The organism is Achromobacter maghribensis (genome assembly GCF_057334215.1).
This window is the reverse complement of sequence record NZ_JBHFII010000044.1, coordinates 210,650-268,190: the sequence shown is the minus strand read 5'-3', so window position 1 is coordinate 268,190 and position 57,541 is coordinate 210,650. Positions and strand designations below refer to the sequence as shown.

52 protein-coding genes (1 of these 52 only partly in view) are annotated in these 57,541 nt (G+C 63.7%); 28 read left to right on the top strand and 24 right to left on the bottom strand.

Translation table 11 applies throughout. The features are described 5' to 3' along the window. From ACE039_RS19200 to ACE039_RS19155, 10 genes are all read left to right on the top strand, one after another. A protein-coding gene (locus ACE039_RS19200) for a VWA domain-containing protein (RefSeq protein WP_448712325.1) crosses the window boundary here: on the top strand, nt 1-445 show its 3' end. The gene continues 584 nt to the left of window position 1, outside the view; only the last 445 of its 1,029 coding nucleotides appear in the window; the start codon falls outside the window, past its left edge; it ends in the stop codon at nt 443-445. Next, nucleotides 430-1,944: a VWA domain-containing protein gene (locus ACE039_RS19195; protein WP_485823083.1), complete on the top strand. Its 1,515-nt coding sequence runs from the start codon at nt 430-432 to the stop codon at nt 1,942-1,944. Before ACE039_RS19200 ends, ACE039_RS19195 begins: the two co-directional genes overlap by 16 nt. Then, the gene (locus tag ACE039_RS19190; protein ID WP_485823082.1) at nt 1,941-3,365 is read left to right on the top strand and encodes a BatD family protein; all 1,425 of its coding nucleotides are present in this window, start codon (nt 1,941-1,943) and stop codon (nt 3,363-3,365) included. Before ACE039_RS19195 ends, ACE039_RS19190 begins: the two co-directional genes overlap by 4 nt. Then, nucleotides 3,362-4,396 (top strand): HAD family hydrolase, encoded by a 1,035-nt coding sequence (locus ACE039_RS19185; RefSeq protein ID WP_448712322.1) that lies wholly within the window; start codon nt 3,362-3,364, stop codon nt 4,394-4,396. The genes ACE039_RS19190 and ACE039_RS19185 overlap by 4 nt, the downstream gene beginning before the upstream one ends. Nucleotides 4,397-4,444: 48 nt before the next feature. Further along, nucleotides 4,445-6,079 carry an arylsulfatase gene (locus ACE039_RS19180; RefSeq protein ID WP_485823081.1) on the top strand — a complete coding sequence of 545 codons (1,635 nt, stop codon included), beginning with the start codon at nt 4,445-4,447 and terminating at the stop codon, nt 6,077-6,079. A gap of 103 nt (nt 6,080-6,182) precedes the next feature. Then, complete coding sequence (locus ACE039_RS19175) at nt 6,183-8,702, top strand: spermidine synthase (protein WP_485823173.1); 2,520 nt, start codon at nt 6,183-6,185, stop codon at nt 8,700-8,702. 38 nt (nt 8,703-8,740) lie between these two features. After that, the gene (locus ACE039_RS19170; RefSeq protein ID WP_485823080.1) at nt 8,741-9,847 is read left to right on the top strand and encodes a BamA/TamA family outer membrane protein; all 1,107 of its coding nucleotides are present in this window, start codon (nt 8,741-8,743) and stop codon (nt 9,845-9,847) included. A 245-nt stretch (nt 9,848-10,092) separates the two neighbouring features. Then, nucleotides 10,093-11,448, top strand: a complete 1,356-nt coding sequence (locus tag ACE039_RS19165) for an acyclic terpene utilization AtuA family protein (RefSeq protein ID WP_485823079.1) — start codon at nt 10,093-10,095, stop codon at nt 11,446-11,448. 4 nt (nt 11,449-11,452) lie between these two features. After that, nucleotides 11,453-11,773, top strand: coding sequence for a DUF4387 domain-containing protein (locus ACE039_RS19160; RefSeq protein ID WP_485823078.1), 321 nt, complete (start codon nt 11,453-11,455; stop codon nt 11,771-11,773). Nucleotides 11,774-11,832: 59 nt separating this feature from the next. Beyond that, on the top strand, nt 11,833-12,792 hold the full coding sequence (locus ACE039_RS19155) for a tripartite tricarboxylate transporter substrate-binding protein (protein WP_485823077.1): 960 nt from the start codon (nt 11,833-11,835) through the stop codon (nt 12,790-12,792). Between the two features lie 45 nt (nt 12,793-12,837). Here the strand turns inward: ACE039_RS19155 and ACE039_RS19150 are convergent, their stop codons facing one another. The 8 genes from ACE039_RS19150 to ACE039_RS19115 form a co-directional block, all read right to left on the bottom strand. After that, complete coding sequence (locus tag ACE039_RS19150) at nt 12,838-13,800, bottom strand: sigma 54-interacting transcriptional regulator (RefSeq protein WP_485823076.1); 963 nt, start codon at nt 13,798-13,800, stop codon at nt 12,838-12,840. A 129-nt stretch (nt 13,801-13,929) separates the two neighbouring features. Next, a complete protein-coding gene (locus ACE039_RS19145) occupies nt 13,930-14,679 on the bottom strand; it encodes a maleate cis-trans isomerase family protein (RefSeq protein ID WP_485823075.1) in 750 nt (249 codons plus the stop codon). 17 nt (nt 14,680-14,696) lie between these two features. Further along, entirely contained in the window at nt 14,697-15,686 is a 990-nt protein-coding gene (locus ACE039_RS19140; protein WP_485823074.1) for a Bug family tripartite tricarboxylate transporter substrate binding protein, read from the bottom strand. Nucleotides 15,687-15,711: 25 nt separating this feature from the next. After that, complete coding sequence (locus tag ACE039_RS19135; RefSeq protein WP_485823073.1) at nt 15,712-16,878, bottom strand: FAD-dependent monooxygenase; 1,167 nt, start codon at nt 16,876-16,878, stop codon at nt 15,712-15,714. 3 nt (nt 16,879-16,881) lie between these two features. Beyond that, complete coding sequence (locus ACE039_RS19130) at nt 16,882-17,352, bottom strand: acyl-CoA thioesterase (RefSeq protein WP_485823072.1); 471 nt, start codon at nt 17,350-17,352, stop codon at nt 16,882-16,884. Then, entirely contained in the window at nt 17,349-19,028 is a 1,680-nt protein-coding gene (locus ACE039_RS19125) for an AMP-binding protein (RefSeq protein ID WP_485823071.1), read from the bottom strand. The genes ACE039_RS19130 and ACE039_RS19125 overlap by 4 nt, the downstream gene beginning before the upstream one ends. Before the next feature lie 22 nt (nt 19,029-19,050). Then, nucleotides 19,051-19,947 carry a VOC family protein gene (locus tag ACE039_RS19120; protein ID WP_485823070.1) on the bottom strand — a complete coding sequence of 299 codons (897 nt, stop codon included), beginning with the start codon at nt 19,945-19,947 and terminating at the stop codon, nt 19,051-19,053. A 23-nt stretch (nt 19,948-19,970) separates the two neighbouring features. Further along, entirely contained in the window at nt 19,971-21,230 is a 1,260-nt protein-coding gene (locus ACE039_RS19115; RefSeq protein WP_485823069.1) for an alpha/beta fold hydrolase, read from the bottom strand. A gap of 184 nt (nt 21,231-21,414) precedes the next feature. Between ACE039_RS19115 and ACE039_RS19110 the strand changes: the two genes are divergently transcribed. The 5 genes from ACE039_RS19110 (at nt 21,415) to ACE039_RS19090 (ending at nt 26,889) form a co-directional block, all read left to right on the top strand. Then, entirely contained in the window at nt 21,415-22,119 is a 705-nt protein-coding gene (locus tag ACE039_RS19110; RefSeq protein WP_485823068.1) for a TetR/AcrR family transcriptional regulator, read from the top strand. 111 nt (nt 22,120-22,230) lie between these two features. Then, entirely contained in the window at nt 22,231-22,863 is a 633-nt protein-coding gene (locus ACE039_RS19105; protein ID WP_485823067.1) for a GntR family transcriptional regulator, read from the top strand. A 24-nt stretch (nt 22,864-22,887) separates the two neighbouring features. Next, on the top strand, nt 22,888-23,862 hold the full coding sequence (locus ACE039_RS19100) for a Bug family tripartite tricarboxylate transporter substrate binding protein (protein ID WP_485823066.1): 975 nt from the start codon (nt 22,888-22,890) through the stop codon (nt 23,860-23,862). Between the two features lie 106 nt (nt 23,863-23,968). Beyond that, nucleotides 23,969-25,030, top strand: coding sequence for an isocitrate/isopropylmalate dehydrogenase family protein (locus ACE039_RS19095; RefSeq protein WP_448712314.1), 1,062 nt, complete (start codon nt 23,969-23,971; stop codon nt 25,028-25,030). Nucleotides 25,031-25,329: 299 nt separating this feature from the next. After that, nucleotides 25,330-26,889, top strand: a complete 1,560-nt coding sequence (locus ACE039_RS19090) for a sensor domain-containing diguanylate cyclase (protein WP_485823172.1) — start codon at nt 25,330-25,332, stop codon at nt 26,887-26,889. Between the two features lie 65 nt (nt 26,890-26,954). Here the strand turns inward: ACE039_RS19090 and ACE039_RS19085 are convergent, their stop codons facing one another. The 5 genes from ACE039_RS19085 to ACE039_RS19065 all read right to left on the bottom strand — a co-directional run bounded on the left by ACE039_RS19085 (nt 26,955) and on the right by ACE039_RS19065 (nt 30,750). Continuing rightward, entirely contained in the window at nt 26,955-27,683 is a 729-nt protein-coding gene (locus ACE039_RS19085) for a helix-turn-helix domain-containing protein (protein ID WP_485823065.1), read from the bottom strand. Between the two features lie 177 nt (nt 27,684-27,860). Then, nucleotides 27,861-28,514, bottom strand: a complete 654-nt coding sequence (locus ACE039_RS19080; RefSeq protein WP_448712312.1) for a response regulator — start codon at nt 28,512-28,514, stop codon at nt 27,861-27,863. Further along, entirely contained in the window at nt 28,511-29,599 is a 1,089-nt protein-coding gene (locus ACE039_RS19075) for a PAS domain-containing sensor histidine kinase (protein ID WP_485823064.1), read from the bottom strand. Before ACE039_RS19075 ends, ACE039_RS19080 begins: the two co-directional genes overlap by 4 nt. Before the next feature lie 145 nt (nt 29,600-29,744). Beyond that, entirely contained in the window at nt 29,745-30,266 is a 522-nt protein-coding gene (locus ACE039_RS19070; RefSeq protein WP_448712308.1) for a flavodoxin family protein, read from the bottom strand. A gap of 28 nt (nt 30,267-30,294) precedes the next feature. Further along, a complete protein-coding gene (locus ACE039_RS19065) occupies nt 30,295-30,750 on the bottom strand; it encodes a CBS domain-containing protein (RefSeq protein WP_448712307.1) in 456 nt (151 codons plus the stop codon). A gap of 170 nt (nt 30,751-30,920) precedes the next feature. Here ACE039_RS19065 and ACE039_RS19060 point away from each other — a divergent pair, with 170 nt between their 5' ends. Continuing rightward, complete coding sequence (locus tag ACE039_RS19060) at nt 30,921-32,300, top strand: MBL fold metallo-hydrolase RNA specificity domain-containing protein (protein WP_485823063.1); 1,380 nt, start codon at nt 30,921-30,923, stop codon at nt 32,298-32,300. Between the two features lie 8 nt (nt 32,301-32,308). Here the strand turns inward: ACE039_RS19060 and ACE039_RS19055 are convergent, their stop codons facing one another. Both ACE039_RS19055 and ACE039_RS19050 read right to left on the bottom strand, forming a co-directional pair. Continuing rightward, nucleotides 32,309-33,061, bottom strand: a complete 753-nt coding sequence (locus ACE039_RS19055) for a L,D-transpeptidase (RefSeq protein WP_485823062.1) — start codon at nt 33,059-33,061, stop codon at nt 32,309-32,311. A gap of 95 nt (nt 33,062-33,156) precedes the next feature. Continuing rightward, nucleotides 33,157-33,582 (bottom strand): universal stress protein, encoded by a 426-nt coding sequence (locus tag ACE039_RS19050; protein WP_448712305.1) that lies wholly within the window; start codon nt 33,580-33,582, stop codon nt 33,157-33,159. 403 nt (nt 33,583-33,985) lie between these two features. On the opposite strand from ACE039_RS19050, the gene ACE039_RS19045 reads away from it, so the two are divergent. Continuing rightward, nucleotides 33,986-34,822, top strand: a complete 837-nt coding sequence (locus ACE039_RS19045; protein WP_485823061.1) for a universal stress protein — start codon at nt 33,986-33,988, stop codon at nt 34,820-34,822. 208 nt (nt 34,823-35,030) lie between these two features. Beyond that, the gene (locus ACE039_RS19040; protein WP_448712303.1) at nt 35,031-36,263 is read left to right on the top strand and encodes an MgtC/SapB family protein; all 1,233 of its coding nucleotides are present in this window, start codon (nt 35,031-35,033) and stop codon (nt 36,261-36,263) included. Between the two features lie 137 nt (nt 36,264-36,400). Here the strand turns inward: ACE039_RS19040 and ACE039_RS19035 are convergent, their stop codons facing one another. The 6 genes from ACE039_RS19035 to ACE039_RS19010 are packed head-to-tail and all read right to left on the bottom strand — an operon-like array spanning nt 36,401 to nt 44,945. Next, nucleotides 36,401-36,883: a hypothetical protein gene (locus tag ACE039_RS19035; RefSeq protein WP_485823060.1), complete on the bottom strand. Its 483-nt coding sequence runs from the start codon at nt 36,881-36,883 to the stop codon at nt 36,401-36,403. A 47-nt stretch (nt 36,884-36,930) separates the two neighbouring features. Further along, a complete protein-coding gene (locus ACE039_RS19030; protein ID WP_485823059.1) occupies nt 36,931-38,058 on the bottom strand; it encodes an ABC transporter permease in 1,128 nt (375 codons plus the stop codon). A gap of 2 nt (nt 38,059-38,060) precedes the next feature. Then, nucleotides 38,061-40,817 (bottom strand): ribosome-associated ATPase/putative transporter RbbA, encoded by a 2,757-nt coding sequence (gene rbbA / locus ACE039_RS19025; protein ID WP_485823058.1) that lies wholly within the window; start codon nt 40,815-40,817, stop codon nt 38,061-38,063. Beyond that, the gene (locus ACE039_RS19020) at nt 40,817-41,884 is read right to left on the bottom strand and encodes an HlyD family secretion protein (protein WP_485823057.1); all 1,068 of its coding nucleotides are present in this window, start codon (nt 41,882-41,884) and stop codon (nt 40,817-40,819) included. The genes rbbA and ACE039_RS19020 overlap by 1 nt, the downstream gene beginning before the upstream one ends. A gap of 16 nt (nt 41,885-41,900) precedes the next feature. Next, a complete protein-coding gene (locus tag ACE039_RS19015) occupies nt 41,901-43,379 on the bottom strand; it encodes an efflux transporter outer membrane subunit (protein ID WP_485823056.1) in 1,479 nt (492 codons plus the stop codon). 3 nt (nt 43,380-43,382) lie between these two features. Beyond that, a complete protein-coding gene (locus tag ACE039_RS19010) occupies nt 43,383-44,945 on the bottom strand; it encodes a PHA/PHB synthase family protein (protein ID WP_485823055.1) in 1,563 nt (520 codons plus the stop codon). A gap of 195 nt (nt 44,946-45,140) precedes the next feature. Here ACE039_RS19010 and ACE039_RS19005 point away from each other — a divergent pair, with 195 nt between their 5' ends. Continuing rightward, nucleotides 45,141-45,743, top strand: a complete 603-nt coding sequence (locus tag ACE039_RS19005; protein ID WP_448712293.1) for a TetR/AcrR family transcriptional regulator — start codon at nt 45,141-45,143, stop codon at nt 45,741-45,743. Between the two features lie 278 nt (nt 45,744-46,021). Here the strand turns inward: ACE039_RS19005 and ACE039_RS19000 are convergent, their stop codons facing one another. Together ACE039_RS19000 and chrA are read right to left on the bottom strand one after the other, a co-directional pair. Next, on the bottom strand, nt 46,022-47,581 hold the full coding sequence (locus ACE039_RS19000) for a sensor domain-containing diguanylate cyclase (protein ID WP_485823054.1): 1,560 nt from the start codon (nt 47,579-47,581) through the stop codon (nt 46,022-46,024). Nucleotides 47,582-47,847: 266 nt separating this feature from the next. Then, entirely contained in the window at nt 47,848-49,230 is a 1,383-nt protein-coding gene (gene chrA, locus ACE039_RS18995) for a chromate efflux transporter (RefSeq protein WP_485823053.1), read from the bottom strand. Nucleotides 49,231-49,395: 165 nt separating this feature from the next. Here chrA and ACE039_RS18990 point away from each other — a divergent pair, with 165 nt between their 5' ends. From ACE039_RS18990 to arsH, 7 genes are all read left to right on the top strand, one after another. Next, the gene (locus ACE039_RS18990; RefSeq protein ID WP_448712287.1) at nt 49,396-49,674 is read left to right on the top strand and encodes a metal-sensing transcriptional repressor; all 279 of its coding nucleotides are present in this window, start codon (nt 49,396-49,398) and stop codon (nt 49,672-49,674) included. A gap of 11 nt (nt 49,675-49,685) precedes the next feature. Continuing rightward, nucleotides 49,686-50,594, top strand: coding sequence for a nickel/cobalt efflux transporter (locus ACE039_RS18985; RefSeq protein WP_448712286.1), 909 nt, complete (start codon nt 49,686-49,688; stop codon nt 50,592-50,594). Nucleotides 50,595-50,678: 84 nt separating this feature from the next. Then, entirely contained in the window at nt 50,679-51,005 is a 327-nt protein-coding gene (locus ACE039_RS18980) for an ArsR/SmtB family transcription factor (RefSeq protein ID WP_485823052.1), read from the top strand. A gap of 17 nt (nt 51,006-51,022) precedes the next feature. Further along, nucleotides 51,023-51,523, top strand: a complete 501-nt coding sequence (locus ACE039_RS18975) for an arsenate reductase ArsC (protein WP_448712282.1) — start codon at nt 51,023-51,025, stop codon at nt 51,521-51,523. A 6-nt stretch (nt 51,524-51,529) separates the two neighbouring features. Then, nucleotides 51,530-52,615, top strand: a complete 1,086-nt coding sequence (gene arsB, locus ACE039_RS18970) for an ACR3 family arsenite efflux transporter (RefSeq protein WP_485823051.1) — start codon at nt 51,530-51,532, stop codon at nt 52,613-52,615. Next, on the top strand, nt 52,612-53,808 hold the full coding sequence (locus tag ACE039_RS18965) for an MFS transporter (protein ID WP_485823050.1): 1,197 nt from the start codon (nt 52,612-52,614) through the stop codon (nt 53,806-53,808). The genes arsB and ACE039_RS18965 overlap by 4 nt, the downstream gene beginning before the upstream one ends. Before the next feature lie 19 nt (nt 53,809-53,827). Next, nucleotides 53,828-54,535, top strand: a complete 708-nt coding sequence (arsH, locus tag ACE039_RS18960; RefSeq protein WP_485823049.1) for an arsenical resistance protein ArsH — start codon at nt 53,828-53,830, stop codon at nt 54,533-54,535. Here arsH and ACE039_RS18955 read toward each other — a convergent pair. After that, nucleotides 54,532-55,512: a LysR family transcriptional regulator gene (locus ACE039_RS18955; protein ID WP_485823048.1), complete on the bottom strand. Its 981-nt coding sequence runs from the start codon at nt 55,510-55,512 to the stop codon at nt 54,532-54,534. The two genes, arsH and ACE039_RS18955, sit on opposite strands and share 4 nt — an antisense overlap. A gap of 182 nt (nt 55,513-55,694) precedes the next feature. Between ACE039_RS18955 and ACE039_RS18950 the strand changes: the two genes are divergently transcribed. Both ACE039_RS18950 and ACE039_RS18945 read left to right on the top strand, forming a co-directional pair. Then, nucleotides 55,695-57,017 (top strand): MFS transporter, encoded by a 1,323-nt coding sequence (locus tag ACE039_RS18950; RefSeq protein ID WP_485823047.1) that lies wholly within the window; start codon nt 55,695-55,697, stop codon nt 57,015-57,017. Nucleotides 57,018-57,048: 31 nt separating this feature from the next. Further along, on the top strand, nt 57,049-57,541 hold a 493-nt coding region (locus ACE039_RS18945; protein WP_485823046.1), incomplete at its 3' end, for a M20/M25/M40 family metallo-hydrolase.

Below are 57,541 nucleotides of genomic sequence, written 5' to 3'. Positions count from 1 at the left end.
GCGGGACAAGGTATTGATTCTGCTGACCGATGGCAACGACACCGGAAGCGCCGTGCCGCCAGCGCGCGCCGCTTCGCTGGCCGCCCAGCACCACATCATCGTGCATACCATCGGCATTGGCGATCCGGCGGCAAGCGGCGAAGACCGGGTTGACTTCGGCGTGCTGGAAGGAATTGCCCGCGCAACGAATGGCCAGTTCTTCAAGGCCGAAGACCTGGCCAGCCTGCAATCGGTGTATGACACGCTGGACCGCATCACGCCGCAGGAGGTCAAGACGTTGCGGCACCAACCCAAGCGGGATTATTTCTGGCTGCCGCTTGGGCTGGCTCTGTGCCTGCTGGCCGCCTGGCACGGCGTGGCCGCCATGTCGGCGTGGCGATCCCGGCGTGCGCCGGACCGAGGGATAGCGCGGACGGAAGAGGGGGATGCATGGACCTCGACCTAAGCACCTTCCACTTCCTGCGTCCCTGGTGGCTGCTGGGCCTGCTTGCCGCGGCACTGGCCTGGTGGGCGCGGCGCGGCGAAGGGGATGCCGTGGGCCGCGCCAGCCGGATTTCGCCCGTGCTGTTGCCCTATCTGATCGTGCGTTCTCCCGGCAGCCGCGGGCCGCGCCCGATTGACGCGTTGGCGCTGATACTGGCCATCGGGTCCGTCGCCGCCGCAGGCCCGGCGTGGCATCGCGACCAGCCCGAATTTCTGGACAATGTGGCGCCCCTGATCGTGGCTGTCGCCTTGGGACCGTCCATGGACGGCGCCGATGTTCCGCCCACGCGTCTGGAAGCGGCGAAGCACCTGGTGCGCGACCTGGCGGCGCGTCGCGCCGGCGCCAAGACGGGCCTGATCGCCTACGCGGGCAGCAGCCATCTAGTGCTGCCGCCCACCGACGACGCCAATTTGCTGGACCTGTTCATCCAGGCGTTGGCGTCCGATCTGATCGGCCCGCAAGGACGCGACGCGGCAGGCACCATCGCCTTGGCCGCGCAGGTGTTGGCGGCAGAGCGCGCCGGCGGCACATTGCTGCTGCTGACCGACGGCGCCGATGCCGGCAGCCTGGACGCGGTACGTCAGCGCGCGCAAGCGGCGCCTGACCTGCAGGTGCTGGTAATGGCGGTGGGGCAATCCGGCTTGGATAAGAATGCGCTGCAAGGCCTGGCGCGGGCAGCCGGCGCGCCGCTGGGCAGCCTTTCCGCCACGCCCGACGACCTGGAGTGGATCACGCTGCACGCTCAGCAGCACTTCCAGGCCGTGCAGGATGCGCAGTCTGGCGCCATACGCTGGAAGGATGCGGGCTATTGGCTCTGCTGGCCCTTGGCATTGCTGGCATGGTTGACGGTGCGGCGGGGTTGGAATGTGGCTTGGATGGCTGCGATCCTGATCGCCGTATCGGTAGGCATGCCGACGGAATCGCGCGCCAATCCGCTGGCCGATGCGTTTCTGACGCCGGACCAGCAGGGGCGCCGGGCGTTCGACAATGGCCGATTTGAAGAAGCCGCCGCGCGGTTCCAGGATCCGTACTGGAAGGGGCGGGCGGCCTACCAGGCGGGCAAATACGCCGACGCCCTAGCCGCGTTTTCCAAGGTCGAGACCCCCGAGGGCGTCTTCTATGTGGCCAATACCCAGACGCGCCTGCGGCAATACGACGCCGCATTGGCCGCCTACGACCGCGCCCTGGCCCTGTCGCCGGGCTGGGAAGCCGCCGCCGTGAACCGCGGCATCGTCGAGCGGCTGCTGGCGGCGATGAGCCAGGAACAGCAGGGCGATCAGGCCGAGCCGCCGGATCAGACCATCGCCGACAAGACGGCAAAGGGCGGCAAGATGGTCGCCGCTCCGGTCGCGCAGGCTGCATCCGAAGAGGCGTGGTTGCGCAACCTGACGTTATCGCCGACGCGTTTCCTGCGCGGCAGGTTCGCCGTCGAAGACGCGGCGTCGAGAGAGCGCCCATGATGGGGTTGCATCGAGCGCTTCCGTTCCTGACGCGGAGCCCATTGGGCTGGTTTGGCCTGTCTTGCCTGCTTGGCCTCTTCGGCTTGCTCAGCCAGCTCGGTGTTGCCGTCGCGCAAGACGCGCCGGCCCTGCGCGTCACCGCGACCTTGCAGGCGCCCGCGGAAGTGCGGGTGGGCGCGACAGTGCGATTGGAACTTGAGGTGCTGACCCCCACCTGGTTCACGCAACCGCCGGTGTTGCCCGCGCTAGATATCCCGGGCGTGCTGGTGACGCCGCCACAGGGCGAAGGCGAATTAGTGCGCGATACCGTAGACGGGGTTTCCTATAGCGGCGTGCGCTACACCTATGTCCTGAGTCCCACGGCCGCTGGCGCCATGCAGGTGCCGGCGTTGCGAGTGACGGCCAAGGTCGGTCCTGGGGGGCCGGTGGCATCGGGAACGAGCCAACCCGTTTCGTTTGCCGTGCTGGCGCAGACGGCGGCCGCCGGGCAAGCGGTGGCGGCTGGAAAAATGGAAGTCGCCCAGGCCTTCTCGATGGCGCCCGACCCTTTGGTCGTGGGCGGGCGGATTACACGTTCTGTCACGCAGCGCGCCGAAGGCGTGCAGGCGATGCTGCTTCCCGCCGTGGCGCTGCCGGACCTGCCTGGATTCAAACGCTACCCGCGCGAACCGGAAGTGACCGCCCTGGACGATGGGCGCGGCGGTTTTGTCGGGGGCCAGCGGACCGACAGCGCCGATTACGTCGCGCAAGCGGCGGGCACCTATCGCCTGCCGCCGCTGACCGTGAGATGGCGCGATGGCGCGACCAACGAACCCGCCAAATCGGAATTGCCCGGGCGGGAATTCACCGTGGCGCCAGCGCCTGCCGTCGCTCCGCCGTTCTCGCTGGCTGAAGACCTGGCCCGATTGCGTCATGGACTGCGATGGGTCATCCCGACGGCCTGGCTGGCGTGGGGCGGGGCCTTGCTGGTTGTCACTGTCGCGCTGTGGCTGACCTGGCCTTTGTGGCGGCGTCTTGCCGTGGCGCTGCGCGCCCGCGCGGTGCAAGCGGCCGTGGCGCGGCGAGCAAGCGAACCCTGGCATTGGCGCGCATGGCGGCAGGAAGCGCGCCGGCAAACCGCAACGCTTGGCGCCTTCTATCGCTGGTTGCGCGTGGCCTCGGGCGCGCAGGACTTGCGTGCGGCCGTGGCGCCACTAGGCCAGGATTCGCGGCAGACGGCGGCGGCGGTGCTGCGCGACGCCTATGGTGCGCCGCAGTCCGCTTTGGCATGGCGGGACATGCTTTCCCGGTCATCGGCTCAGTGGAGACAGGCGTGGCGACGACGGCGCGCGCCGACGCCCGCGCATGCCCTGCCGGACGATTTGAACCCGGTCCACGCCGGGCGAACTGCAACAGCGCAAGATGCGCAAGGAAGGCAATGATGACGCAAACGACTGAACGACGGCATGGTTGGACGGCGTGGTTGGCGCCGGCTTTCATCGCCTTGCTCTTGACGGCCTGCGCCTCTCCGCAGAAGGCTCCGCCTGCGCAAGCAGAGCTGCCGTCGTGGAACGACGGGCCCTCGCGCACCGCCATCGTGGATTTCGTGCGCGCGGTGACACAGCCAGGCGGCCCGGACTTCGTCGAGGCCGAGGAACGCATCGCGGTATTCGACAACGATGGCACGCTGTGGTCCGAGCAGCCCATGTATTTCGAGGCGTTGTTCGCGCTGGACCGGGTCAAGGAGATGGCGCCGGCGCATCCCGAATGGGCCAAACGTGCGCCGTTCAAAGCGGCGATCGAAGGCGACAAGGCCGCTTTGGCCAAAACCGGCCAGCAGGGCCTGCTGAAGATCGTGGGCGCGACGCACACCGGCATGACGGTGGACGATTTCACGCAAAGCGTGACGCAGTGGACCGCGACGGCGCGGCACCCGCGATTCAATCAGCCTTATACCTCGATGACGTTCGTGCCAATGCGCGAACTGCTGGATTACCTGCGCGCGAACGGCTTCAAGACCTACATCGTGTCGGGCGGCGAAACCGAGTTCATGCGTCCTTGGGCGCAGGCCGCCTACGGCGTGCCGCCCGAGCAGGTCATAGGCAGCGGGTTCACCACGACGTTTGAAATGCGTGGCGACAAGCCGGTGCTCTGGCGCCAGGGCAAGCTCGAGTTCAACGATGACGGTCCCGGCAAACCGGTGGCCATCCAGCGCTACATCGGCCGCCGGCCGCTGTTGGCCTTCGGCAATTCAGACGGCGACCTTCAGATGTTGCAGTGGACGGCTGCCGGGGCGGGCAAGCGCTTTGCCGGCATCGTTCATCACACCGATGCGCAGCGCGAATGGGCCTATGACCGGGATTCCAGTATCGGGCGTTTGGACCGCGCGCTTGACGAAGCGCAGCGCAGCGGCTGGACGGTGGTTGACATGAAGACGGAGTGGAAACGGATATACGCGTTCGAAAAGCCTTGAGCAAGTGTGATTCGGGAGTACATGGCCCTGTTGGGCGAGGAGAGCAGCATGAAAGCAAGACGATGGTTGGGAGCGGCGCTGGTGGCCGCGAGCGGGCTTGCGGTGATGGGTGGCGCTTACGCGCAGGCCCAGAATGCCCAGGCCAGCCCTCAGGGGCAAACGTCCGGCAAAAAGCCGAACATCCTCGTCATCTTCGGGGATGACGTGGGGCAGGCCAACATCAGTGCCTATACAAAAGGGGTCGTGGGCTACAGGACGCCTAATATCGACCGGATTGCCAACGAGGGCGCGATTTTCACCGACTACTACGCCGAGAACAGTTGCACGGCGGGAAGGTCCACTTTCATCACGGGCCAATCCGCGCGGCGCACTGGCTTGTCGAAAGTCGGCGTTCCCGGGGCGCCGGTGGGCTTGCAAGACCGCGACATCACCATTGCGCAAGCCTTGAAGGGACAAGGCTATAACACGGCGCAATTCGGCAAGAACCACCTGGGAGACCGCGACGAATACCTGCCGACCAAGCATGGTTTCGACGAGTTCTTCGGCAACCTCTATCACCTGAACGCCGAAGAAGAGCCCGAGCGCCCGTACTTTCCGAAAAATGCAAAGGACCCCGTTGTCAAAGCCTATATGCCGCGCGGCGTGATCAAGGCGTCGGCCGATGGCAAGATCGAGGACACCGGGGCGTTGACGACCAAGCGCATGGAAACCATCGATGATGAAACCGTGGGCGCGGCGCTCGACTACCTGGACAAGCACGGCAAGGCGGAAAAACCGTTCTTCGTGTGGATGAACACCACGCGCATGCACTTGTTCACGCACATCCGGCCCGAGCATCAGGGCAAGAGCGGCATGCCCGGCAACGACTACGCCGACGGCATGTGGGAGCATGACCAGGATGTCGGCAAACTGTTGAAGAAGCTGGACGACCTGGGCATCGCCAAGGACACCATCGTGATCTACACGACGGACAACGGGCCCAATCAGTTCAGTTGGCCGGACGCAGCCTCCACGCCATTCCGCAGCGAAAAAGACACCAACTGGGAAGGCGCCTTCCGGGTGCCGGCGATGATCCGGTGGCCGGGCCACATTGAGCCGGGCACCGTCAAGAACGACATCGTCTCGGGGCTGGACTGGTTCCCGACGCTCTTGGCCGCTGCGGGCGAAGAGGGCGTGAAGGATCAGCTCCTGAAGGGCTGGCGGCCCACCGGTGCGAACCGGGACTTCAAGGTGCATCTGGACGGCTATAACCAGTTGCCCTACCTGACCGGCAAGAGCGACAAGAGCGCGCGCGAAGACTTCTATTACTTCAACGATGACGGCCTGCTGGTCGCCATGCGGTACGAGAACTGGAAGGTCGTGTTTTGCGAACAAAAAGCGCCGGGCGGGTTCGCCGTATGGAAGGAACCGTTCGTCTGCCTGCGCGTGCCCAAGGTGTTCAACCTGCGCATGGACCCCTATGAACGCGCCGACGTCGTGTCCGATCAGTACAACGACTGGCTGACCAAGAACGCGTATCTGGCGTTCATCGGGTCCGCCAAGGCTGGCGAGTTCCTGCAGACCTTCATCGAATGGCCGCCCAGCCAGAATCCGCCCAGCTTCAGTACCGACCAGGTGCAGAAGGAAGTGGACAAGAAGATCGAGGAGTATTTCGCGCAGCAAGCGAAGAAGAAGGGTAGTTAAGCAGTAAGCGGCGGGTGCGGCTTTGCGGCTGCGCCCGCCGCTGGTATGTTGGTGGACCCGACAAGAGGAAGAGGACAACTCCATGAATGCACCCGCGCGCCCGATGACGGCGGTCCCTGCGGCAGGCGCGGCCTTTTTTTCCCGCACGACCTTGTGGCCGGCGGCGATGCTGCTGGCCTTGTCCGGCGTGGCGTCATTGATTTTCCAGATCCTGTGGATCAAACAACTGTCGCTGATCGTCGGCGTCGAAGTGCATGCGATCGCGGCTGCGGTCGGGGCGTTCTTTCTGGGGCTGGCGGCGGGTAGCTGGGCGCTGGGGCGCCGGGCCGACCTGTCCGCGCGGCCGTTCCTGCTGTACGCGGGCATTGAAGCGGCCATCGCCGTCCTGGGCGTGGGCGTGACGGCAATCCTGGCGCTTGGCGCGCCGGCCTTTGTGCGCGGCGAGGCGTTCAGCCCGTTGCTGGCCTGGCTTGCCGTCGTGTTGGTGGTCGGTATTGCTCCCTTTTTCATGGGCGGCACCTTGCCGGTGCTGCTGCGCGCGACAGGCGCCGGACGGGTGGGCCGGGCAGGCGCCACCCTCTATGCCGCCAACACGGGCGGCGCAATCATCGGCGCGCTGCTTCCCGCGTTTCTTCTTATCCCCGCGCTTGGCGTGCATGGCGCCGCCTGGGCGGCCGCCAGCCTGAATCTCCTTGCCGCACTGGGCGCGTGGTCGCTCGACCGTAAAAATCCGCCGGCCGCTGGCGAAACGCCGCCCCCAAATGTGGAATCTCCGACTCTGGCGTTGCCCCGCGACGCGCGTGTGGCGCTGGGACTGTATGCGGCCGCGGGCGCGGTCGCCATGGGCTATGAGGTCCTTTGGTCGCAAATGGTGGTGCCTTTCATGAGCACCCGCGCATTCGCATTTTCCATCGTGCTGGCGGTCTATCTTGCCGGGTTGGCAGTGGGCTCGGCGCTATACGCCCGCTGCGAACGCTGGCTGGGCGACCCCTGGCGCGTCTTCGGGTTTCTGGTGGCGGGCGCCGGCCTGATCGCGCTGGTCGAAGCCGCGCTGCTGGGGCGCTGGCTGGTCAGCGCGCAAAGCATGGTGGAAGCGTCCATTCTGGGCTGGACCGAAAGCAATATGGCCGGCATGGCTGGGCGGTTCACGGTGGCGGCAAGCGCCGTGGTGCTCTTGCCCACGCTGCTGCTGGGCGCGGCCTTTCCCGCAGTATTGCGCATTGCCGTGCCAGCCGAACGCCGAGGGCAGGGCGCGGGCGCGGTGCTGGCGTCGAACACGCTCGGCGGCATCGCCGGAACGGCGGTGACGGGGTTTGTGTTGCTTCCCTATCTAGGCACGGTGCGCAGCCTGGCAATGTTGACGGTCATGGCCTGCTGCATCGGCGTCGTGGCGATATGGCGCGCGCAAGCGTCATCGCCGCTGGTCAAAGGCTTGGGCGCGGCATTCGCGGGGGCCGCCGTCATTCTGGGCGTTGCCATGCCGGTCGACCATCTGGCCCGCCTCTTGCCGGGCGCGCAAGGGGGCAACCTGGCCTTTTACGAAGAAAACCACGGCGGCACGGTCGCGGTGGTCGAACAAGGGAAGGGCGATCGGCGCTTCCATCGCCTGTACATCCAGGGTGTATCCAACTCCGGCGACGCCATGCCGTCGCTGCGCTATATGCGCCTGCAAGCGCTCTTGCCGCTGATCGTGCATGCAGGCGAACCGCGCTCGGCCTTGGTGATCGGCTACGGCACCGGTATTACCGCAGGCGCATTGTCGCGCTATCCCGGACTGGAGCGCAGGGTGGTCGCCGAACTGCTTCCCGGCGTGCTGCATGCCGCGCCGTTGTTCAAGGGCAGCTATGGCGCGTCGACCGACCCCGGGCTGGAGGTGCGGCTGAAGGACGGTCGGCGGGAATTGTTGGGTAGCGCCGACCGCTACGACCTCATCACGCTGGAGCCGCCTCCGCCGTCGGCCGCGGGCGTGGTCAATCTCTACTCGCAAGACTTCTATTCCCTGGCGTCTTCGCGGCTAAACCCGCAAGGCATCGTTGCGCAGTGGCTGCCGCTGCCCACGCAGAACCTGGAAGACACCCGCGCACTGGTCGCCAGTTTCATCAACGTGTTTCCGCACGCCACCCTTTGGACCACCGAGTTCCACGAAATGCTGATGATTGGCTCGATGGCTCCGCTGCCGCTGGACGCCGCCCGCATTGCCGCCCGATTCACCGACCCGAAAGTAAAAACGGCGCTGGCCGAGGTCGGGATCGCATCCCCAGCCGCGCTGTTGGCCACCTGGGTGACCGATCGCGACGGCCTGGCGCGCTTTGCCGGGTCGACGCCCGCCGTCACCGATGACCGGCCGGCGATCGAGTACGCAACCTGGGTTCGCCCGCGCGAGGTCGTTCGCACCTTGCCCGCCTTGCTTTCGGAACGAAGCGAACCGCCGCTAACCGCCGTCGATGCCGTCATGGCGCAGGACATCGATCGCGAACGCAGTGTGCTGGACGTGTTCTATCAAAGCGCGCTGGCGGCCTATGAAGGCGACCGCGACGGATGGGCGCGCAACGGCGCCCGCCTGGCGGCGGCCAGCCGCGACAACCCCTATTTGCGTTGGTTTACGAGCGGGAAAGCGGAATAGGGCAGCAGGCCGTGAACGCCAGGACGCGATCCGCAAGTGTGAAGACGCTGCGCGCCGTGGCGTGTTGCCTCTTTCCCCTGGCCGCATCAGCGGCTGATCCTGCGCCGGAAGACGCCGAAGCAGGGGGCTTTGACGCCGGCGATTTCCTCTTGAACCGTAACGGCGTGCTGCCGGTGCCGATGGTGATCACGGAGCCCGCCGTCGGATACGGAGGCGGGGTCATGCTGCTGTACTTTTCGGAGCCCGACGGCGCGGAACAGTCCACCACGCGGCCCGATGGCAAGGACGTGCCGCCGAACGTCACCGGGGTCGGCGGAGGCCTCACCGAGAACGGGTCGCGGGGCGGCGGGCTATTCCATTTCCATACCTGGGGCGGCGACAAGTACCGCTATCTTGGCGCGCTGGTCTCGGGGCGCGTGAACCTTGATTATTACGGTCCACTTGGGAATGGCCGCAGCTACGAGCTCAAGGGCACGATGCTGATACAACAATTGCTTGCGCGGATAGGCGGTTCGTCCTGGTACGTGGGGCCGCGCTACACGTACTTCCGGTCCCAGACCCGCTTCACAGGCAACGCGGCCGATGCGCTGGATCTGAACGCCGCGCGCCATATCGGCAAAGTCGGCCTGGTGGCGGACTACGACACGCGCGACAACATGTTCTATCCCAACAACGGAAGCTACGTCGAGCTGGAAGCGCAGATGGCGCGCCCATGGGCCGGTAGCGACCAGAATTTCGAGACCTATCGGGCGCGCGGATTCACATGGATTCCGACCGCGCCAAACTGGACGCTGGGGCTGCGCGCGGATGCGCAGTTCACCAGCGGGGCGGTCCCGTTCTACGCACAACCGTACGTCGACCTGCGCGGCGTGTCGCGCGGCCGCTACCAAGACCGCAATGCGGTGGTGGCAGAAGGAGAACTGCGCTGGAACGTGACGCCGCGATGGTCCTTGCTGGCATTTTCGGGCGTAGGCAAGGCGTATGGCGAGCGCCGGCCGTTTTCAGACACGTCCAACGTCGTCAGCGTCGGCACGGGATTCCGCTATCTGATTGCGCAGAAATTAGGGCTTGCCGTGGGTATCGACGTCGCGCACAGCAAGGACCAGAACGCCGTATACATCCAGGTGGGTAGCGCCTGGCGTTGAATGCAGGTGTCGCGGGGATCGACGGCGCGAGAAAGCCGCGTTCGGCAGCGTAGCAAGTGCAATGCGTGAAATTCACGCATATTGCGTGTGTATCACGCATTTTCCGGCTTGTGAATAGCATTCCCGGAAATCCAATCCATTGATTTTTTTGAGGTTTCTGTCTTTCTCCAAGTTGGCACGGTGTTTGCGTTGATAAGTTGCCACGGTTCGCGTGGCCTTGTCATCACTTCACCAGAGTCAGACAGATGCGCTCGTTGAAAATTATTTGTCCTAACGGACACCTGGGCTTCGCGCCCCTGCGTACCGAGAGTTTCCAGACGGGTGTGCTTGCGCAGCCGGACTACATTGCCGCCGATTCGGGCAGCGACGATGTCGGGCCCGTGCCGCTGGGTTCCGACACGTCGACCAGCCCCGAAGCGTGGCAGCGCCATGACCTTGAGCAGATGCTGCTAGCCGCGCGCGCCCATGGCGTGCCGATGATCATCGGGTCCGCAGGCGACACGGGTTCGAACAGCCGAGTCGATCTGTACGTTCGTATCATCAAGGACCTTGCCCGGCAGCATGGACTGAAACCCTTCAAAATCGGCTATTTCTATTCCGAAGTCGATCCGGAATTCGTGCGCGCCAAGATGCGAGCGGGGGCCGCCGTTGCCGGCCTGGACGGCTATGCCGATCTGGTCGAAGCCGAGCTGGACGCGACGGACCGCATCGTGGCGGTCGCAGGTGTTCAGCCGTACCTGAGACTGCTCGAGGCCGGGGCCGACGTGATCATCGGAGGGCGTAGTTCGGACGCGGCGGTCTTTGCCGCCCCGGCGCTGCACCATGGCTACGCCGCCGACCAGGCCTACTACCTTGGCAAGGTACTGGAATGCGCGTCGTTCTGCGCCGAACCGTATGGCGGCAAGGAAACCGTGCTGGGCGAGATCAGCCATGACGATGTGCGCGTCACCGCCATGCACCCCGATCAGCGCTGCACCATCGCTTCAGTGGCGGGACACGCCATGTATGAGCGTTCCAACCCCTACGACGAGTTCTTTGCCGGCGGCAGGCTCGACATGCGCGAATGCCACTATGAACAGATCAGCGAGAAGACCACACGCATCACCGGCTCGCGTTTTGTTCCGTCGGACAAGATCACCGTGAAGCTGGAAGGCTCCGGCAAAGTGGGCGAACGCTACCTCGGCCTGTGCGGCATCCGCGACCCGTACACGATTGCCAATGTCGACCGCGTCATCGGGTGGGCCCGCGAGAAGGTGCGCGAACGCTTCGGCGACAACGGCTACGAGCTGCATTACAAGGTCTATGGACGCGACGGCGTGATGGGGGAACTGGAGCCCTTGAGGGAGCAGCCAGGCCATGAACTCTGCGTGATGGTGCAGGGTGTGGCCCCCACGACCGAAATGGCCGAAGAACTGACCCTTACCGGCCTGCGCCAGATGTTCTATGCGCGCCTGCCCGACGTGAAGGGGACGGCGGGTTCGGTGGCCTTTCCGTTGGACGAGGTCGTGCGCGTTAGCGCCGCCTACCGCTGGACGCTCAATCACACCATTCCCGTGGACGATGTGTTCGAACTGTTCCAAACCCATATGACCGAGGCCTGAGACCATGAGCACACGTAAATTGAGCGAACTCGCCAAGACCATACGTAGCAAGAACGCGGGCGTGAACAAGATCACGTTCGACATCATCTTCCGTGACCGCGACACCTATGACGCCGTCAGGCGTTCACGCGCCCTGACGCGCGAGACCATGGCTGCGCTGTATCGCATCGGCCAGGAGCGCATCTCGGACTTTGTGGAATACGATCCCGGCCTGGCGATCAAGTTCACCATCTACCGTCTGCGGCCCAGCGGCTCGGCTGGCGACGGCGATATCTTCGGCGCGCAGCAGTATGCGCCGTTGCTGGATTTGCCCGTGACGCTTTAGGCGGCTTTGCTGGCGGCGCGCGCTAGGGCGTCGCCGGCCCACAAAACAAGGGGAAACGCATGAAAAAACTGATTCGCGGCGTGGCGTTGCTGGCTTGCGCGCTAGCCGGTTCCGCGGCCGCGCAGAGTCCGGTGCCCAAACAGATCAAGATCGTGGTGCCGTTCTCGGCCGGCGCCAGTAATGATGCCATCGCGCGGGCCATCGCACCGCAATTGGCCGAACGGCTCAAGACCATCGTCATTGTCGAGAACCGCGTTGGCGCGGCGGGCGTCATCGGTTCGGAGTATGTGGCCAGGTCGGCCAAGGATGGCGCCACGCTGCTGCTCACCTCGTCATCCTTTCTTACCTCGGCAGCCACGCAGCCGCGAATGCCCTACGATCCGGTCAAGAGCTTCGCGCCGGTGGCCATGGTGGGGCAGGGCCCGCTGGTGTTGGCGGTGTCTGGTGCCAAGCCTTATGCCGATCTGCCCGCCTTGCTGGATGCTGCGCGCGCCCGGCCCGAGGCGCTGAACTACGGCACGGCCGGCGTCGGCTCGCTGGCCCATCTGGCCACGGTAATGATGAACGAAGCGGCCAGGGTGTCCATGACCCACGTGCCCTATAAGGGCGCCGCCAATGCCGCGTCCGACCTGGCCGGCGGGCAGATCGACCTGATGCTGGCCAACTACAGTTCGCTTGCGCCATTGGTGCAGGGCGGCAAAGTGCGGCTGGTGGCCACGACAGCGCCAAAACCGCATCCCGCCTTTCCCGCCTTGCCGGCCGCCGCCGCGTTGCTTTCCGGCTATGCCATCGAAATTTGGGTGGGCGTTTTTGCCCCGGCCGGAACGCCTCAAGACTTGGTCGAGGTCTATAACGATGCCTTCAATCGCATCGCCAAATCCAGCGAGACGACCGCGCTCCTGGATATGGATGGCACCGTGCCGACCGCGTTAAGCAGCGCAGATTTCGGACGACGCGTGGCCGACGATCTGGCGCAATGGCGAACCGTCGCGCAAAGCCACCATATCAGCGTGGAATAACCGGTTCAAGGCGGCTCGCGTCGATGCAGGCCGGCCGGGGCCGCCTCAAGCTGGACTGGCGCTTGCGGCCAGGCCGAGCTTGGCCATCTGGTGCCGAAGCGCATGGCGCGACAGTCCTAGCGACTCGGCGGCGCGCCCGGCATGGCCGCCGGCGGCAGCCAGCGCCGTTTCTATCATGTCGCGCTGGAAGCGGCTTGTGCGTTCCGCATAACCGCCTGCCTCCGTGATGGGCGCGCCGCGCACGATGCGTGCGGGCAGATGTTCCAGGCCGACCGTGTCGCCCGACTCCAGGATGCAGATTCGTTCCAGCAAATTGCCCAGTTCCCGCACATTGCCGGGCCAGGCATAGCGTCGAAAGGCCTGTTCGACACCCGGGTCGATGCGCTTGAAGCCGCTGGCGTGTGTTCGGTTAAAGCGTGCCAGAAAGCGCTCGGCCAGCACGAAAACGTCGTCGCCGCGCTCGCGCAAAGGGGGCAGATTGATCGACACGACTTGCAGCCGATAATAAAGATCGTCGCGGAATTTGCCAGCGTTGACCTCGCCCAGCAGGATCTTGTTGGTGGCGGCAATGAAGCGCACATCGGAGGACAGCTCGCGCACGCCACCGATGCGCCGGAAGCGTCGGCTGTCCAGCAAGGTGAGGATCTTGGCCTGCATCATGGGGTCAAGTTCGCGGACTTCATCCAGGAACACGCTACCGCCATGCGCGATCTCCAGCAGCCCCTCCTTGCGTGTCACGGCGCCCGTGAACGCGCCGCGTTCGTGACCGAAAAGTTCCGATTCCAGAAGATTGCCGGGAATGGCCGCGCAGTTGATTTCGGTAAAGCCTTTCTCGGCCCGGCTGGAATGGTCATGCAAGGCCCGCGCCACCAGGCCTTTGCCCGTGCCGGTTTCGCCATAGATCAACACGGTGCTGGCGCGGCTGCGCGCCACGCGCAACACAAGGTCGCGCAACGCGACAATGGACGCGTGGTCGCCAACAATGGTCTCGGCTAGGGGGGAAGTCATCGGGCTCGAATAAAAACGGTCATGTCTGCCCGGCATTATCCGGATCCGGCGCCCGAGGCTCCATTCCGGCATACCCCTATAGGGCGTGATCAGGTTGATGGCCTGGGCGCATCCGCACCGCGGAACTTGCTACCCGGCGGACAGCAATGCGCCGGCGCCCGATGTGACGGGTTCCAGGCCCAGGTGCCCAAGCATGCGCCAAACCGTACACGCAGCCGTCGATACGACAGGGATGTCCATCGTGTCCTGCACGGACTGGAGCGCGGGTAACGATGGCATTTGCACGCAGGCCGAAAGCACGACGGCATCGACGCCACGCGTGTCCAGGCGCTTGACGTCTTCGATCAGCCGCATGGGATCGCGCCGGCCCACTTCGAGGTTGTCCGGAATCTCGAAGCTGAGGGCGTCCACCACCTCGATGCCCTCGTTTTCGATATAGGTGACCACCTGGTCGGTCAGTGGCCGCATGTACGGCGCCATCAAGGAGATCTTGCGCGCGCCCAGGTGGCGCAAACCGTCTATCAGCGCGCCCGCCGAGGTCATCACGGGCGCCTGGCAGTGGTTGGCGCGGGCGACCTCGCCAAGCTCGTCCTCCGTCTGGCGATGGTAGCCCGGCCCCATGGCCATGATGGCCACGAGGCAGGCGGTGCTGATGACGTCCATGCGTGCGTCGGCCAGTTCCGCGGCGCAGCGCAGCCCTTCACGGTTCATGGCCTGTAGCTCGGCGGGGGTGACCTTATGCATGCGCATGCGGCTGCTATGGAACGTGAAGCGTTCTGGCCGCATGGCCTCTCGCGCTCGGAGCATGGCCGGGATTTCCGTTTCCATGGTGGTATTGGAACTGGGGACGATCTGACCGATGCGATATGGACGGCTCATGGTGTTTCCTTTGCGGATCAATCCAGGGAAAGGTTGGCTTGCTTGACGATGTCGGCGAAGCGCGCCCAGTCCTGCTCCTGGGCGCGGGCGACCGTTGCGGGATCGCCGGCCCACGGTTCAAAGCCGAAGGTACGGAAACGCTCCCGCGCGGCGGGGGTTGCCAAGGCGGCGGCGATGTCGCCGTTCAGGCGCCGCACCACGTCGACCGATGTGCCTTTGGGTGCAAAGGCGGCTACCCAGGTCTTGAGTTCGAAATCACCGGGGCCGCCGGCTTCCGACACCGTCGGCACGTCGGAGTACAGCGCCAGGCGGGCGGGCGCCGCAAGGGCCAGCAGCCTGACCCGCTTGGCCTGGTACAGGTTCTGCACCGTCGCCGCCGTGCCGAAAGCCCAGTCCACCTCGCCATTGGCCACGGCCGTGTACAGCTGCGGCAGCTCTTTGAAGGGCACGTGCGTCATGGTCGTGCCGGTCTTGCGTTCGAACTGGGTAGACCCCAGGTGGGCCACACTGCCCATTCCCCAGCTTCCGTAGGTCAGCAACCCCGGTTTCCGGCGCGCGGCATCGATCAGGTCGGTGACGCTGCGCCACGGCGAATTGGCCGAAACGACGATGAAGAAGTTAGTGGTGTAAATAGGGGCGACGGGGGTGAAGTCCCGCACGGGATCGAAGGGCAGCTTGCTGTACAGATGGGGCTGCAGCGTCATGTGGGTGTTGTCCACCACCGCCAGGGAATAGCCGTCCGGCGCTGATCGCTTGATTTCGCCGATGGCCAGCCAGCCGTTGGCGCCGGGCTTGTTTTCGACGATGAAGGCCTGCTTCCATGTGGCCGTCAATTGCTCGCCGATGATGCGGGTGACGGCATCCGGGCCGCTGCCAACAGAATAGGGCAGCACGGCGCGCACGCTGTGGCTGGGATAGCCGGATGGTTGCGCCTGGCTGGGTGGCGCAAAGGTAGCCGCCGCTAGGGCGGTCAGGGCGATGGACGCCAGGATCAGGGTTTTTGTCATGTCTCCTCCATACTCCATGGATGGTTTATCGGATGGTCTGGCCATCCTTGTTGTCGGCCGTCAGGCCGGCCCGGGCTTCATAGGCCGCGGTAAACGCCGGGTCGCGCTGGCGCAAGTCTTCATGGCTGACCTGGCCGGTGCGCCGCATGTAGTCGTAGGCGAAAGACACCGGATTCAGGTGCATCTTGTCGGCGACGTTCTCGTACCAGTCCAGGCTGCGGGCGGCGGCCGCCTGGAAGTTGGACGAAGCCGGCCGGCGCAGGGACTCGAAGACCGCGAAGGCGGCTTGCGTGTCGGCCGGGTGTTGTTTCAGTCCTTCATGCAGGGCAATCGCGTCCTGCATGGCCATGCGGGTGCCGGAGCCCAGGGAAAAATGCACGGTGCGCAAGGCGTCGCCCAGCAACAGGATGTTGCGGTGCGACCAGTTGTCGTTGCGCACGATGTTCGCCTCGAACCAGAGGGAACGATTGCCCAGCAGTTCATGGGCGCCCAGGTCGGCCCGAAACACGTCGGCGCAATAGCGGCGGCTTTCTTCCTCGCTGGCGCGGTCCAGGCCCGCATGGCGCCAGGTATCGGGATCGACCTCGACCAGGAACGTGCTCAGTTCAGGGCTGTACTGGTAGCTGTGGGCGATGAATATTCCGTGCCCGGTCTGACGGAAGATCAGCGATACGGGGTGGAAGCGCTGGCGCGTGCCATACCAGGCGAACTTGTTGCGCCGGCGTTCGAAACTGGGCTGGAAATGATCGGCGAACTGCTTGCGCACGGCGCTGTTGGAGCCATCGGCGGCGACCACCATGTCGACCTCATCGGCCAGTTGCGAAACGTCCTCGACGCGATGGCCATGGGTAATGCGCACCCCGGCCTTCAGACATGCCTGCTCCAGCACCTTCAGCATGTCCAGCCGCGAGGTGCGCGAGAAGTGGTTTCCCTGTACCTGGATGCGTTCGCCCCTGTGCACGATCTCCATGTAGTTGCAGCGTTCGTGGTGCGCGACGAAGGCATGGAAGAACTCCGGGTCCGCTTCGCGCAGGAAGGCCAGGCCGATATCCGAAAACACCACGCCCCAGCCGTAGGTGGCGCCCTGTGGATTCTGCTCATAGACCTGTATGTCATGGCTGGGATCGTGCTTTTTGGCAAGCAGGGAGAAATACAGGCCGGCGGGGCCGGCCCCGATGACGGCGATCTTCATGGTTCAGGGCTCCTGGAGGGGCGCCGCCTGTGCGCAGGCGGTCTGATAGGCGAGCAAGGCATCGCGCATCGCCGTGGGAATGGGGATGGCCCGGCGTTCGCCGCGGGCCACGCAAACGGGCGTCAGCCGCGCATCGAAGGCACGCAGGCCCCCCACGCTGGCCGCGATATGCAGGGTGTAGGAACGTTCGCCGATGCGTTCGACGTGAACCGCCATGTCGAACTCTTCGTCAGGCCATAGCGAGGCCTGGAAATCGAAGGCGAGCGCGCGCGTCGGGGTGCCGAAACCGTGCTCGTCTTTGAGGCGTTGCGGCGTGCCGCCGAGCAGCCGCCCATAGAAGAGTTCCGCGGCCGAGATCACGTATTCGCTGAAGGTAACGGTGTAGACCACGCCAGCGGGGTCGCAATCGCCCCATTTGACCCGTCGCCGGACGACGAAGGGCGTTACGCCGATCACATATTCGGTGCTCGTCATGGCTGGCGTCCTGCCGCGCGGGCGGCTTCCTGGTTGAGAATTTCGCCGATCATCCTGCGCAGCGCCGTCTTGTCGAGCTTGCCTACCTTGGTAATGGGGAACGCCTCGATGGCCTCGACGCGTTCGGGGCATTTGTATTTCGCCAGGCCCTGCGAAACCAGGAAGGACAACAGTTCCTGCACGGATGGAGCGGTATGGCCTGGGCGCGGGATGACGAAGATGCAGCCTTTTTCGCCATAGAAAGGGTCGGGCATGGCGACCAGCCGCGCCTCGGACACCGCCGGATGCGCGCTGACCAAGGCTTCGACCTCCTCGCAGCCGATCTTCTCTCCGCCACGGTTGATGTTGTCGCGCAGGCGGCCCTCGAAGGTGTAGTGGACCTGGCCATCGTGCACGTGCTCGGTCATCATGTCGCCGGTACGGTAGAAGCCATCCGAGGTATAGGCTTCGGCATTGGCTTGTGGCGCGTCAAAAAAACCGGGCACAGTGGAAGGGCCTCGAAAACAAAGTTCGCCCATCTGGCCGGGCGCCGCGCGCGCTTCGCTGCCTGGCACCAGCAGCCGGATCTCGTCTTCGGCGCTGCCCGAGCGGCCCTGGGTCTTGTGGCGCACATGGGCGGGCGCGCTGGCGGGAGAACCCAGCAGCAGGCCTTCCGTGATGCCGAACAGGTTCGAGCAGGGGACGCCAAGGTGGGCTTCCAGGCGGTCGGCAGCGCTCATGGTGGTGAACAGCCGCAAAGAAGACAGGTCGTGCCGCGCAAGGTCGGCATAGGCCATGAGCTGAGGAGCAATGGGCCCGATCGAAATGGCGCGGGTGACGCGATGGGCTTCGATGAGCTCAAGCATGCGCGGCACATCCACCCGGGACATGAACACCGCCGACAGGCCCAGCAGGACCATCGGCATCAGCACGTAGACCTGGGCGGCGTTGTGCAGCAGGGGCAGGGCCCAGATGATCCGGTCGTCCTCGCGCAGTTCATAGCGCTGGGCACATGCCAGCGCGTGTGCCAGGTACTCGGCATGAAAGCGCGGAATGATCTTGGGCACCCCGGTTGTGCCGCCTGATAGCTGGAAGCCCAGCACATCCTCGCAACCGGGTTCCTGCCCGGCCAGCATGTCGCGAGCGTGCTCCAGGGGCATGCCGTCTATCAGCGCCTGCAGGCAGGCGCCCTCGGACGCCTGTCCGCGCGCCACGATCAGGTGCTCCAGCCCGGGATGGGCCTGCATCATCCGGGAGGCGAACCCGGGCAAGTCGAACGTGCTGAAATCGGCCTGGACAAAGTAGGCGCGCGCGCCCGACTGCCGGATCAATTGGCCGATCTCGAGTTCGCGATGCTGCGGCAGCGAACACACGGGTACGATGCCTGCCTTGTAGCAGGCCAGCAGCGCAAGCGCGGTCTCCAGGGTGGTGCCCATCTGGAATATGGCGCGGTCGCCCGGACGCAGGCCGGCTTCCAGCAATGCCGCCCCGAGCCTTTCGGTGCGGGCGTCCAGCTCGGCGAAGCCCAGGCTTCCTTCGTCGGTGATGATGGCCGGGCGGTCGCCGCAGCGCCGCGCGGTTTCGCGCAAGGCTTGGCCGACCGTCAGCGGGCGCCAGGCGCCGCTGGCGAAATAGGCGCGGGCCCGTTCCTCGGGGTGATATATGACGCCCTCTATGGGGTAGCGAATGTTCCGCATGTCTGTCTCCTCCTTGTGGGGCTCACGCGGCCATGGGCTCGATTCTTACGTGATCGCGGTCCAGGACGGCGATGGTGCCGCTTACGCCGCCGGTGAACAGCCCATACCAGACGGCCGGCTTCAGGCCCAACGTTTTACGGCGGAATTCCAGAGCGGCGTCGCCCTGGATGCAATCGAAATACTCGCCCTGCACCACGGCGCAATCGTCGCGCTGTTCGGCGTCGCGCACCAGCGGTGCGAACTCCTCCACGCGCGGCACGAAAATGCGCACGCCGGGGCGCTTGCCATCGTGATCCGACTGCAAGGCTTCGACCAGCGCCGCCTTACGTGCCCAGATGCCGTCGATATGGCTGATGCGTGTGCCTGCGGCAAGCGCTTCATCCTCGGCCTGGATGGCGGCCTGCAGGGTCAGGTCCGCGTCCAGGGCATCGATCTTGCCCAGCGGCCGCAGTTTGCGCGTGAATTCGATGAAATAGCCGTTGGGGTCGCGCACGTAAATGGATTCGATCACCTCGTGGCGGGTCTCGACCGAGACCTCCAGGCCGGCGTCTTCCAGCTTTTTCTTCCAGGCCTTGAGCTCATCTTCGCTTTGCACCAGCCAGGCCGTATGCGTGGCGTCCCCGATATGGTCGTCGGGCAGCGGACGCATGCGGCTGCGGCCCTGCACGGACTCGGGTTCCTCCGAACCCAGGTAATAGAAGAAGGCAATCGTGCTGCCTTGGCCGCTGTCGAAGAAAAAGTGCAGGAAGTCGGGATGTGTCCGGGGGCCCCAGCCGCGTGCGGAAATGACGTGGACGAGGGGCAGTCCAAGGACGTCCCGGTAAAAAGCCACGGTGGCGCGCAGGCGCCAGGTGGGCCTGGCGGTGTGATCCACACCGTGCAGCCTCAGCGGGCCGGGCATTGTTTGGCAGGAAGTCATGCGGCTACTCCGTCAGTCGGTGATTACAGGAAATGTGCTTGCAGCCAGGCGGCGAGTTCGCGGCCGGCGCGATAGCGCCCGGGCTCTTCACCGTCCTGCAGCGCGCGGCCGTGGTGATCGCCGCGGATGCGCAAATGCTGCTTGTCGCGCGCGGCGATGGCATCGTTGATGGCCCGCACGTCGGCCGGGAAACAGGCCTGGTCGCCGGTGTATTCAATAAGCAAGGTGGGCTGGACGATGGCCGGCGCGGTACGGGCAAGGGCGGCGTTGGAAGACAGGCCCGACCAGGTGGACAGCCAGCTTTCAGGCGTGCAAAAGCGTGCGAAACCGACCGCCCCATAGTTGGAGGCATAGGGGTCCTTGCCCCAAAGCGAGCCCGGGTGGCGGTCGGAAGGGTCCATCTCCAAGTCCAGGCAGCGCAGGTCCGCATCGGTGCGCCAGACGGTCAGGACAGGCGTATGGGCCGCCTGCCGACGGCGGCCGGCGGACGTGTCCGCACCGGTCTTCACCTGCTCGCGGGCTTGCTGGCGCGCGGTGATCATTCCGCGTGCCAGCGCATCCAGTCGCTCGACGCGCGCCTGCTGCGCGGCCCGGTAGCGGGCAACGAAATCCGGCGCATAGCGCGCCTGGCCCTTTGGCCGGTAGCCATTGGCGGGATCCAGCGGGTCCAGATCCGGCGTTACCGACAGCGCGTCGTTCTCATCGGCGACCGACGGGTCGATGCAGTTCATGAGCAAAGCGCCTTGGCCGGGATGCGGGCCGACCAGCACCATGCCCTGTACCCCGGGCATGTCCAATTCTTCAAGTCCGGTTCGCTTTCCCCCTGGCGTGCGTGCGAAACGCTGCGCGCCAGGCAGCGCCGATTGCTGCGCGTACAGCGAATAAAGGCCGGCACCGCCCGAATTGCCCAGCAGCACGATGTGGGTGTAGCCCTGCTCGCGTAGGAAACGCATGCCCGCTGCGACGTCATGCAGCGCGATTTCGTGTTCCAGGCGCAGGTCATTGCCGACGGATCGCGCGCCTTGCGACCACGCCGCGCAGCCGGCCGCGACGATGTCGGGAATCAGGTAATGGCAAGCCATGAATTCGCGCGGGTGCATCACGCACACCACCACGTCGGGCCGTTTGCCACCGGGCAGGTAAAGGGAACCGGAGGTCGCGGCGCCATCGGCCGTGCGCAGCACGACATTGCGAGTCGAGGCGCCGGCCGGGAGGTCCCGGGGATTCCAGTCGGTGTTCAGGAAGCCCGCGTTGACCGGGCCCGTAGAGGTTTCGATTGCCACGTCTGTCTCCTTCCAAGCTGTAATGCAGCCTGTTTTGTCGAATTAGACAAATATTTGACGTCCGTGTCAATTAAAGTAAATAATTTGACGTGAGCGTCAATTTGAGGAAAATAATGGCTGATCCGACGGGCCGCGAAACCACGCGCGGACCGTCCTCGTGTAGCAATGAAGGGACACCGCAACCGTGAATGACGTATCGACCAAGGCAACCCTGAAGGGCGAGGCACTGCGCAGCGCCATCCTCGATGTGGCGGCCAAGCTGTTCATCGAAAGGGGAACCGCCGGCACCAGCATGCAGGACATCGCCGAAGCGCTGGGGCTTAGCCGCACCGCGGTCTACTATTACTTCAAGAACAAGGAAGCCATCCAGCGCTCGCTGACCGAGGAAGTGCTCAGTGCCGCGCGCAGGCTTGCCGGCGAGACGGGCTCGCGGGACGACATCGATCCCGTCACCGCCTTGCGAGCACTGGTCACGCAGCACGCTGAACTGATCTTGTCGCGGCCTGCCGAGTTTCGCGTGGCGGACCGCACCGAGGCCGACATGACGCCGAAGCAGCGGGCGTCGGTGCAAGGCGCGCGCCGCAACATCCTGGAGAATTTCAGCAGCGTGATCGAACGGGGCGTGCGGGAAGGACAGTTCCGGATCGTCGATGCGCACGTTGCGGCGTTCAGCCTGATCGGCATGTGCAATTGGTCGGCGTGGTGGTACAAGTCCAGCGGGCGGCTCAGCCGCGCGGAAGTCGCCGACATCATGGCGGAGATGGCCGTCAATGCGTTGTTGCGCGACGAGGCGCGCCGCCCACGGGCTCCCGCTGACGTGCGCGAATCGCTGCGCCTGGTGCGCGAAGACCTGGACTATCTCGAGAAGGTCGTCCTGTCGGGCCGCTGATCGACACGAAGGGAAGGGCGCGGTTGGTGCCGCGTTGATCGGTTTACGAAGGCCCGTGTTGGCATTTCATTTTTTGTATGCAAAAATATACAAAAATTGAACGAGACAAGCATGCCCATTCCCAAGGCCAGTTCACAGTCGTTTGCCGCATACACCGAAATCAAGCGCCGCATCCTCGCCGGCGGGTTCACGTCCCAGGATCGCCTGCGCGAAGTCGAAGTCGCAAAAATGCTTGAGATGGGGCGCACGCCCGTGCGCGAGGCGCTTAAGCGGATCCAGGACGAAGGCTTGATTACGCACCAACCGGGCCGTGGCTTGGTCGTCACCACGATGGACCAGCAAGAGGTGGGCGAGCTTTACGCGATGCGCCAGGCGCTGGAAGGCGCCGCCGCCGCGCTGGCCGCGCGCCATGCGTCCGACGCCGAGATTCTGCATATGAAGAGCGTCCTGGAGGATGGCGACGCGGGTGATCCGGTTGAACAGAATCTGGCCTTTCACCAGGCGATTTACAGCGCCGCGCACAACCGCTATCTGATCCGTTCGCTTCAGTCCCTGACCGACACCACCTACCTGCTGGGCCGTAGCACGCTAAGCACGCCCGAACGCGTGGCGCAATCCAACGACGAACACAACGCCATCGTGGCTGCGATCCACGCCCGCGACCCCGTGCGCGCCGAAGCTGCCGCGCAACACCACATCAACCAGGCCCTGCTGGAAAGACTAAAGATGCTGCGCCAGGGATAACGCCCGGCATCACGGAGACACACCATGTTGAAGTACCTGCGAGCCCGCCTGGCGGCGGGCCTGTGCCTCGCTTTGCCTGCGCTTTGCATCAGCGCCCCGGCGGCCGATTCCTTTCCCAGACAGCCCATTACCTTGATTGTGCCGTTCGCCGCGGGCGGAGGCACCGATAGCATCGCGCGGGACATGGCGCGGACGCTGGGCGAACGCCTGGGCCAGCCGGTGGTCGTGGAAAATCGCGGCGGCGGCGGGGGCTCAATCGGCGCCACCGTGGTCGCCAACGCCAAGCCCGACGGCCATACGCTGCTGTTCGCGACATCGACCTTCGTCACCAACGCGGCGGCCGGCATCGCCACTACCTACGACGTGCAACGCTCGTTTGCACCCGTGGCCATGCTGGGTCGTGGTCCGTTGCTGGTGGTCTCCGCCAAGGACCTGGGCTTGAAGAACGTGGCCGACCTGCGCGCCCGCGCCGTCAAGGAAAGCCTGAATTATTGCTCGGCGGGCAATGGCAGCATCAACCATCTGACAGGGGAACTGTTCAATCAGCGCGCCCAGGTCAACATGGTCCACGTGCCCTACAAGGGCAGCGGCCCCGCAACGGTGGACCTGCTGGCCGGCCGCGTGCAGGTGTTTTTCGCCACCGTCCCGACGATGCTGACGCAGGTGCAGGACAAGCGCGTGGACCTGCTGGCCGTCACGGGCAAGGCCCGTTCGCCGCTCTTTCCCGACACCCCCACGCTGAGCGAAGCCGGTCTGACCGACTTCGACATCACGACGTGGTGGGGCGTATTGGCACCGGCCGGCACGCCGGCCGAAGTGGTCGGCAAGCTGAACACGGCCGTTAATGAGGCCGCCGCCGACGCGCGGGTGAAGGACCGCCTGAAGCACGAGGGCGCGCAGACGTTCCGGGGCAGCCCCGCCGATTTTGGACAGGCGCTGGGTGCCGAACTCGCGATGTGGCGCCAGGTGGTGCAAAAGGCCGGCGTAAAGCTGGACTGACCGGTTTAAGAAAACAAAGAGACACGCATGCAACATCCCTCTTGGACCCGACGCGACGTGCTCGCCGCCCGAACTTAACTCCTACTTTTTCACGGAAAACTTCATCATGAAAATCGTCGTTCTGCCCGGTGATGGCATCGGTCCCGAAACCATGGCCGTGGCCGTGGATGTGATGCAAACCGCCTCCCAGCGCTTCGGCCTGGGCCTGGAGTTGGAATTCGACGTGGCCGGCCACGACAGCCTGAAAAAGCATGGCGCGACGGTAACACCGGCGCTGCTGGAAAAAGTGAAGGCGGCCGACGGCCTGATGCTCGGTCCGATGGCCACCTTCGAATTCAAGGATGCCTCGCGCGGCGAAATCAACCCGTCGATGTTCTTTCGCAAAAGCCTGGACCTGCACGCCAATATCCGGCCTGCTCGCACGTACCCGGGCATGAACGCGCGCCTGGGTGAATTCGACCTGGTCGTGGTGCGCGAGAACACGGAAGGTTTTTACGCCGACCGCAACATCGAATCGGGCGGCAGCGAAATGCTGATCACGCCCGACGTGGTCGTGTCGCTGCGCCGCATTACCCGCCAGTGCTGCGAACGCATTGCGCGTTCGGCCTTCGAGCTGGCCATGACGCGCAACAAGCACGTCACCATCGTCCACAAGGCCAACGTGCTGAAACTGGGCGACGGCATGTTCATCGATACCTGCCATCAAGTCGCGCGCGAATTCCCGGACGTGGCAGTCGACGATGTCATCGTGGACGCCATGATGGCGCATGTGGTCCGTGCGCCGCAGCGCTATGACGTGATCGTGACGACCAATATGTTCGGCGACATACTCTCGGACCTGACTGCCGAACTTTCCGGCAGCCTGGGCCTGGGGGGCTCGCTCAACGCCGGGCGCGACTACGCCATGGGGCAGGCCGCGCACGGTTCGGCGCCCGACATCGCGGGCAAGAACGTCGCCAATCCGATCTCGCTGATCCTGTCGGGCGCGATGCTGCTGAACTGGCACGGCAACAAGCATGGCGACGCGCGCTTTCACGAAGCCGCCGGCGCCATCGAGGCAACCATCGCCGACAGCATCGCGGCGCATGAGTGCACGCGCGATGTGGGCGGCAATCTGGGCACGCGCGAGGCTGGTGCTGCCTTCGTCAAGCGGCTGGCGGCGCGTTGATGGGCGCGCCCGCCTGCCGGCGGGCGCCTGCGCCATCAAAGCGCGAGGGAAGGGCGGTCGCAGTCCATCGCTGCCCGACATAATGCTTGCCTGGACGATCGCAGTGTGTCGCCGAGTATCGCAAGCATTTCACCGTCATGGATTATTAAAGAATATTCGGGGATAAACTCGCGCATAATCTGGATCTATACTGCCGCCAGGAGAAAAAAAAGCCACGAACGCTGGATAATATCGGTTTGAACGATCGATTATTGTGGGGAGGCGACGTGTTGCAGCAGCATAGTCTGCATGAAAGGCAGATGCGGCCAATCGCGCGCCAAGTGATATTCGGCTTGGCCGCGGGCTGGTTGATGCTGGTCGCTGGCATGGGCTGGTGGACATCCCAGCGGATCGTGACGGCACAGCTGGATGGATTGGCTGCCAGCGCCGAATACGAAACGAAAACTACCGCGCGCGTCATGGATCGCCTGTTCACCGAGATGGCTAGCGTGGCCAATATGTTGGCGCGCCAGCGTCTGGTGATCGAACTTGCCACCCGCTATCGCATCGACCCTCCAGGCCTCGCCGAACTCACGCGGCAGGAGCGGGCGGTGCAGTTTGCGCGCGACCCCTTGGTGCGCAGGGTCGGCGATGTCATGAATGCGCTGGCTGCCGACCTGCGCTACGCCCGCATTTACATGAACAACATGTCCGACGACACCGTGACGGCCAGCAATTGGGCCGAGCCGGACAGCATCGTGGGGATGATTTACTCGGGGCGGCCGTACCTTATCGAGGCGTTGCGCACCGGTAATGGCCATTCGTTCGGTATCGCACGCCTGAACAAGACTCCCTCCTATTTCGTAGCCAGTCGCATCGAGGACTCGAACGACGCGCCGCTGGGCTCCGTCACGGTGAAGTTCGACGCGCCGGATGTGGCGCTCTACCTGACGGGCCGCCACATTGCATTGATCGTGAATCGCCAAGGGCGCGTAATCACCACTTCGTCCGCGCCGTTCATGCTGCGCAACGTCGCGGCGCTTCTGCCGCCAGGCACGGTGCTGCCGCCGGACGGCGAAGAAGAGCCGGGCCAGCCCATGGACGTCAATGCGGTAGCCGACGCCAGCCAGGCCGACCAATGGCTGATCGATGGCAAGCCTTATCTGCTGCGGCGGCAGCCGCTGGCTGGCACGCAATATCAATTGCTGACGCTGGCGTCACTGGAGCATTTGACGCCCATGCGCAAGCAGCACCTTTGGGTGGCAGGGGTGTTCGCGGCGTTCGGCCTGGTCCTGATCCTGCTATCCGGCCACGCGGCCGCACAGATGGTGATGCGGCGCCAAGATGAACGGTACGCGGCCAACTATGACGCGCTGACCGGTCTGCCCAATCGACGCGCAGTGTTGACGGAATTGGACCGGTTGTTCGCGTTGGCAAAGCGCACCCGGCAATGGGTGCTTGTGGCGTTTATTGATCTGGATGGGTTCAAGCCGATCAACGATACCTACGGGCATGAGGTCGGCGACAGCTTCTTGATCGAAGTCGGCCGGCGTATGTCGGCTGCACTGCGAGCGAGCGACATGCTGGGCCGGTGGGGTGGCGACGAATTCGTCGTGATCGGCCTGGTGGCTGCCCCTAGACCCGAGGCCCTGGAAGAGGCCGTCGATGAGATGCGCCACCGGCTGGCGATGCCGTTGATCGGCGCCTTCACCTTAGGCGAGTGTAGTTTTGAGTATCGAGGCGCGAGCTTTGGCATTGTCAGCGTCGATCCGGCCGTCACTTCGGTGCAGGCCGCACTCAAGGAAGCTGATCGGCTGATGTATGCCGACAAACAGGCGCGAAGGGCGCGGCAAAGGAACCCAGGGCGCGCAAGCCTGTGAATTCACGGGAATTGTTGTCGTGGTCTGAATGGACGGCTGGAGCGTGCCGGCTGGAACGACACGGCTTATCCGCAGCTCATCTGCCGCAAGGCGGCTACGTTGCGTATCTTCAGTCGTCTTCTGCTCATCTTGAGCATTGACGCCACCTGTAGACGCGAAAACACGCGGCAGACCGTTTCGACCCTCATGCCCAAATGGTTGGCGATATCCTCGCGTGTCATCTTCAACGTGAACTCGAGTGGCGAATAGCCATTTGCTGCCATTTGCTCCGAAATTCCGATCAGAAACCCCGCGATCCGCTCTTCGGTCGTCATGCAGCCCAGGGTCAGCAAGAGGCGGCAATGTTGGTTCGTGTTGCTGACGAGCAATTTGTTGAATTCCTGCGCCGCGCCAAAGTCAGCGCGGCAGTTATGCATCAGTTCCACGTAGGGAAGAATGCAGACCAGCGAGTCTTCTAAGGCGATGGCGTCGCAGGTGTATATACCCGTTTCGATTCCGTCGAGACCCAGCAAGGATCCAGCGATGGGAAACGCCGTTATCTGCTCCAGCCCCGACAGACTGGTGACTCGTACCTTTGCTGAACCGGAACGCAGCTGGTAAAGATTCAGTAATGGATCGCCAGCCCGATAGATGAGCTCTCCGCGGTGAACCAACTTCTGGCCATGAAGGGGTGCGCAACCGAGAGGTCCTTCGAGCGCCGGATGGCACAAGCGCGCCGTTACACAATGCTCGCAATTCGAGGGCATGGCCATCCGCCATGCTGTGCTGCTGGAACCGGCAAGGGTATTGTCCATGGCTGCATCTCGCTAGGCTGGGCGATCGGAAAGTCCTCTTCCGAGGTAAGGAGCGCTGCGTAAACCGGCAGGCTTGACAGCAGTATGAGATGCACGCAAGGATCAAACTATCAGCGCACGTCGCCAGTTCTTGGCAGCGGAGCCTTACGAATGTAGGAATATTCCTACGATGCCCGCTTAGAGATTCGGAAGATCCTCATCGGCGATCAGGCGATGCCGGATCGCATAACGCACCAGATCGGTCTGATTGCGCAGGTCCATTTTCACCAGAATCCGGCTCTTGTAGGTGCTGACGGTTTTGACGCTCAGAAACAAGCGTCGAGCGATATCCGAATTGTCCAGGCCCGACGCAAGATGCCGGAATACCGAGAGCTCTCGATCTGACAGCAGCAAGTGGGGGAGCGCATCGTTTTTTTTCTGTCTATCAAAAGCGATGCTTTCAGCCAGCGATGGGCTCAGATAGCGGCCTCCTCCGGACACCTTTCGGACGGCCTGAACCAACTCCTCAGCGGCACTGTCTTTGGTTAGAAACCCCGACGCGCCGGCCTTGATTGCTTGAATCGCGTATTGCTGCTCGCCGTGCATCGTCAGCACCAGAATCGGTATTTCCGGGTAGCCATTTTTAATTTGACGGATAAGATCCACGCCGTCGCGGCCTGGCATGGACATATCTAGCACGAGCAGGTCCCATTCCCGCTGGCCCAGCAGTTTGAGCGCCTCGGCCCCATTCCCGGCCTCTCCCTGAACGGAGATGTCACCGGCTTGCTCGAGCAGTCGGCGAAGTCCTTCCCGCAGCAATGTGTGGTCGTCTGCCAGCATGACTGTGATCAAGATGCCTCCCATGGTGATTCCGGATGCCGAGCCGGCATTTGGGCATCCAGGCGGAAGCCGCCCTTCTTGCGCGTATTGATCGTCACTTCACCATTCAGCAGCCGAACCCGCTCACGTATGCCTTGCAGTCCCAGCGACATGGGCAGCTTCTTGGTCAGACTTTCGGGCGTGGCGCCCACGCCGTTGTCCTGCACGGTCAGCGTGCATTGCGTGTCGTCACAGGCCAGATGTACCTGCACTTGGGTCGCCTGGGCATGCTTGGCGATGTTGGTCAGCGCCTCTTGCACCACACGAAACAGGGTAGTGGCCACCCGTTTGGAAGGCTCGGTCGGGCCGACGTGTATTTTCGCATTGGTGTCGATGCCATATCGCGATACAAAATTCGCCACGAGCCATTCGACGGCGGCGGCCAAACCCAGATCGTCAAGCATGACGGGCCGCAAGTCAGAGGCAATACGTCGCAGCGACGCAAAGGTACTCTTGATCACCCGTCGCATTGCGCGGACCCGATTCCGAGCGCTGGCGTCATCCGGGCGCAGGTTGGATTCCAGCTGGGAAAGCTCCATGGTCAACGCGGTCAGACTCTGGCCGAGATCATCGTGCAGCTCGCGAGCAATGTGCTTTTTTTCCTGTTCGCGCACGTGCAGCAAGGCGTTGGACAGCCGGGTCAGTTCGTCCCGCGATGCGCGCAGCGCTTGGTCGATGCGCTGTCGCTCAGTGATGTCCCGCAGGAATATCGACAGGAATACACCTGTTTCGGTGCGAATCTGCGAGATAGAAGCTTCCATCGGAAACTCTTCGCCGTTGGACCGCAGCCCCCAAAGTGGCGCACCCAACCCCATTTTTCGGTCCGACATGCCGGTATCTTTGAAACGGCTGACGTGTTGTGCGTGGACCGAGCGGAAGCGCACGGGAATCAAGATATCCAGGCTTGCGCCAATAGCCTGATCGGCCCGGCGCAGAAACACGCCCTCTGCCGCCGGGTTGAACATCACAATGCGTTGATGCTCGTCGATTGTGATGATCGGCTCGGTCGCGGAGTGGATAATATCAAGCAGCGGTGGCGCGCTGGGTGAATCCGTCATTGCAAGAGGCGCGATGTGTCGGAGCGGGCCTGGAAAGGCGACAAATCATTGCAGCACAGATTGCCGGGTGAAGCCATAGGTACGGGGTCACCGCGCCAAAAGCACTAGTGCTTCAGCAGAAGTGAAGACGGGCGGGGAGGGAGCGTTAGTCGATGGAGGGAAGCAGCGGGGCGTTCCCTCCGCCAGGGCGATCGGCGGCCAGCGTCTGCTCCCTGAAACGGCAGAGGGACGCATCACATTCCTCGGCAAGCACGTCGTATTGCTTCAAGAGCAAAATGGAGCGTGGCTTCGAGCCTGTGATGGTCGCCATATCGTCGACGGCGCGGAACCCACCATAACCCGACATCACGCAGATCACCGAATATGCGCTGATAAATCGACCCTGCGCTTTCAAGAACGATCGCATGGGCGCGGCCAGGGTGCGTAGCCATACCGGCGCGATCAGGACCACGTGGTCGAACTGGTCCAGGGAAGGGCCGTCGTAGCGAAATGCAGGGTTGCGCTTGAGCAGGCTGTCGACGACGCAGCGCAAATCTCCTGACAAGCCGAAACGCGGCGCGTCATCCCGGATTTCGTAGCGGGGCCATCCGCTAACGGAAGCGAGACGTTCAGCGACGGTTCGTCCGGTTCCCGTACGGGAATAGAAGAAAATGCCGATGCGTGCCATGGTGTGTCTCCCTGCCGCGATGGCAGTGTCACGTTTCTTGGGCCAGCAGCGCCCGCAGAATGTCGCGCCGGCTCACGACGCCAACCAACTTTCCCGCGCGAGTGACGGGAACGCGTTTTATTCCGCGTTTTAGCAATACGTCGGCGATCGCTGCCAGATCTTCGGTTTCTTCTATAGTGATCGCGGGACTACTCATCACCGCGGATGCGGTCTGCTCGCTAAGTTGCAAGCTGTGCAGAAATTCCAGATTCAGCGCTTCTCCCTCGGCAAGCAACGCCAGCCAATGGTCCAGTTTTTTCTGGTGCACGCTGTCCTGGCGTCGAATGAGATCCCCCTCTGTGACCACGCCAATCAGCCCACCATCGTCGCCGGTCACCATCACGGCGCTGATATCGCGGTCTAGCATCGCATGCATGATATGGGAGACAGGCGTTCTGGCCGTAACGCAGAAGGGGGCCGCAGTCATTAGTTCGTGAGCAAGCATGGCTATTCTCCGGTGCGCCGAGGCGTACCACTGTCCTGTGGAATCGTTATCCCTATAGTGATCCTTCATGCACCGCACGACTTGACTTTGGTCAAGCATGGGTCCTTGGCCGGTATCGTGAGCGAGACGGGCGTGCGAAGCTGCAGGGAATTCGAACGCAGGGAGGAACGATGTCGAAGAACGTGCAGTTGCATTTTCTGGGGGCGGCCAGCACGGTCACCGGCTCGCGTCACCTGCTGGATGCGGATGGCCGTCTGATATTGCTGGATTGCGGTCTGTTTCAAGGCGTCAAGCCCTTGCGGCTGCGAAACTGGGCACCATTTCCCGTCTCGCCTGCCAGGATCGAAGCAGTCGTGCTGTCGCACGCTCACCTGGATCATTCGGGTTATTTGCCCAAGCTGGTTCGGGAAGGTTTTCGCGGGCCTATCTACTGTTCCGAAGCCACATTGGACTTATGCCGACTGTTGTTGTTGGATAGCGCACATTTGCAGGAAGCGGATGCCGACTACTTGAATCGGCACGGCATTTCCAAGCATCAACCAGCGTTGCCGCTCTATACCGTCGCCGATGCCCAGCGGGCGATCGCTGCATTGCGCCCCATCGCCTTCGATACGGCGACGGAGCTGCCGGCCGGGCTGCGGTTTCAACTGGCGCGGGCGGGCCATATCTTGGGCGCCGCCATCATTGAGCTGACTTATGCCGGAGGCAAACTAGTGTTCTCGGGCGACCTCGGTCGCTACAATGATCCGCTGATGCCACCGCCCGAGGCGGTCGCGGAAGCGGATTATCTGGTGGTCGAATCCACCTATGGCAATCGTCTGCATGGCACGGAAGATGTGCTCGATACCTTGGCCGCAATCATCATGCGGACCGTCAGGCGGGGCGGTACCATCGTGATCCCATCGTTCGCCGTCGGACGAGCGCAGTTGTTGCTGTTTCATTTGTGGCGCCTCAAGCAGACGGGAAGAATTCCCCGGGACCTCCCCATATATCTAGACAGCCCGATGGCCAGCAGTGCAGTGGATATCTATCTGCGCCACGAGGTTGACCAACGGCTCTCCTCGTCGGAAGCCCGCGCTGCGTACGGCGTTGCCGTCTGTGTCAGCGACGTGGAGCAGTCCAAGGCACTCGATGCTTCCCCCATGCCTAAGGTCATCGTTTCCGCCAGCGGCATGGCAACGGGCGGCCGTGTCCTGCACCATTTGAAGCACTATGCAAGCGATCCCCGCAACGCAGTGCTGTTCGCTGGCTTTCAAGCCATGGGAACGCGTGGCGCGGCGATGCTTGACGGCGCCCGCACGATCAAGATCCACGGGGAATATGTGCCTGTGCGAGCCGAGGTGGACAACTTGTCCATGCTTTCCGCACATGCAGATGCCGATGAAATCCTCCGCTGGCTACGAGGGTTCTCCAAGGCGCCTAAAGAGACGTTCATCGTGCATGGTGAACCGGACGCCGCCGATGCCTTGCGCCTGCGAATCAAAGACGAGCTTGGTTGGCTCTGTCACGCAGTCGAACAGGAAGAGACTGCGGTGTTGAGCGCTCGATGATGTCGAATTCATGGCTTCCCCTTGATGGCTTCGGGGGCTGGCGACCAGGCCGGGCGCTTATCACGCACGGTTTCCACAACGACAAGGTAACGTCCCGCGCCATAGGCGGGTGTCCGGTCGCGCCGCAGTATCCAAGGCGGCGACACGAGGTCGGCTGCCAGTTCATAGTCGGCATCTAGCAGGCCCAACCGGTCGATCAACTGGTTGAGCGTTGCGGGAATTCGTATGCACCCTTTGGACTGTGGTGTGCCAAGTTTTGGCTCTAGCAGATAAGGATCCGTGGCATGCATTTGCAACCGCATCGTACTCACGCCGGCCTTCGTCCAGCCCTGGCGGGCCTGTTGCCAGCCAAAGTCGTACACCCGCATGCCCTTGGCGCCGTACCCGAGGATGCCATTTGCGTTTTTCGTCCCTTCGGCACGGAAATCGGGGTTGCGCAAGGTATGCGCGAATACGCCCGTCGGGGTTTCGAAATGGTCGAACTGACCGACCTTGCCCGTCGATACCGGAGCGGCGCCTACGTAAAGTGGCGGGGCTCCAGGGGGTGTCCAATAGAGCATTGCCGCTTGCACCCTCACATTACGATCCACCACAAGGACGTATTGGGGGGCCAACAAGACAATGCCAGCCGTTTGCAGTGCTTGCAGGGCCAAGTCTCCGTAGCGTGCTTGCTCGTCATCGGGTAGAACTAGCACTGGCGACACCGCCTGGCGGAAGGCGCGGGCGACATCATCCGGCAGCACCTGCGCCAAGGCAGGCATGGCGCAGGCCATGAATGCCGTGACCACTGCGCTCCCAATCAACCACCTCCGCGTGTCGCGGCGGTGGTTATTTCGCTGAGGCATGGCGTCTTGGCCTAATTTATCAGGACGACCGGGATATGGACTGTGTGCAGTACTTTCAATGCGACCGATCCCAGCAGCAAGCTTCCCGCTGCTCCTAGGCCACGCGAACCCATGATGATGTGGTCACATTGATGCTCGGTAGCGTATGCCTTGATCGATTCGGCGATGTGGCCAACGCGAAGCGCCTCTTGATACATGACCCCAGCCCTGTCCAACGCCGCCTTTGCGTCCTCGAGTGCCGTCTTGGCCTCGTCGTCGTAGTACTCCTGAATCATCTCCTGGGAGATGAACGCCAGTACGGTCCCCGACACGATGGGCAATTGCACGTTAAGCAGATGAAGGGTGCAAGGGCCATATTCTCGGATATGGTCAATCATGTAGTGCACGGCGCGTAGCGCGTTAGCAGATCCGTCTACGGGAATTAGGACGTTTTTCACGATGCCTCCAGGAGGTTAGATAGCCTTCGTCAGAAGGCCGTTACCGGTCTGAATTCCATCATGGCACTGCGGGGGCTGATCCAATTGACGCCGATCAACTTCATTGAAACAAGGCCGAACTGCGATCGGATTGACGTTCGTCCCCAATTTGGAATTGACAAAGGTCAACATGTAGTGAACGCGACAGAGCAGGATATGGCTAAAGGCAGGCGACGCTCTACCGTTCCAGCAAAGGAGAGGACGATGTCGCGCTTGAGCCCATACCGTCCGTCTACGTTCGACCCGTTCCCGGGTGCCGTTCAGGTCTTCCTCAGGCCGCTTCGCCAGCAAGCCTGCGGCGCCGGGCCCGCCGTCTAGCGTGGCCTGCTTTTGTTTAACGTCTCGTTCCTCCGTGGAGGTCGCCATGTTTCGCCGTATTGCCGTTCATTTGGACCACGGTGTCGATTGCCAGCGCCGAATTGAATTCTGCTTGCGCATCGCGAAGGCGCACGATGCGCATCTGACGGGCATATTTGCCAGTTACGTCTCGCCGGGATATTTCTTCGACGAAGCGGGTCTATGGGCCCGAACTTCGGCGGGGGCGATGGAGATCACTACGAAAAAACGGACCGCACTGCAGCTCGCCTTTAGTGAGGCGGCGCGACGTGCAGGCGTGACGGAATCATGGCGGGAAGGTGAGGGTTCACCGGCGGAATGCGTGTCTAGACATGCGCGCTATTCGGATGCGCTCGTCATCGGCCAAGAGAACGCCTATGACCTAAAGGCAGCGACGGGTAACGATTTCGTGGAACAGACCTTGCTTTCCGTGGGGCGGCCGGTCATCGTACTGCCGACTGCGGGGGCGTTTCAAACCCTTGGAACGCGAGTGCTGTACTGTTGGAATCGCGGTCGGGAAGCGGCGCGGGCGATTGCCGATGCGGCGCCACTACTGCGTAATGCAAACAGCCTGCGCGTCTTGACGATGGATGAACTTGCCGGTTCTAAAGGCGAGATCGAAACGTCATTCGAAGATCTGGCTGCTTATTGCACCTGCCACGGGTTCCCTGAGCCGGAGCATGAAACCCGCGGCACGCGCGACATTGATGTCGGCAGCGCCATTTTGAGTTCTGCCGCGGATTTTGGTGCTGACCTCATTGTCATGGGAGCGTATGGACACAGCCGAATGCGCCAAATGGTCATGGGGGGCGCCACTCGTTCATTGCTTAAAGCCATGACCATGCCCGTGCTGTTTTCTCATTGACTGCGTAGTCCGACTATCGAGCTGAGCGGCATATTGCCGCTGATCGTGTAGAGCCGAAATTTGCGTCCACCCATCCCATGGCATGGGGAAGGCCAACGTGGCGTGGGCCAGAGGCGCCAATATCAGATAATTCAGCCATGCAGATTGCGCCGAAGGCGGCCGCATCGGCCCAGGCGGCGCAGTCCGTGTTCGATATCATCACGGCACCATGAATATGCAGACGGCTCTCCCATTCGCGATTGCACTGGGCATCGGCTTGTTGATTGGCGTAGAGCGCGAACGTCGAAACCAGCGGTGGTTATCGGGCAAGGGCGCCGGCGTGCGCACCTTCGCCATTGTGTCGCTCCTAGGGGCGGTAGCGATGCACTTGGGCGGGGCGCTTTTACTCGGTCTGACCACGGTCGGATTGGGTTGTGCGCTGTTGGCCCACGCGCGAGGGACCGGGAGTAGCCAAGGGCCGGCGACGCAGGTCGCCTTGCTGCTGGATCTGGCGCTAGGTGGCCTGTGTTTGCGCGACCCGGCGTTGGCGTCGGGGCTGGCGGTAGCGGTGACTATTCTGCTAGCGGCGCGTACTGGTCTGCATCGATTCGTGCGCACGGTGCTCAGCCCGAAAGAGGTGGTTGACGCCTTGATCCTGGCCGCGGCCGGGCTTGTGGTGATGCCTTTGTTGCCAGATGCCTATCTTGGCCCGTTCGACGCTCTCAACCTGCGCACGATTTGGAAGTTCACATTGCTGGTCATGGCGGTTAGCGCCGCCGGCCATATCGCGTTACGGGTATTTGGTCCTCGCATAGGCTTGCCGTTGGCAGGGTTTGCGTCCGGCTTCATTTCGAGCACATTGACTATTGGCGTAATGGGCGAGCGCGCCACGGCCGACCCTGCGCTTAGAGGGCCGGCAGCCGCAGGCGCCGTTTTGTCCTCCGTGTCGACGATGGTGCTCATGGCAACGGTGCTGGCCGCCATCAGCCCTGGAGTGTTGCGAGAGCTGGTGATTCCACTGGCTTGCGGCGGCGCAATGGCACTGAGCTATGGCGTAGTGTTCCTATTTAAGGTGATGCGCCAGACAGATTGCACGACGATCGAAGCGGGGCGGCCGTTCAAACTGTGGACGGCTTTGGTACTGGCGCTCTTGGCGGCGGGGGTGTTGCTGGGTACTGCCACGCTGAACGCGTGGTTGGGTTCGCAAGGTGTCACCATCGCGGCGTTGCTGGGGGGCCTTATCGATACCCACGCCGCGGCGGCTTCAGTCGCCACGTTGGTGGCCGCAGAGACGATTTCTCCGGCGCAGGCAGCCGTTCCCGTGCTGGCGGCCATGTCTGCCAATGCGCTGAGCAAGGCGGTCTTCGCCGCAGTCAGCGGCGGGTTAAGGTTTGCCGCGCAAGTGGTGCCGGGCCTGTTATTGATGGTCGTGGCGGCCTGGGTGGGCTACGCGATGACTTAGGCACGGATGTGCTGCGGTGAATGAGGGCAGGGCGAGCCCCTTGTTCACGCAGCGAGACGTGCCGCTACACAAATGGAGAATGGGGTGGGACTCCTGGTGGCGCTGGCCGGATCAGCGCCAGCGCCTTGTGGCGAAGCCTAGCTGCCATGATTTGCCTTGGCCTGGCTGGCCTCGCGCATGGCCGAGCACGTGGAGGCCATCTGGTCAGAAAAGCTTGCCCACATTCCGGTGATTGGCACGGTCGCCAGGCCACCGGTGGCGGCGGCCGAGGCGTTGTGCAGCCAGCCGCTGACCGCTTCGCTGACACCGGCGGCCAGCACGGCCTGGTCTTCCAGCGCGGCATGGGCCACGGCTTGCGTGGCTTCCAGTTGGCATTGCCACTGTTTTCGGGTCAATTCGCCCAGTGCCGGGGCGATCTGCTGCCAGTTTCCGTCGACCTTCAGCGGCGTCAGCGCGGCCAGGTACTGGCTGGTGCTTTCGCTGGCCAGGCGCTGGCCCAGTTCCAGCCAGCGCTGCTGGCTTTCCCGGGCAAGTTCGGCCAGGCGTTGGCAATAGGCGGCATGGGCGCCAGCCAGACCCTGGAGCGCGGGGGCGGTGGCCTTTTCGGTTGTCGTCTTCATGATGCGTCCTTTTAAATGAGTGGTAAGGGGCAACGAATACACAGGCCTCATGCCATCTGGCTGAGGGTCTTGCGAAAGCGTGTCAACGAGAAGGCGAACAGGACGCTGCCAATGAGCGCCAACGCCGCGAAGGGCTGCCAGACGACGCTTAAACCGGCGCCGCGAAAGAGAATGGCCTGGCCGAGTTCCACGAAATGGGTAGTGGGGGCAGCCAGCATGATGTTCTGCACGAAGGCGGGCATGCTTTCGCGGGGCGTCGTGCCGCCGGACAGCATTTGCAGTGGCAGCAGCACCAACACCAGCAGCATGCCGAACTGCGGCATGCTGCGTGCCAACGTGGCCATGAAGATACCCATGGAGGTGGTGGCGAACAGGTGCAATGCCACGCCGACCAGAAATAGCGCCACCGATCCCTCGACGGGCACTTGCAGCAGGCCACGGACGATGAACGTCAGCGATAAGCCGGCGGAAACCAGAACCACCAGCCCCATGGACCAGACCTTCGCCACCATGATCTCGGTCGGTGTGACGGGCATGACCAGCAAGTGCTCGATGGTGCCGTGCTCGCGCTCGCGGATCAGGGCTGCGCCGGTGAGGATGATGGACAGCATGGTGACGTTGTTGATGATTTCCATCAGGCTGCCGAACCAGGCCTGAGTCAGGTTCGGGTTGAATCGCATGCGCACCGCCAGGTCCACCGGCAGCTCGGTCGGCTTGCGGTAGCGCCGCACGAATTCGTTGATCTCGTCGCTGACGATCTGCTGGATGTAGTTGCTGCCCGTGAACGCTTGGCTCATTCGGGTAGCGTCCACGTTGAGCTGGATCTGTGCGGGCTTTCCGGCCAGCACGTCACGCTGGAAGTTCGGCGGGATGTCGACGGCGAAGGTGTAGCGCCCGGCGTCCATGCCGGCATCGGCCTCGGCCGCCGTGACCATCGCCGGACGAGTGAAATGCGGCGGGTAGAAGGCAGACGCGATGCGCGCGGACAAGGGCGAGACGTCTTCGTCGACCACCGCGATGGCCGCGTTGTGCAGTGATTCGGGCACGGCGGTGGCGGCGGTGTAGATCATCAACGTGAACGACACGAAGATCAGCACCAGCATCATAGGGTCGCGCGCCAGGCTCCAGAGTTCTTTGACGCCCAGTCGGAAGATATTGGCCGCATGTCGCAACATGATCAGGTCTCCTGCTTTTTCAAAAGGAGCACCGACGCGCCTAGGATGACGGGTATCGCTGCCAGCAGCGGCCAAAACGAACTTTGCAAGCTGGCGAAGTCCAGCGCCTTGCTGAATACCCCGCGGCTGATGGTCAGCATATGGGTGGCAGGGTAGACCTGCCCGATCAACCGGCCGCCGCCTTCCAGCGATGACACCGGGTTGAGCAGCCCGGCGAACTGCACCGCCGGCACCAGTGTGCCGATCATGGTGAAGAACAGTGCGGCAATCTGGCTGCGCGTGAAGGTCGATGCCAGCAAGCCGATGGCGGTGGCGACGACGTTGTAGATCAGGGCCGCGGCCAGCAGCGTGGCAAAGCTGCCCGTGATGGGCACGCCGAACACCGTAACCGCCAACAGCGTCATCAGCAGGAAGTTCAGCATCGCCAGCGCCACATACGGCCCTTGCTTGCCCAGCAGGAATTCCAGCCGCGTGACCGGGGTGACGTAGAGGTTGATGATCGAGCCCAGTTCCTTTTCACGCACCACCGCCAGCGCCGTCAGCATGGCTGGCATCATCAGCAGCAAGAGGGGAATCACGGCAGGCACCATCGCGGGCAGGCTGCGTACGTCGGGGTTGTAGCGGAAGCGTGTTTCGATGCTGATCTGCTGCGTGGCGGTATTGCCCAGCCGCTCGCGGGCCTGCTGCTGCAGCCAGCCCTGGTGCATGCCTTGCACGTAGCCGCGGATGGTCTCGGCACGTTGCGGCATGGCGCCGTCGATCCAGACGCCAATCTGCGCGTTGCGGCCGCGCTCGGCATCGCGCGCGAAGCCCTGAGGAATCTCGATGGCCAGAGACAGTTCGCCGCTGCGCATGCGCGCATCCATGTCCTGATAGTCCCTGATGGGCGGCTGTTCGATAAAGTAACGCGATCCGGCCAGGTTCAGGCTGTAGTTCTGGCTTAGCGTGGTCTGGTCGCGGTCCATCACCGCGTAGCGCAAATCCTCCACATCCAGGCTGATGCCGAAGCCGATCACGAACATCAGCAGCAGCGATCCGGCGAGCGCCAGCGTTGCACGCACCGGGTCGCGGCGCAGTTCCAGGGATTCGCGCCACATGTAGCTGAACATGCGCTGAAGGTTGAAGCCGCGATGCTCCGGCGCCGCGGCCTGTTCGACCGCGTTGGCGGGCGGGGCTTCGGCCGGCGCCTGGCCCGGTTGGGTGCCCGCGCCAGCGTCGATCAAGTAGGCGATGAACGCCTCCTCCAGTGTGGCCGCCCCACGCTGGCGCACGATTTCGTCGGGCGAGGCGCTGACCAGCACCTTGCCCGCGTGCATCAGCGACATCCGGTCGCAGCGCTGCGCCTCGTTCATGAAGTGGGTGGAGATGAATATCGTGACCTGGTCCTGCCGCGCCAGCGAGATGAGGAGGCGCCAGAAATTGTCGCGAGCCACCGGGTCCACGCCCGAGGTGGGCTCGTCCAGGATCAGCAGTTCGGGCTTGTGCACCATGGCCACGGCCAGCGACAGGCGCTGGCGCACGCCCATCGGCAGTTTCTCGGGTAATTCGTCCAGCGCGTCGGCCAGGTCAAAGCGCGCCACCATTTCGTCGACGCGGGCCGCAATCTTGTCTTCAGGCACGTGGAACAGGCGCGCGTGCAGCACCAGGTTCTGCCGCACGGTCAGTTCGCCATATAGCGAAAATGCCTGCGACATATAGCCCACCCGGCGCCGGGTGTCGATGTTCCTGGAATCGACTTCGGTGCCGAACAGCCAGGCCTTGCCTTCGCTGGCCGGCAGCAAGCCGGTCAGCATCTTCATGGTGGTGGACTTGCCGCAGCCGTTCGAGCCCAGGAAGCCGAAAATTTCGCCGCGACGGATGCGGAAATTGACATGGTCGACCGCGACGAAATCGCCAAAGCGCATGGTCAGGTCGCGCGCCTCGATGGCGATAGGGGCGTTGTCGTCCAGCGCCAGCGGGGTGATCTCGACCGGCTTGTGGCCACGCCGCTTTTCCGGCGGCAGGAGCGCAATGAAAGCAGCTTCCAGCGTGTCGGCGCCCGTACGCTGCCGCAGCGCGTCGGGCGTGCCGGTGGCCAGTACGCGGCCTTCGTCCATGGCGATCAGCCAGTCAAAGCGCTGGGCCTCGTCCATATAGGCGGTGGCGACGATGACGCTCATGCCGCTGCGTTCGCCGCGTATCTCGTTGATCAGGTCCCAGAACTGCGCGCGCGCCAGCGGATCGACGCCGGTTGTGGGTTCGTCCAGGATCAACAGGTCGGGATCGTGGATCAGTGCGCAGCACAGGCCCAGCTTCTGTTTCATGCCGCCCGACAGCTTGCCCGCCGGTCGCGACAGGAACGAGGCCATGCCGGTGCTGCGCGTCAGATTGTCGATGCGGCGGCGGCGCTCGGCCTCGCCGTGGCCGAACAGGCGGCCGAAGAACTGCAGGTTCTCCTCCACCGACAGGGTGGGGTACAGGTTCTTGCCCAGTCCCTGGGGCATGTAGGCGATGCGCGGGCAAACGTCGTCGCGATGGCGCTTGCGGGCCATGTCCCCGCCCAGCACGTCGACCGTGCCGGCCTGTACCGCGCGCGAGCCGGCGACCAGCGCCAGCAGGCTCGACTTTCCCACGCCGTCCGGGCCGATCAGGCCCACCATACGGCCAGCCGGGATGTCCAGCGTGATCCCGTCCAGCGCCACCGTGTCGCCATAGCGCAGCGTAACCCCCGACAGCTTGACCACCGGGGCGAGGTACGCGGCTGTCACGGTCGACGCCATTACGGCACCTTGACTTCAAGATTGGCGGGCCACGCGGCCTGGCTGTCCAGCTTCAGCCAGGCTACGCCCGGCAGGCCGGTCTTGACTTGCTGCAGATGCTGTCGCAGCAGCGTCGGGGCGATCTGCGCCTTGACGCGGAACATGAGTTTCTGGCGTTCGGTGGCGGTTTCCACGGTCTTGGGCGTGAATTGGGCCGTGCTGGCCACGAACGACACCTTGGCCGGGATCACGTACTGCGGCGCAGCGTCCAGGATGATGTGCACGTCCTGGCCCAGTGCCACCCGGCCGGCCGCCTGCTCGGGCAGGAAAAAGGTCATGTAGACGTCGGCCAGGTCCACCATGTTCAGCACCTTGCCGCCGGCGCCCAGCACTTCGCCCGCCTGGGCCACGCGGTACTGCACGCGGCCGCCGCGCGGCGCGCGCAGTTCGCTGTCGGTAATGTCGGCGTCGATGCGGGCGATCGTGGCCAGCGCCGCGTTCACCGCGGACTGCGCGCCCACCTGGGCGGCACGCGCGGCGTCGATGGCCGCCTGGGCCGCTTTCACCTGGGCGCGCGAGGCATGTACCGCCGCTTGGGCGCTACGCACCCGGGCGCGGTCGTCGTCCAGTTCCTGGATCGACGAGGCGCCTTCCTTGGACAGCGTTTCCGATCGCGCCAGCCGGCGGCGGGCGGCGTCCAGTTCGCTTTCGCGCTGCAACACCACGGCTTCGGCCGCCACCTTGTCGCTCTCGCGCTGCGCGATCTGCGCGCTGGCGCTAGCGGCGCTGTTAATCGCCTGCTGGTGCTGGGCCCGGGCTTCTTCGCGCTGGGCGTTCAGCGTGTCGATCTGCATGCGGGCCAGCGGTTGGCCTGCGGCGACGAAGTCTCCTTCGGCCACCAACACGTCCTGCACGCGGCCGGCAAGCTTGGTGGCGACGTCGATCTCCGTCGCCTCGATGCGGCCGTTGCCGCTGATGAAACCCGCCCCTGGGCCCGTGTCGGACAACATGCGCCAGCCGGCGTAGCCAACGGCGGCCACGGCCAGGACGGCGAGGATGGGGATCAGTTTTCGATGAGGCAGCTTCATGGTTGGGATCCTGTGTTTAACGGCGCGGAACGGACGCCGCCGTGGCGTCCGGGGCGGTTAGTGGCGCGGGCGAGGAGGGCGCCTGCGTGCCGCCACCCAGCGCGGCATACAGGCCGACGCGGGCGGACAGCAGGGCGCGGCGCGTCTGCACCAGCGTCTGCTGGGCCGCCAGCAGGTCGCGTTGCGCGTCCAGTACCTCAAGGTAGGGCGAGGCGCCGTGGTCATAGCGCAACTTGGCCAGACGTGCCCGTTCGCTTTGTGCGTCAACAGTGGCGCGCAGCACCTCCACCTGTTCGGCCAGCCAGCGGCGGGCGGAGAGCGCATCGGACACGTCCTTGAATGCGCTCTGGATACTTTGCTCATAACTGGCCACTGCTTGGTCACGGCGCGCTTCGGCCAGATCCAGATTGGCGCTGCGGCGCCCGCCGTCAAAGATGGGCAGGTCCAGGCTGGGTGCGAAGTTCCAGGCCCGGCTGCTGCCACCGAACAGGCCGTCCAGTTCAGCGCTGGCGGTGCCAAAGGCGCCCGTCAGCGTGATACGCGGGAAAAATGCCGCGCGCGCCGCGCCGATGTTGGCGTTGGCCGCCTGCAACTGATGTTCGGCGGCCACGATGTCGGGACGTTGGGTCAGCAGGTCCGACGGCAGTCCGGCCGGCAGGTCGCGCATCACGGAGGCATCTTCCAGCCCGCCTTGAGGCAAGGGCAGCTCCAGCGGTTTGCCCACCAGCAATTCCAGCGCGTGCGCCTGGGTGGCGCGGGCCTGTTCCAGGTCGGTGCCCAGCGCGCGCGCTTGCTGCCACATCGCTTCCACCTGGGTCAGGTCCAGCTTCGAGATCGAGCCGACCTCGTAGCGGCGGCGGAAGATGCGCAGCGATTCCCCGCGCGAGGCGATCGTTTCGCGGGTCAATGTCAGACGCTCGTCCAGTTCGCGCAGCGACAGGAAGCTGTCTGCAACCTGCGCGACCAGACTCAGCGTAGCGGCCCGCGCGGCGGCGTCGGAGGCCAGGTAGTTCTCCAGCGCGGCGTCTTTCAGGCTGCGGACACGGCCCCAGAAGTCCAGTTCCCAGGTCGCCATGCCGACACCTGCCTCGTATTGGCTGGCCACTACGGGCCTGCCGGTCAGGTTCAGGTCACCCGGGGTGCGGGAACGGGTGCCTTCGGCCTGTACGCCAAGGGTAGGGAACTGGTCCGCGCGCTGAATGCCGTATAGCGCCCGCGCTTCTTCCACCCGCAACAGGGCCAGGCGCAGATCGCGGTTGTTCGCCAGCGCATCGGTGATCAGGCCTTGCAACACCGGGTCGGAAAAATAGTCGCGCCAGCCGATCTGGGCGGCATTCATCCCGGCTTCAGCCGGAGCGGAATAGGTGGCGGCCACGGGCAGGGCGGGGCGCTCGTAGGGCGGGGCCATCGACACGCAACCCTGCACCAGCAGCACGGCCAGAGCGGCCGGCGCCAAGCGGGCTGCGGTCCGTGCTGGAACCAGGCGGCGAGTCATGCGTCATTTCTCCATTACATAGGAGCCGGGTGCAACGCCCAGCAGGGGGTAACCGTGGCGCTGCGCGCCTTGTTTCGGTGGCTTGACGGCGCGGCCTGACAGCGCGTCCAGCCAGCCGCGCCAGTGCGGCCACCAGGAGCCTTCGTGCGGGGTGGCCGTATCGAGCCATTGGTTTGGCGGCAGGGCCGGCTTGCCGCTCAGCCGCTGCAGGCTGCGAAAGCGCCGCCGCGGATGGTCGGGTTCACTGACGATGCCGGCATTGTGGCCACCACTGGTCAGCACAAAGGTCAGCGGCGCCGGCGACAATTCATGCAGCTTGTAGACCGAGCGCCAGGGCGCCACGTGGTCGGTTTCGGTGCCGACGCAGAACGTCGGCAGGCGCAGGTCTTGCAGCCGTATCGGACGGCCGTCCACGCGGTAGCGGCCGGCGGCCATATCGTTATCCAGGTACAAGCGGCGCAGATACTCGCCATGCATGCGCGCCGGCAGGCGGGTGGCGTCGGCATTCCAGGCCTGCAGGTCGGTCATTGGCTGGCGCTGGCCCAACAGGTACTCGGAGGTCATGCGGGCCCACACCAGTTGTTGCGAACGCAGCAGTTGAAAAGCGCCGCTGAGTTGCTGCGCCGGAAAGTAGCCCAGCGCCTGCATCTGGGCCTCCATCATCGACACCTGGAATTCATCAATGAACAGGCCCAGTTCGCCGGGCTCGCTGAAATCGGTCTGCGCCGCCAGCAGGCTCAAGCTGGCCAGACGCGTGTCGCCATCACGTGCCATGGCGGCGGCGGCCATGGCCAGCAGCGTGCCGCCCAGGCAATAACCCGTCGCATGTATCGCGGCGCCTGGCACGACGGCGTTGATTGCTGCCAACGGCTCCCGAACGCCCAACCGCAGGTAATCATCCAGCCCCAGGTCGCGGTGGACTGCCGTCGGGTTCTTCCACGACACGCAGAACACCGTGTAGCCCTGGTCCACCAGATAGCGGATCAGGGAGTTGTGCGGCGACAGATCCAAGATGTAGTACTTCATGATCCAGGCGGGCACGATGAAGATCGGCTCGGGCCGTACTTGCGCGGTGGTGGGGCGGTATTGGATCAATTCGGCCAACGGGTTGCGCAGCACCACATCGCCGGGCGTCACCGCGACCTCATGGCCCGGCCCGAAATGCTCGGCCCCGACCGGCGGCAGGCCGCCCCACAGGCGCAACGCGTCTTCCCAGGCCGCCTGCGCACCGCGCGCCAGGTTGGCGCCGCCGTCCTGCAAGGTTCGGTGCAGCACAACGGGGTTGGTGAACGGATTGTTGTCGGGCGCCAGCGGTTCAAGCCACTGTCGGGCCGCAAAGGCGGCCACGTTGCGCAGGTGATCGTTGGCCAGGGGCATTGCCTGGGCATAGGCGTCCCAGCCGCGCTGCGCCTGCATGAAACCTTGCTGCCACAACGCGTAGGGCCATGCACGCCACGCGTCGTCGGCGAACCGCCCCACGGGTTTCGCAACGTCGTGGCTAGCTGGTTTGACCGTGTCCGCCATGATGGCTCCGTGGTGCGCCTGCGGCACCATTGCCGCGCGCATGGGACGGGATCGTCGCGACGGCGGGCTTGTGGCTCCAGCGCCTGATCAATCCGGCTTTCAAACATCCCGAATTGATTTTGCCCGGCTGCCGGCGGTCATTCTTTGACCCACATCAAGGTAGTGACTGACTGGTCGGTTTTTAATGAAACCGTTGGCCGGCCCTGAGGCCTCGCGCCTGTTGGCAAGGAGTAGTGGATGAATACGCAACGCCAGCGTCTCCCTCCGACGGTGCGCGTCGGCCAGATACTCGACGCCGCGCTGCAGGAATTCTCCGCCGCCGGCTACGCTGGCGCTCGCATGGACGATATCGCGCTACGCGCCGGGCTTTCCAAGGGCGGGCTTTACACGCACTTTTGCAGCAAGGAAGAGGTCTTCCAGGCATTGCTAGAACGGCACCTGTGTCCGCCACGGCTGGATCCGCATGCCATGGTCGACGGCTCGGCCACTCCGCGCCAGTTGGCCGAACGCCTGGTAAATCACTTGTATGCCAGCTTGGCCAACCCGGCCATGATCGCCACCATGCGCTTGCTGCTGGCCGAAAGCGCGCGCGTGCCACATCTGGCGCGGCGCTGGCGGCAAGAAACCGTGGACGCTCACCAGGCCGATATCGCTCAGCTGTTGGCGCTGGCGCGCGAGCGGGGTCTGTGCGGCGATGGTGTGGCGGCCAGGCATCCCGAATTGCTGCTCTCGCCAGTGGTCCACGCCATCGTCATGGCGATTTTGATGGATCCCGACGAACGCCTGGACTTGGTGGCGCGGCGTCAGGCGCACGTAGCGTTGATCTGCGGCCTGCTGTAGCCGCTTGGGGCAAGCGTGCTTAAGCCTCGGATTTCTCCGGAACCGGTAGCCAAGGGCAGGGAATCAAGTCGGGGATCTTAAGAGACATATTGAGCTACCGCGCGATGAACTGCGACGGGGTAATTGCTGGAATTGATCCGCCATGCCTAAAATACGCATAATGTGTATTATGTAAAGTACAAAATATAGCTACAGCCCTCGCGAGCACCTTCAACCATCCATATAACGATCATTTGGGCCTGTTGAATCCACGCTCTTGAACTTGGTGCGACGTTGTTCTATCGGAAAAACACGGATTCGATCCGATTGCGTCCCCGCTGCTTGGCGTAATAAAGCGCGCGGTCGCTGCGGCTGAGCGCCAGCTCCGCGTCTTCATCCTTCGTATGTAGCGTGGAAATTCCGATGCTGACCGTCAGCGGGATGTGCCGCCCGCCGAACAAATACGGGGTGTCGGCGATCTGGCGCTGCACGTTTCGGGCGAACAGGTGCGCGTTTTCGATGTCGGTATCGGGCAATACCACGGCGAACTCCTCGCCGCCAATGCGTCCGACCAGGTCGATTTCGCGCAGTTGGGCGCGCAGCATGTTCGCAAAATGCTGCAGCACGCCGTCGCCGATGGCGTGACCCCAGGTGTCGTTGATGTGCTTGAAGTGGTCCAGGTCGCACATCAGCACCGCCGACCCCAGACCGCCGAGACCCTTGATCCGCGTAAGCTCCGCAGCGATGCGCGACATGAAATGGCGGCGGTTGGGCAAGGTGGTCAGCGCGTCTGTGGCGGCGAGCTCGCGCAATTCGAATTCAGCGCGCTTGCGGTCGGTAATGTCGGTGACGAACCCATGCCACACCACGCCATTGTCGGCGTCGCGGCGCGGGCTGGCGGCGCCCTGCCGCCACCGCACGCCCTGCAACGGCAGGCAGACGCGGAACTCCAGGTGCCACGGCGTCAGCGCGGCGGCTGCTTGCTGCAGCGACGTACGATAAGCAGGCAGGTCCTCTGGATGAATGCGCTGTTCGATCGCGGTGGTGCTGGCGCGCACATCGTCCGCGGTCAGTTCGAACATGTCCCAGATGCCAGCACTGACATACGAGAACCACGAGCCGCCCTCGGGCACTGGCCGGCACTGGAAAACCAGGCCCGGTACCGCGTCGGTAAGGTTGACGACCAGGTCCGCCGTGCGTTTGAGCCGCTCCGACATGGCGCGCACCGCGCTGATGTCGGTAGTCGTGCCCATCATCCGCAGCGCCCTCCCCGCGTCGTCCCGGCTAATCACCTTGCCGCGGCTGCAGATCCACTTGTAGCTGCCATCCTTGCAACGGATGCGGTGCTCGACTTCATAGCTTTCGGTCTTGCCGTCGAAATGGTCCTGCATGGTGGCGCGCACATAATCACGGTCGTCCGGATGCAGGCGCGCGTAGGCGTCTTCGATACGCGTGGAGAGTTCGGATTCGCAATAGCCTAGCAAGGCCTTCCAGCCGGGCGAATAGGTGATCTCGCCGGTCACCACGTTACGGTCCCAGACGCCCGTGCCACTACCCGCGATCGCCAGCGACAGCTTTTGGGCTTCGTCACGCCAGGTGTCTTCGTCGGCATGCTCGCCACACAGCGCGTGGCGCTGTTCGATGGCCGCAGCCGCGAGGCCGGCCAGGTCCGTCAAGGCCAGGCTGTCTTCATCGGTAAAATCGCGCCGCTGTCCGTGCAGCAGCCGCAAGCTGCCAAGTAGATGTCCATTGGCGGCGCGCATGGAACAGTCGACGGACCAGGGCTGGGACTCCGCGGGCGGGGTGCCGTCCACTGCCTGCCATGCGCCCGCTGCATTGGCGCCCGCAAGGATCACCATGTCCACCCCAAACAAGCGTCTGGCTAGGCGCGCGACCCGCCTCAGGGAGACGTCGGCTTCGCCGTGCGCGCCGCCCGCCCCATTGCAAGGGGATTGGATTAGGTACGGATCACCGGTAACGGGCATTTCGGGGCCTGATCAATACGGGGTTCACCGGTACAGCCGGGCGGCGCGTTCCTGACATTCTGTCACGTTCTGCACCAACATTACATCATTTCCGACTCCGCATTCGCTTCGGGAAGTTGGGTGTGTCTCATCTCCGAGCTCTACAAGGCAAGCTTCACGACCAGGCCAATGACGGCGCACGCAGCGATGACTTCGATAACTCCGCGTTTGAATTTGAACAGCGCGACGGCGGCGCCCAGCGCGATCGCCGCCGAGCCAAAGTCGAACTTGCCCCCCAGGCCATCCGGCCACAGGACGTGGTAGCCAAAGAACACCGCCAGATTGAGGATGACGCCAACCACCGCTGCGGTGATTGCCGTGAGTGGCGCGGTGAATTTCAGGTCTTCCTTTGTTGCCTCGACCAGCGGGCCTCCGGCCAGAATGAACAGGAACGACGGCAAAAAGGTGAACCACGTGACGATCGTTGCCCCCAGTGCGCCGGCCAAAAACAGGGATTCCGGGCCCCAAAGCGCTTTGGCGTACCCGCCAAGGAAGCCAACGAATGCGACCACCATGATGAGCGGTCCCGGTGTGGTCTCGCCCAGCGCCAAGCCGTCGATCATCTGGATGGGCGTAAGCCATGCATAGGTGTCCACTGCGCCCTGATAGATGTACGGCAGCACCGCGTAGGCGCCGCCGAAAGTCAGCAAGGCGGCTTTGGTGAAAAACCATCCCATCTGCGTGTACGCACCCTGCCAGCCGTACAGGGTCGTTAACAACGCCATGGGCACGGCCCAGAGCAAGCCCCCTATTCCCAATATGGCCACGAATCGCGGCCATCGAAATCTGGCGTGGTCTGGCGTCGGCGTATCGTCGTCAATCAATGCCGGACCGAAGCCTTGAGCGCCGGAGCCGTGGCGCACGCCCGTCCGGAAGTGTTCCGGCCAATACTTGCCGCCAACAAAGCCGACCAACGCCGCGATGGCGACGATAAGCGGGAACGGCACGTTCAAGGCGAAGATTGCGGCGAAAGCCGCCGCCGCGATGCTCCAAAGAACCGCATTCTTCAGCGCGCGCGAGCCGATTCGATGCGCCGCGTGCAGGACGATGGCAGTGACGGCAGGCTTGATCCCGTAGAACAGACCGGCAATGGCGGGGACGTCGCCCCAAGCGATGTACACCCATGACAAGCCAATCAGGATGCATAGCGAGGGAAGTACAAAGAGCCCCCCTGCCACTACCGCGCCCCATGTCCGATGAAATAGCCACCCGATATAGGTCGCCAATTGCTGAGCTTCCGGACCGGGAAGAAGCATGCAGTAGTTCAGCGCATGCAGGAACCGGCGCTCACTGATCCAGCGCCGCCCTTCTACGAGTTCGGTGTGCATGATGGCGATTTGCCCGGCCGGGCCGCCAAAGCTGATGAATCCCAGTTTCAGCCAGAACCAGAGCGCCTGACGAAAGCTCACAGGCTGTGGCGCTTCCACCGTAGCTTGGCCCGGATCCCGGGGCGGGTCTACGCCTTCCTGCATTCGAGTGTTCATTTCCCGCCCTCCTCCTCGGCTCGCACGGTACGCTTTTAATGACCCGGCCGCTACAAACGCGTAGTTATATCTATCGCCGACTTCTTAATGCCAAGTGGGTAGGAAATCCCGGTCGGCCCCAAGGTTTTCCCGGCTTTATCCCCCCGGGGGGGATATTATCCGCGCATGACGACACCCGACCCGCACCACCACCATGACGCCGTTGCCAAGCGCCTGAAGCGCGCTGAAGGCCACCTGCGGAGCATCCTTCAGATGATGGAAGAGCATCGTTCCTGCCTGGATCTTGCGCAGCAGCTGCATGCGGTCGAAAAGGCGATATCCCAGGCCAAGAAGATCCTCATTCAGGATCACATTGACCATTGCCTGGAAGACGCGGTGGGCGAACTTGACGATGCCCGTCGACGCACCATCGACGAGTTCAAAGCAATCACGAAGTACCTCTAGCAGGAATACCCATGCTTTCCTTTTCCGATCTCCTGGCGCAAGGAGCCGCGCACGCGTGGCTGTTCATTCCAAGCGCCATACTTCTTGGCGCGTTGCACGGCCTTGAGCCCGGGCATTCCAAGACGATGATGGCCGCGTTCATCGTCGCGATTCGAGGAACCGTTGGCCAAGCCGTGCTGCTTGGAATCACCGCAACGATCTCGCACACCTTGATCGTGTGGGGAATCGGGCTTGGTGGGATGTACTTGTGGCAAGGCGTGGACGCCGAAGGGTTCGAGCCCTACTTCCAGTTGGCATCGGGATTGATCATCGTGCTGATTGCCGCCTGGATGTTCTGGCGCACCTGGCGCGAACAGCACGCGAATGACGCGCACCACCATGACCATGATCATGGTCATTCGCATGGGCTGCATACTCATGGCCATGGACATCATGCGCATCGCGATGACGTTGCGTTCGTGGAACACGATGCCCATCAGCACGAGCACATCCACGAGGAGCTTCGCGGATTGGACGTGTCAGGAGAAGGCGATCAAGACGCTCACCAATTGGCGCACGCGAACGACATTCGGCGTCGCTTTGCGGACAAGAACGTCACTAACTGGCAGATCGCGCTGTTTGGACTGACGGGCGGACTCATTCCCTGCCCTGCCGCAATCACCGTGTTGCTGCTGTGCCTGCAACTCAAGGAATTCACCTTGGGCGCGGTCTTGGTGCTGTGTTTTTCCATCGGTTTGGCCATCACGCTCGTCACGGTCGGCGCCATTGCGGCGTTGAGCGTCCGCCATGCGACAAAGCGGTACAGCTGGTTTTCGACCGTCGCCCATCGCGCGCCGTACTTTTCTAGCGTGTTGATCATCGCGGTGGGGGTGTACGTGGCGCTGAATGGCTGGTTTGGAATCCAGGCGTTGCACGCATAGGGGGGGCGACGCGTTCGTGCATCTCGACTTGAAGGGTGCGTAAATTTATGGAAATTAATTCAACAATCGTTGTATGATCGAACTATGAATGAAGATCGAGTCATCTCGGCGCTTGGCGCCCTTGCCCATCCTCAGCGCCTGCGGACTTTCCGTGCACTCGTCGTGGCGGGCCTGCCTGGGCTGACGCCCAGCACGTTGGCGGAGCAGCTTGGCGTTGCCCGCAACACGTTGTCCTTCCATTTGAAGGAGCTGGCGCACGCCGGGCTGGTCAGTGTCGAACAACAAGGACGGAACCTGATCTATCGCGCCGACTTCTCACAGATGAACGGGTTGCTCGGCTATCTGACGGAATATTGCTGCCAGGGCGCCTCTTGCGAGGTGTCCGATTCCAGCGCTTGCACGACTTGCTGAAACCCAGGACGACACCCATGCCACAACTGCCTTTCAACGTGCTATTCCTTTGCACTGGCAACTCCGCCCGCTCGATATTGGCTGAAGGCCTGCTCAACGGACTGGGCGGAGGCCGCTTCCAGGCCTATTCCGCGGGCAGCACGCCCAAGGGCGAGGTCCATCCGCTGGCGCTTGCCACGCTTAGCGTCTATTCGTTGCCTTCCGAGGGTTATCGCAGCAAAAGCTGGGACGAATTCGCGGTGGCAGGTGCACCCAAAATGGATTTCATCATTACGGTCTGCGACAACGCCGCGGGCGAAGCCTGTCCGCTATGGCCGGGCCATCCCATGACGGCGCATTGGGGCGTCCCGGACCCCGCAGCCCACGAAGGGACTGAGGAATCACGCGTCAAGGCGTTCCATGACGCGGCGCGGACCCTCAAGCGGCGCATCGAACTCTTCCTTTCTTTGCCTCTTGAACGTCTGGACGCGATGTCGCTTCAGGCCGAGCTGCGTGGCATCGGCAAGACGCAGGAGTAATTCCCCATGTCGTTCCGGACACAGGCCGCGTCCCGCCGGCAGGAACGCGGCGGGATGAGCGTTTTTGAACGCTACCTGACGCTTTGGGTGTTTCTTTGCATCGTGCTTGGCGTGGCCCTCGGCCAGTACATGCCTGCGCTGTTTCAGGCCATCGGGCATCTGGAAGTCGCGCAGGTCAACCTTCCGGTCGGCCTGCTGATCTGGGTAATGATCATTCCGATGTTGCTGAAGGTCGACTTCGCGGCCATGGGTCAGATCAGGCGGCATTGGCGCGGCATCGGCGTCACGCTATTCATCAACTGGGCGGTCAAACCCTTTTCGATGGCGTTCCTGGGCTGGCTGTTCATTCGCCACGTGTTCTCGCCCTGGTTGCCGGCCGCTCAGCTGGATAGCTATATCGCGGGCCTGATTCTTCTGGCCGCGGCCCCTTGCACGGCGATGGTGTTCGTCTGGAGCCGGCTGACTGGCGGCGATCCCGTCTTCACGCTGTCGCAAGTGGCGCTGAACGACACGATCATGGTGTTTGCGTTCGCCCCGATCGTCGGCCTGCTACTGGGTTTGTCGGCCATCACGGTACCCTGGGATACGCTGCTTGTGTCGGTCGGGCTGTACATCGTGATTCCAGTAATACTTGCCCAGCTCTGGCGCCGCGTGCTGATGCGTCGCGGACAGGCGGCCTTTGAAGCGGCATTGGCGCGGATCGGGCCGTACTCCATGGCGGCACTGCTGCTGACGCTGGTGCTGCTGTTCGCATTTCAAGGCGAAGCCATCATTGGCCAGCCGCTGGTGATCGCCATGCTGGCCGTGCCAATTTTGATCCAGGTGATCTTCAACTCTGGCCTGGCGTACTGGCTGAATCGTTGTGTCGGAGAAAAACACGACATTGCGTGTCCCTCGGCATTGATCGGGGCGTCCAACTTCTTCGAGCTTTCCGTCGCGGCCGCGATCAGCCTGTTCGGATTTCAATCGGGGGCTGCGTTGGCGACGGTCGTCGGGGTGCTTATCGAGGTTCCGGTGATGCTGCTGGTCGTGCGCGTCGTGAACCGGTCCAAGGGCTGGTACGACAAAGGCGCCCGCCGAGGCAGCCAGTGAGCACCGCCCCGCTGCGGGTTGTCAGTACGCTGGGCACGGCCCAAACGGTGGCCTGGGCTTCTTCCTACTATCTGCCCGCCATGCTGGCAGCCCCCATGGCGGACGAACTGGGGGTTCCGACCGCCACCGTCTATGCAGCCTTTTCCGGCGCAATGGTGGCCTCGGCGCTAGTCGGTCCGTGGGCCGGGCAAGCGATCGACCGTCGTGGCGGCCGCGTCGTGCTGGTCGGCACAAGCCTGGTATTCGCGCTTGGGCTCGTCATGCTGGGCTTGGCGCAAGGCCTATGGACGATGGTGATGGCCTGGGTGGTCATTGGCGTGGCGATGGGCGCCGGCCTTTACGAGGCCGCCTTCTCCAGCCTGGTCCGCTTGTATGGATACCGCGCCCGCGGCGCCATCACGGGGATCACCCTGATCGCCGGTTTCGCCAGCACCGTGGGATGGCCGTTGTCGGCCTGGATGGAAACGCGGTTTGGCTGGCGCAATGCGTGTTTCGGCTGGGCTGGCTTGCATCTGCTGATCGGCCTGCCGTTGAATGCATGGCTGCCGACATTGCACGGCCTGCGTACCGCGACAAAAAACGAAAAGCCGATGGTTGAGGAGCCGGCGGCGGCGTCCCTCCCTCCCGCAGCGGTGCCCGAGCGTCCCAGAATCACGACCGCCCTCCTCGCTTTCGTTTTCGCGGCGACATGGTTCATCAGCACCGCCATGGCCACCCATTTACCGCGGATGCTCGAATCCGCGGGCGCCACGCTCGTGGCGGCCGTTGCCGTGGGGGCGCTCATCGGCCCCGCGCAAGTCGCCGGTCGCTTGTTTGAATTCGGATTGCTGCGCCAGGTTCATCCTTTGCTATCGGCACGGCTTGCCGCATTGGCGCACCCCGTCGGCGTGGCGGTGTTGCTGCTGGTGGGGCCAGTGGCGGCCCCGCTGTTTGCGGTCCTGCATGGCGGCGGCAACGGCATCCTGACGATCGCCAAAGGCACCTTGCCGCTGGCGCTTTTCGGGGCCGAGGGATATGGCGCGCGCCAGGGCTGGCTGATGATGCCCGCGCGCGTCGCGCAGGCGCTGGCTCCGCTGCTGTTCGGGCTGGCGCTGGACGCCTGGGGCGCCGATGCCTTGTGGCTCTCTGGCGCGATTGGCCTGGCCGCCTGCGGCGCGCTGATGTTGCTGCGTGCGCAGCCGTCGGCATATTGAATTTCAATCCGGAGAAAAAATGAGTCTGCCTAACGTCGATCCGCTTCGGTTCGAACTGCCAAACCTGGAGGCATTGTTCCCGCCGCGCCGCGCGACCCATGCCCCCCGCTTCCTTCTGTTGTACGGATCATTGCGCGAACGGTCGTACAGCCGCCTGGTGGCCGAGGAATCCGCGCGGCTGCTGCAAGCCCTGGGCGCCGAGACCCGCATGTTCAACCCGTCCGGGCTGCCGCTGGTCGACGACGCCAGCGACGATCATCCCAAAGTCCAAGAACTGCGCGCGCTGGCCCAATGGGCCGAAGGCATGGTCTGGAGCTCCCCCGAACGCCACGGCGCGATGACCGGCTTGATGAAGACGCAGATAGATTGGATACCGCTGTCGGTAGGCGCCGTGCGCCCGACGCAAGGGAAGACGCTGGCCGTGATGCAGGTATCGGGCGGATCGCAATCGTTCAATGCGGTGAACCAGATGCGGGTGTTGGGCCGCTGGATGCGGATGCTGACCATCCCGAACCAGTCGTCGGTAGCCAAGGCCTATCAGGAATTCGACGATGCGGGCCGCATGAAGCCCTCTCCTTACTACGACCGGGTCGTCGATGTCATTGAAGAACTGATGAAGTTCACGTTGCTGACCCGGGATGCCGCGCCGTACCTCGTGGACCGCTACAGCGAGCGCAAGGAATCCGCCGCCGCCCTGTCGGCCCTGATGAAGCAAGCCGCCATCTAGGCGCCGGAATCCTTGGCGCACGCCAGCCGCTCGGCCATGGAATAACGGTCGATATAGTCCCGAAAGTGCTTCAGGAACGCGGCTTCCGCCGGTGTTGACGGCGCGTCGCGGTGCCAAAGCAGGTGAAGCTCGACCGAGCAGACCCCTTCCCCGGGCGGCAGGCGCCACAGGCGTCCTTGCGCCAGGTCGGCCTGGACGCTGTGCTCAGGCAGGCAGCCGATTCCAAACCCCGCGATCAGCAGGCGCTTGACTTCATCATGCTGCGTCGACGACGCCACGATGCGGCCGGAAAAGCCACGCTGGTCGCGGAAGATGGTCAGCGGAGACAGGCTGTCGCCCAAGGCGTCACTGGCGAACGAGACGAAATTCTCGCCCAGCAGGTCCTCGATGCGAATGTCCGGCTTGCCGAACAGCGCATGGTTGCGCCCGCAGAACAGCGCGTACCGCTGTTGCAGGAACACCTTGCTTTCCAGGCGCTTCGGAATCTGCCGGCTTAGCGCAATACCCGCCGTGGCGGCGCGTTGCTGCATCAAGGTGACGATCTCGCTGCTGGGCATCACGTCCATCTGGACCTCGATCCGCGGGAATGCGCGATGGAAGTCCGCCCAGAAATCGTCATACACCGCCGAATGGATGCGGCTGGCCACCAGCAGATGGATCCGCCCTGCGGCTTCAACTTCGGTCTGCGAGACCTCGGTCAACAACTGCGACACGTTGCCATAAATGGCTTGCGCCGCCCGGCATGCCTCTTCGCCGGCATTCGTCACCGTGAATGCCATGTTGTGCCGTTCGATCAACCGCCGCCCCAGCTGGTCTTCCAGGCGCTTGAGTGCCTGGCTGACCGCGGACTGGGTCAGGTGCAGTTTGGTCGCGGCCCCGCTGATGCTGCGTTCCTGAACAATGACCAGGAAAGTACGCAGCAGATTCCAGTCGAGCCGATCGCCGGTGCGGGTTTCGGGAAGCATCGAAGCGGTCATGGGCTTTGCGCCGGGTTAGCCGATGTTTGGCGCCATGGGGCGCAAGAACGCGGCAAGTGCGGGCGGATTCGCCCGAGATCAGTCTGGCTTAAGTCGATTATTAAAAAGCATAAATTGACGTTATGTCCAGCCCGGAGCGATAAACCCGCCTTCGAACAATGATATTCAGCGAAGAGGAATCCATGGCCGCTCCCGCCAGTCCTTCCACGGCGCGTCAGCCCGTCCGGGCCGCAACCGCCGCATTCGTCGGTACCACCATCGAATGGTATGACTTCTACATTTACGCGACGGCCGCCGCGCTGGTGTTCGGCAAGGTGTTCTTTCCCACCGCGGATCCGTTCATCAGCACCATGGCGTCGTTCGGCACCTTCGCCGCCGGCTTTTTGGCCCGCCCGCTGGGCGGCGTGATTTTCGGGCACCTGGGCGACCGGGTTGGCCGCAAGAACGCCCTGATGGCGACCCTGATCATCATGGGCGTCGCGACGGTCGGCATCGGCTTGCTGCCCAGTTACGCCACCGCCGGCTTGTGGGCCCCTGCCCTCCTTTTGCTGCTGCGGTTGGCGCAAGGCCTGGCGGTCGGCGGAGAATGGGGCGGCGCCGTGCTGATGGCCGGCGAACACGCGTCGCAGCGCCGTCGCACCTTCGCGGCGTCGTTCGCGCAGCTGGGCAGCCCGGCCGGTCTGATCCTGTCGCTGCTTGCGTTCCGGCTGCTGACCACGTTGGATGAAGCGGACTTCGTCAGTTGGGGGTGGCGCGTGCCTTTCCTGATCAGCGCCGTCCTGCTGCTGGTGGGCTACTTCATCCGGGTTGGCGTCAACGAGTCCCCCGACTTCGCGCAGGTGCTGGAACGCCAGGAACGGGCCGAGGTTCCTGCAAAGGAAGTGCTGCGCACCGCGTGGCGCACCGTCTTGCTGTGCATGGGCGTGTGCACGGTTGCAATTGGCGGCATCTACTTCACGAATACGTTCATGCTGTCGTACACCACGCAGACGATGGGCCTGTCCCGCGCGCTGATCCTGGATTGCCTCTTCGTCGTGGCGATTATCCAGTTCCTGGTCCAACCGCTGGCGGCCTGGCTGGCAGACGTGGTCGGGCCCGGCCGCGTCCTGATCACGGCCGCGGCGTGCTCGGTGCTGGCGCCTTATCCGATGTTCATGCTCGTCAGCCAGGGCACGGCCTTCAGCATCGTCGCCGGCATCTCCATCGTGCTGGTCTTCATGGCGGCAATCTACTCGGCGATGGCGGGGTACATCAGTTCGGCGTTTGCCACGCACGTGCGCTATTCGGGCATTTCGCTGTCGTACCAGCTTTGCGGCGCGGTGGCGGGCGGCATGACGCCGCTGGTCGGCACCTGGCTGACCTACCACTATCCCGGCCAATGGCTGCCCCTGGCCATTTTCTATTCAACGCTGTCCGCCATCACGCTGGTCTCGCTCTGGGCGCTGGCCGGCCATAAGCGGCGGTTGGCCTTGGACACCCCGCACCCCGCCACGTCGGCCGCCTGACTCCGATACCCCCCTCTCAGAAGGAATTCGCATGACGCAACCCACCACGCCGCCCGCGCTGACCGAGGCGCAGACCCGACGCATCCTCCAGGCGGTCGACGCCCGGTTTGACGCGCAGCTTGCGTTCACCCAGGATCTGGTCCGGTTCCCGTCCCTGCGCGAGCAGGAGCATACGGCCCAGGATTTTCTGTATGAAGCGATGCGCGAACGCGGTTTCGCGATGGACCGCTGGCGGATCGATGTCAAGGACATCGAATCGCATCCCGGCTTCGGCCCCGTGACCGTCTCTTATGAAAACGCCTTCAACGTCGTCGGCACGTACCGCCCCGACACGCAAACGGGCCGCTCGCTGATCCTGAACGGGCACATCGACGTGGTGCCGACCGGGCCCGTCGACATGTGGAGCCGTTCGCCCTGGGATCCGGCGATCATTGACGGCTGGATGTACGGCCGAGGCGCAGCCGACATGAAAGCGGGCCTGGCCGCCAATCTGTATGCCTACGACGCGGTGCGCGGGGGGGGGG

Bases quoted from the DNA above. Each gene is read 5' to 3' on its own strand.
- ACE039_RS19195 (WP_485823083.1), top strand. From the start codon at position 430: ATGGACCTCGACCTAAGCACCTTCCACTTCCTGCGTCCCTGGTGGCTG.
- ACE039_RS19190 (WP_485823082.1), top strand. From the start codon at position 1,941: ATGATGGGGTTGCATCGAGCGCTTCCGTTCCTGACGCGGAGCCCATTG.
- ACE039_RS19185 (WP_448712322.1), top strand. From the start codon at position 3,362: ATGATGACGCAAACGACTGAACGACGGCATGGTTGGACGGCGTGGTTG.
- ACE039_RS19180 (WP_485823081.1), top strand. From the start codon at position 4,445: ATGAAAGCAAGACGATGGTTGGGAGCGGCGCTGGTGGCCGCGAGCGGG.
- ACE039_RS19175 (WP_485823173.1), top strand. From the start codon at position 6,183: ATGACGGCGGTCCCTGCGGCAGGCGCGGCCTTTTTTTCCCGCACGACC.
- ACE039_RS19165 (WP_485823079.1), top strand. From the start codon at position 10,093: ATGCGCTCGTTGAAAATTATTTGTCCTAACGGACACCTGGGCTTCGCG.
- ACE039_RS19160 (WP_485823078.1), top strand. From the start codon at position 11,453: ATGAGCACACGTAAATTGAGCGAACTCGCCAAGACCATACGTAGCAAG.
- ACE039_RS19155 (WP_485823077.1), top strand. From the start codon at position 11,833: ATGAAAAAACTGATTCGCGGCGTGGCGTTGCTGGCTTGCGCGCTAGCC.
- ACE039_RS19150 (WP_485823076.1), bottom strand. From the start codon at position 13,800: ATGACTTCCCCCCTAGCCGAGACCATTGTTGGCGACCACGCGTCCATT.
- ACE039_RS19145 (WP_485823075.1), bottom strand. From the start codon at position 14,679: ATGAGCCGTCCATATCGCATCGGTCAGATCGTCCCCAGTTCCAATACC.
- ACE039_RS19140 (WP_485823074.1), bottom strand. From the start codon at position 15,686: ATGACAAAAACCCTGATCCTGGCGTCCATCGCCCTGACCGCCCTAGCG.
- ACE039_RS19135 (WP_485823073.1), bottom strand. From the start codon at position 16,878: ATGAAGATCGCCGTCATCGGGGCCGGCCCCGCCGGCCTGTATTTCTCC.
- ACE039_RS19130 (WP_485823072.1), bottom strand. From the start codon at position 17,352: ATGACGAGCACCGAATATGTGATCGGCGTAACGCCCTTCGTCGTCCGG.
- ACE039_RS19125 (WP_485823071.1), bottom strand. From the start codon at position 19,028: ATGCGGAACATTCGCTACCCCATAGAGGGCGTCATATATCACCCCGAG.
- ACE039_RS19120 (WP_485823070.1), bottom strand. From the start codon at position 19,947: ATGACTTCCTGCCAAACAATGCCCGGCCCGCTGAGGCTGCACGGTGTG.
- ACE039_RS19105 (WP_485823067.1), top strand. From the start codon at position 22,231: ATGCCCATTCCCAAGGCCAGTTCACAGTCGTTTGCCGCATACACCGAA.
- ACE039_RS19100 (WP_485823066.1), top strand. From the start codon at position 22,888: ATGTTGAAGTACCTGCGAGCCCGCCTGGCGGCGGGCCTGTGCCTCGCT.
- ACE039_RS19095 (WP_448712314.1), top strand. From the start codon at position 23,969: ATGAAAATCGTCGTTCTGCCCGGTGATGGCATCGGTCCCGAAACCATG.
- ACE039_RS19090 (WP_485823172.1), top strand. From the start codon at position 25,330: ATGCGGCCAATCGCGCGCCAAGTGATATTCGGCTTGGCCGCGGGCTGG.
- ACE039_RS19085 (WP_485823065.1), bottom strand. From the start codon at position 27,683: ATGGACAATACCCTTGCCGGTTCCAGCAGCACAGCATGGCGGATGGCC.
- ACE039_RS19075 (WP_485823064.1), bottom strand. From the start codon at position 29,599: ATGACGGATTCACCCAGCGCGCCACCGCTGCTTGATATTATCCACTCC.
- ACE039_RS19070 (WP_448712308.1), bottom strand. From the start codon at position 30,266: ATGGCACGCATCGGCATTTTCTTCTATTCCCGTACGGGAACCGGACGA.
- ACE039_RS19065 (WP_448712307.1), bottom strand. From the start codon at position 30,750: ATGCTTGCTCACGAACTAATGACTGCGGCCCCCTTCTGCGTTACGGCC.
- ACE039_RS19060 (WP_485823063.1), top strand. From the start codon at position 30,921: ATGTCGAAGAACGTGCAGTTGCATTTTCTGGGGGCGGCCAGCACGGTC.
- ACE039_RS19055 (WP_485823062.1), bottom strand. From the start codon at position 33,061: ATGCCTGCCTTGGCGCAGGTGCTGCCGGATGATGTCGCCCGCGCCTTC.
- ACE039_RS19045 (WP_485823061.1), top strand. From the start codon at position 33,986: ATGTTTCGCCGTATTGCCGTTCATTTGGACCACGGTGTCGATTGCCAG.
- ACE039_RS19040 (WP_448712303.1), top strand. From the start codon at position 35,031: ATGAATATGCAGACGGCTCTCCCATTCGCGATTGCACTGGGCATCGGC.
- ACE039_RS19035 (WP_485823060.1), bottom strand. From the start codon at position 36,883: ATGAAGACGACAACCGAAAAGGCCACCGCCCCCGCGCTCCAGGGTCTG.
- ACE039_RS19030 (WP_485823059.1), bottom strand. From the start codon at position 38,058: ATGTTGCGACATGCGGCCAATATCTTCCGACTGGGCGTCAAAGAACTC.
- rbbA (WP_485823058.1), bottom strand. From the start codon at position 40,817: ATGGCGTCGACCGTGACAGCCGCGTACCTCGCCCCGGTGGTCAAGCTG.
- ACE039_RS19020 (WP_485823057.1), bottom strand. From the start codon at position 41,884: ATGAAGCTGCCTCATCGAAAACTGATCCCCATCCTCGCCGTCCTGGCC.
- ACE039_RS19015 (WP_485823056.1), bottom strand. From the start codon at position 43,379: ATGACTCGCCGCCTGGTTCCAGCACGGACCGCAGCCCGCTTGGCGCCG.
- ACE039_RS19010 (WP_485823055.1), bottom strand. From the start codon at position 44,945: ATGCGCGCGGCAATGGTGCCGCAGGCGCACCACGGAGCCATCATGGCG.
- ACE039_RS19005 (WP_448712293.1), top strand. From the start codon at position 45,141: ATGAATACGCAACGCCAGCGTCTCCCTCCGACGGTGCGCGTCGGCCAG.
- ACE039_RS19000 (WP_485823054.1), bottom strand. From the start codon at position 47,581: ATGGTGATCCTTGCGGGCGCCAATGCAGCGGGCGCATGGCAGGCAGTG.
- chrA (WP_485823053.1), bottom strand. From the start codon at position 49,230: ATGAACACTCGAATGCAGGAAGGCGTAGACCCGCCCCGGGATCCGGGC.
- ACE039_RS18990 (WP_448712287.1), top strand. From the start codon at position 49,396: ATGACGACACCCGACCCGCACCACCACCATGACGCCGTTGCCAAGCGC.
- ACE039_RS18985 (WP_448712286.1), top strand. From the start codon at position 49,686: ATGCTTTCCTTTTCCGATCTCCTGGCGCAAGGAGCCGCGCACGCGTGG.
- ACE039_RS18980 (WP_485823052.1), top strand. From the start codon at position 50,679: ATGAATGAAGATCGAGTCATCTCGGCGCTTGGCGCCCTTGCCCATCCT.
- ACE039_RS18975 (WP_448712282.1), top strand. From the start codon at position 51,023: ATGCCACAACTGCCTTTCAACGTGCTATTCCTTTGCACTGGCAACTCC.
- arsB (WP_485823051.1), top strand. From the start codon at position 51,530: ATGTCGTTCCGGACACAGGCCGCGTCCCGCCGGCAGGAACGCGGCGGG.
- arsH (WP_485823049.1), top strand. From the start codon at position 53,828: ATGAGTCTGCCTAACGTCGATCCGCTTCGGTTCGAACTGCCAAACCTG.
- ACE039_RS18955 (WP_485823048.1), bottom strand. From the start codon at position 55,512: ATGACCGCTTCGATGCTTCCCGAAACCCGCACCGGCGATCGGCTCGAC.
- ACE039_RS18950 (WP_485823047.1), top strand. From the start codon at position 55,695: ATGGCCGCTCCCGCCAGTCCTTCCACGGCGCGTCAGCCCGTCCGGGCC.